This window comes from Bacillus paranthracis, from assembly GCF_024296885.1.
Lineage (GTDB): Bacteria > Bacillota > Bacilli > Bacillales > Bacillaceae_G > Bacillus_A > Bacillus_A paranthracis.
Genome location: NZ_CP101135.1, coordinates 4,117,477 through 4,175,147 on the forward strand (window position 1 = coordinate 4,117,477; position 57,671 = coordinate 4,175,147).

At 37.1% G+C, this 57,671-nt stretch carries 52 protein-coding genes, 2 pseudogenes and 2 other annotated features (2 of these 56 only partly in view); of the genes and pseudogenes, 11 read left to right on the top strand and 43 right to left on the bottom strand.

Annotated elements, in window-relative coordinates; genetic code table 11:
• Positions 1-864, bottom strand: the start of a protein-coding gene (gene alaS / locus NLJ82_RS21330) for an alanine--tRNA ligase (RefSeq protein ID WP_000811836.1). It extends 1,779 nt beyond the left edge of the window; the window shows 864 of its 2,643 coding nt (coding positions 1-864); its start codon is at positions 862-864; the stop codon falls past the left edge of the window.
• 40 nt (positions 865-904) lie between these two features.
• Positions 905-1,124 (bottom strand) — a binding site (T-box leader).
• 222 nt (positions 1,125-1,346) lie between these two features.
• Between alaS and NLJ82_RS21335 the strand changes: the two are divergent.
• Positions 1,347-1,691 (top strand): annotated as a pseudogene (locus tag NLJ82_RS21335) (PH domain-containing protein).
• 39 nt (positions 1,692-1,730) lie between these two features.
• On the opposite strand, the gene NLJ82_RS21340 reads toward NLJ82_RS21335, so the two are convergent.
• Positions 1,731-2,798 carry an AI-2E family transporter gene (locus NLJ82_RS21340; protein ID WP_000793110.1) on the bottom strand — a complete coding sequence of 356 codons (1,068 nt, stop codon included), beginning with the start codon at positions 2,796-2,798 and terminating at the stop codon, positions 1,731-1,733.
• 176 nt (positions 2,799-2,974) lie between these two features.
• On the opposite strand from NLJ82_RS21340, the gene NLJ82_RS21345 reads away from it, so the two are divergent.
• Positions 2,975-3,187 carry a hypothetical protein gene (locus NLJ82_RS21345; protein ID WP_000242543.1) on the top strand — a complete coding sequence of 71 codons (213 nt, stop codon included), beginning with the start codon at positions 2,975-2,977 and terminating at the stop codon, positions 3,185-3,187.
• Between the two features lie 35 nt (positions 3,188-3,222).
• On the opposite strand, the gene NLJ82_RS21350 is transcribed toward NLJ82_RS21345, so the two are convergent.
• The 7 genes from NLJ82_RS21350 to cymR all read right to left on the bottom strand — a co-directional run bounded on the left by NLJ82_RS21350 (position 3,223) and on the right by cymR (position 9,616).
• Positions 3,223-3,351: a YrzQ family protein gene (locus tag NLJ82_RS21350; protein WP_001053552.1), complete on the bottom strand. Its 129-nt coding sequence runs from the start codon at positions 3,349-3,351 to the stop codon at positions 3,223-3,225.
• 18 nt (positions 3,352-3,369) lie between these two features.
• Positions 3,370-3,558, bottom strand: coding sequence for a YrzR-like zinc ribbon domain (locus NLJ82_RS21355; protein ID WP_000469281.1), 189 nt, complete (start codon positions 3,556-3,558; stop codon positions 3,370-3,372).
• A gap of 127 nt (positions 3,559-3,685) precedes the next feature.
• Positions 3,686-6,022 (bottom strand): SF1B family DNA helicase RecD2, encoded by a 2,337-nt coding sequence (gene recD2 / locus NLJ82_RS21360; protein WP_000528072.1) that lies wholly within the window; start codon positions 6,020-6,022, stop codon positions 3,686-3,688.
• 95 nt (positions 6,023-6,117) lie between these two features.
• On the bottom strand, positions 6,118-6,777 hold the full coding sequence (locus NLJ82_RS21365; protein ID WP_000066391.1) for a tetratricopeptide repeat protein: 660 nt from the start codon (positions 6,775-6,777) through the stop codon (positions 6,118-6,120).
• Between the two features lie 109 nt (positions 6,778-6,886).
• Complete coding sequence (gene mnmA / locus NLJ82_RS21370; protein ID WP_001038006.1) at positions 6,887-8,002, bottom strand: tRNA 2-thiouridine(34) synthase MnmA; 1,116 nt, start codon at positions 8,000-8,002, stop codon at positions 6,887-6,889.
• A 16-nt stretch (positions 8,003-8,018) separates the two neighbouring features.
• Positions 8,019-9,164 (bottom strand): cysteine desulfurase family protein, encoded by a 1,146-nt coding sequence (locus NLJ82_RS21375; protein ID WP_000439906.1) that lies wholly within the window; start codon positions 9,162-9,164, stop codon positions 8,019-8,021.
• 35 nt (positions 9,165-9,199) lie between these two features.
• Entirely contained in the window at positions 9,200-9,616 is a 417-nt protein-coding gene (cymR, locus tag NLJ82_RS21380; RefSeq protein ID WP_000704116.1) for a cysteine metabolism transcriptional regulator CymR, read from the bottom strand.
• Between the two features lie 292 nt (positions 9,617-9,908).
• Here cymR and NLJ82_RS21385 point away from each other — a divergent pair, with 292 nt between their 5' ends.
• Positions 9,909-11,195 (top strand): replication-associated recombination protein A, encoded by a 1,287-nt coding sequence (locus NLJ82_RS21385; protein WP_000812930.1) that lies wholly within the window; start codon positions 9,909-9,911, stop codon positions 11,193-11,195.
• A gap of 37 nt (positions 11,196-11,232) precedes the next feature.
• Complete coding sequence (locus NLJ82_RS21390; protein ID WP_000857699.1) at positions 11,233-11,874, top strand: RsfA family transcriptional regulator; 642 nt, start codon at positions 11,233-11,235, stop codon at positions 11,872-11,874.
• A 514-nt stretch (positions 11,875-12,388) separates the two neighbouring features.
• Here NLJ82_RS21390 and NLJ82_RS21395 read toward each other — a convergent pair.
• The 12 genes from NLJ82_RS21395 to NLJ82_RS21450 form a co-directional block, all read right to left on the bottom strand.
• The gene (locus NLJ82_RS21395; RefSeq protein WP_000903179.1) at positions 12,389-13,156 is read right to left on the bottom strand and encodes a tRNA threonylcarbamoyladenosine dehydratase; all 768 of its coding nucleotides are present in this window, start codon (positions 13,154-13,156) and stop codon (positions 12,389-12,391) included.
• A 968-nt stretch (positions 13,157-14,124) separates the two neighbouring features.
• Complete coding sequence (gene aspS, locus NLJ82_RS21400) at positions 14,125-15,900, bottom strand: aspartate--tRNA ligase (RefSeq protein ID WP_000840908.1); 1,776 nt, start codon at positions 15,898-15,900, stop codon at positions 14,125-14,127.
• Between the two features lie 12 nt (positions 15,901-15,912).
• Complete coding sequence (gene hisS / locus NLJ82_RS21405) at positions 15,913-17,184, bottom strand: histidine--tRNA ligase (RefSeq protein WP_000027087.1); 1,272 nt, start codon at positions 17,182-17,184, stop codon at positions 15,913-15,915.
• A gap of 69 nt (positions 17,185-17,253) precedes the next feature.
• Positions 17,254-17,484 (bottom strand) — a binding site (T-box leader).
• Positions 17,485-17,538: 54 nt separating this feature from the next.
• Entirely contained in the window at positions 17,539-17,715 is a 177-nt protein-coding gene (locus tag NLJ82_RS21410; RefSeq protein ID WP_001242605.1) for a hypothetical protein, read from the bottom strand.
• A 264-nt stretch (positions 17,716-17,979) separates the two neighbouring features.
• Complete coding sequence (locus tag NLJ82_RS21415; RefSeq protein ID WP_000447391.1) at positions 17,980-18,675, bottom strand: alpha/beta fold hydrolase; 696 nt, start codon at positions 18,673-18,675, stop codon at positions 17,980-17,982.
• A gap of 128 nt (positions 18,676-18,803) precedes the next feature.
• Positions 18,804-19,244: a D-tyrosyl-tRNA(Tyr) deacylase gene (locus NLJ82_RS21420; RefSeq protein WP_001266956.1), complete on the bottom strand. Its 441-nt coding sequence runs from the start codon at positions 19,242-19,244 to the stop codon at positions 18,804-18,806.
• A gap of 17 nt (positions 19,245-19,261) precedes the next feature.
• Positions 19,262-21,445: a GTP diphosphokinase gene (gene relA, locus NLJ82_RS21425; RefSeq protein ID WP_001262809.1), complete on the bottom strand. Its 2,184-nt coding sequence runs from the start codon at positions 21,443-21,445 to the stop codon at positions 19,262-19,264.
• A gap of 210 nt (positions 21,446-21,655) precedes the next feature.
• A complete protein-coding gene (locus NLJ82_RS21430; RefSeq protein WP_000346214.1) occupies positions 21,656-22,168 on the bottom strand; it encodes an adenine phosphoribosyltransferase in 513 nt (170 codons plus the stop codon).
• Between the two features lie 47 nt (positions 22,169-22,215).
• Positions 22,216-24,555 (bottom strand): single-stranded-DNA-specific exonuclease RecJ, encoded by a 2,340-nt coding sequence (gene recJ, locus NLJ82_RS21435; protein WP_000941259.1) that lies wholly within the window; start codon positions 24,553-24,555, stop codon positions 22,216-22,218.
• A gap of 101 nt (positions 24,556-24,656) precedes the next feature.
• Positions 24,657-25,550 carry a cation diffusion facilitator family transporter gene (locus NLJ82_RS21440; protein ID WP_001993152.1) on the bottom strand — a complete coding sequence of 298 codons (894 nt, stop codon included), beginning with the start codon at positions 25,548-25,550 and terminating at the stop codon, positions 24,657-24,659.
• 306 nt (positions 25,551-25,856) lie between these two features.
• A complete protein-coding gene (secDF, locus tag NLJ82_RS21445; RefSeq protein WP_001119080.1) occupies positions 25,857-28,121 on the bottom strand; it encodes a protein translocase subunit SecDF in 2,265 nt (754 codons plus the stop codon).
• 270 nt (positions 28,122-28,391) lie between these two features.
• A complete protein-coding gene (locus NLJ82_RS21450) occupies positions 28,392-28,676 on the bottom strand; it encodes a post-transcriptional regulator (RefSeq protein ID WP_000886980.1) in 285 nt (94 codons plus the stop codon).
• A gap of 172 nt (positions 28,677-28,848) precedes the next feature.
• On the opposite strand from NLJ82_RS21450, the gene spoVB reads away from it, so the two are divergent.
• A complete protein-coding gene (gene spoVB, locus NLJ82_RS21455; RefSeq protein WP_000198289.1) occupies positions 28,849-30,408 on the top strand; it encodes a stage V sporulation protein B in 1,560 nt (519 codons plus the stop codon).
• 29 nt (positions 30,409-30,437) lie between these two features.
• Here spoVB and NLJ82_RS21460 read toward each other — a convergent pair whose 3' ends face one another.
• The gene (locus tag NLJ82_RS21460; protein WP_000455393.1) at positions 30,438-31,085 is read right to left on the bottom strand and encodes a DUF421 domain-containing protein; all 648 of its coding nucleotides are present in this window, start codon (positions 31,083-31,085) and stop codon (positions 30,438-30,440) included.
• Positions 31,086-31,187: 102 nt separating this feature from the next.
• On the opposite strand from NLJ82_RS21460, the gene NLJ82_RS21465 reads away from it, so the two are divergent.
• The gene (locus tag NLJ82_RS21465; protein ID WP_000349147.1) at positions 31,188-31,571 is read left to right on the top strand and encodes a TIGR04086 family membrane protein; all 384 of its coding nucleotides are present in this window, start codon (positions 31,188-31,190) and stop codon (positions 31,569-31,571) included.
• Between the two features lie 37 nt (positions 31,572-31,608).
• On the opposite strand, the gene yajC is transcribed toward NLJ82_RS21465, so the two are convergent.
• Genes yajC through ruvA form a run of 6 tightly spaced genes read right to left on the bottom strand, consistent with a single transcriptional unit; the run spans position 31,609 to position 35,942 of the window.
• Positions 31,609-31,869 (bottom strand): preprotein translocase subunit YajC, encoded by a 261-nt coding sequence (yajC, locus tag NLJ82_RS21470; RefSeq protein ID WP_001068067.1) that lies wholly within the window; start codon positions 31,867-31,869, stop codon positions 31,609-31,611.
• A 27-nt stretch (positions 31,870-31,896) separates the two neighbouring features.
• A complete protein-coding gene (gene tgt / locus NLJ82_RS21475; RefSeq protein ID WP_000125372.1) occupies positions 31,897-33,036 on the bottom strand; it encodes a tRNA guanosine(34) transglycosylase Tgt in 1,140 nt (379 codons plus the stop codon).
• Between the two features lie 12 nt (positions 33,037-33,048).
• Positions 33,049-34,101, bottom strand: coding sequence for a tRNA preQ1(34) S-adenosylmethionine ribosyltransferase-isomerase QueA (queA, locus tag NLJ82_RS21480; protein ID WP_000354028.1), 1,053 nt, complete (start codon positions 34,099-34,101; stop codon positions 33,049-33,051).
• A gap of 19 nt (positions 34,102-34,120) precedes the next feature.
• A complete protein-coding gene (locus tag NLJ82_RS21485) occupies positions 34,121-34,321 on the bottom strand; it encodes a DUF2905 domain-containing protein (protein ID WP_000138162.1) in 201 nt (66 codons plus the stop codon).
• Positions 34,318-35,319, bottom strand: a complete 1,002-nt coding sequence (ruvB, locus tag NLJ82_RS21490) for a Holliday junction branch migration DNA helicase RuvB (protein ID WP_000344456.1) — start codon at positions 35,317-35,319, stop codon at positions 34,318-34,320. The genes NLJ82_RS21485 and ruvB overlap by 4 nt, the downstream gene beginning before the upstream one ends.
• 5 nt (positions 35,320-35,324) lie before the next feature.
• Positions 35,325-35,942, bottom strand: coding sequence for a Holliday junction DNA helicase RuvA (ruvA, locus tag NLJ82_RS21495; protein ID WP_000464508.1), 618 nt, complete (start codon positions 35,940-35,942; stop codon positions 35,325-35,327).
• A 187-nt stretch (positions 35,943-36,129) separates the two neighbouring features.
• Between ruvA and NLJ82_RS21500 the strand changes: the two genes are divergently transcribed.
• Entirely contained in the window at positions 36,130-37,074 is a 945-nt protein-coding gene (locus NLJ82_RS21500; RefSeq protein WP_000823600.1) for an iron-hydroxamate ABC transporter substrate-binding protein, read from the top strand.
• Here the strand turns inward: NLJ82_RS21500 and NLJ82_RS21505 are convergent.
• The 3 genes from NLJ82_RS21505 to NLJ82_RS21515 all read right to left on the bottom strand — a co-directional run bounded on the left by NLJ82_RS21505 (position 37,057) and on the right by NLJ82_RS21515 (position 39,054).
• On the bottom strand, positions 37,057-37,617 hold the full coding sequence (locus NLJ82_RS21505; RefSeq protein ID WP_000871179.1) for a BofC C-terminal domain-containing protein: 561 nt from the start codon (positions 37,615-37,617) through the stop codon (positions 37,057-37,059). The two genes, NLJ82_RS21500 and NLJ82_RS21505, sit on opposite strands and share 18 nt — an antisense overlap.
• 120 nt (positions 37,618-37,737) lie before the next feature.
• On the bottom strand, positions 37,738-38,667 hold the full coding sequence (locus NLJ82_RS21510; protein WP_001079934.1) for a DMT family transporter: 930 nt from the start codon (positions 38,665-38,667) through the stop codon (positions 37,738-37,740).
• Positions 38,668-38,733: 66 nt separating this feature from the next.
• Positions 38,734-39,054: an ArsR/SmtB family transcription factor gene (locus tag NLJ82_RS21515; RefSeq protein ID WP_000426923.1), complete on the bottom strand. Its 321-nt coding sequence runs from the start codon at positions 39,052-39,054 to the stop codon at positions 38,734-38,736.
• Between the two features lie 444 nt (positions 39,055-39,498).
• Here NLJ82_RS21515 and NLJ82_RS21520 point away from each other — a divergent pair, with 444 nt between their 5' ends.
• A complete protein-coding gene (locus NLJ82_RS21520) occupies positions 39,499-39,933 on the top strand; it encodes a hypothetical protein (RefSeq protein ID WP_000723783.1) in 435 nt (144 codons plus the stop codon).
• A 32-nt stretch (positions 39,934-39,965) separates the two neighbouring features.
• Here NLJ82_RS21520 and NLJ82_RS21525 read toward each other — a convergent pair whose 3' ends face one another.
• The 5 genes and pseudogenes from NLJ82_RS21525 to nadB all read right to left on the bottom strand — a co-directional run bounded on the left by NLJ82_RS21525 (position 39,966) and on the right by nadB (position 46,373).
• Positions 39,966-40,607, bottom strand: a complete 642-nt coding sequence (locus tag NLJ82_RS21525; RefSeq protein WP_001093544.1) for a YhcN/YlaJ family sporulation lipoprotein — start codon at positions 40,605-40,607, stop codon at positions 39,966-39,968.
• Between the two features lie 1,864 nt (positions 40,608-42,471).
• Positions 42,472-42,628 (bottom strand): annotated as a pseudogene (gene safA / locus NLJ82_RS28935) (SafA/ExsA family spore coat assembly protein); the annotation flags it as partial.
• Between the two features lie 225 nt (positions 42,629-42,853).
• Positions 42,854-43,960, bottom strand: coding sequence for a quinolinate synthase NadA (gene nadA / locus NLJ82_RS21535; RefSeq protein ID WP_000025317.1), 1,107 nt, complete (start codon positions 43,958-43,960; stop codon positions 42,854-42,856).
• A 30-nt stretch (positions 43,961-43,990) separates the two neighbouring features.
• Positions 43,991-44,824 (bottom strand): carboxylating nicotinate-nucleotide diphosphorylase, encoded by an 834-nt coding sequence (gene nadC, locus NLJ82_RS21540; RefSeq protein ID WP_001092221.1) that lies wholly within the window; start codon positions 44,822-44,824, stop codon positions 43,991-43,993.
• A gap of 19 nt (positions 44,825-44,843) precedes the next feature.
• Positions 44,844-46,373: an L-aspartate oxidase gene (nadB, locus tag NLJ82_RS21545; protein ID WP_001138549.1), complete on the bottom strand. Its 1,530-nt coding sequence runs from the start codon at positions 46,371-46,373 to the stop codon at positions 44,844-44,846.
• A 153-nt stretch (positions 46,374-46,526) separates the two neighbouring features.
• On the opposite strand from nadB, the gene NLJ82_RS21550 reads away from it, so the two are divergent.
• The 3 genes from NLJ82_RS21550 (at position 46,527) to NLJ82_RS21560 (ending at position 48,938) form a co-directional block, all read left to right on the top strand.
• On the top strand, positions 46,527-47,669 hold the full coding sequence (locus NLJ82_RS21550; protein WP_000973746.1) for an IscS subfamily cysteine desulfurase: 1,143 nt from the start codon (positions 46,527-46,529) through the stop codon (positions 47,667-47,669).
• The gene (locus NLJ82_RS21555) at positions 47,669-48,211 is read left to right on the top strand and encodes a transcription repressor NadR (protein WP_000812272.1); all 543 of its coding nucleotides are present in this window, start codon (positions 47,669-47,671) and stop codon (positions 48,209-48,211) included. The genes NLJ82_RS21550 and NLJ82_RS21555 overlap by 1 nt, the downstream gene beginning before the upstream one ends.
• A gap of 79 nt (positions 48,212-48,290) precedes the next feature.
• Positions 48,291-48,938 carry an MOSC domain-containing protein gene (locus NLJ82_RS21560; RefSeq protein WP_001217663.1) on the top strand — a complete coding sequence of 216 codons (648 nt, stop codon included), beginning with the start codon at positions 48,291-48,293 and terminating at the stop codon, positions 48,936-48,938.
• Positions 48,939-49,001: 63 nt separating this feature from the next.
• Here the strand turns inward: NLJ82_RS21560 and pheA are convergent, their stop codons facing one another.
• The 7 genes from pheA to obgE all read right to left on the bottom strand — a co-directional run.
• Positions 49,002-49,853: a prephenate dehydratase gene (gene pheA / locus NLJ82_RS21565; protein WP_000621734.1), complete on the bottom strand. Its 852-nt coding sequence runs from the start codon at positions 49,851-49,853 to the stop codon at positions 49,002-49,004.
• Between the two features lie 96 nt (positions 49,854-49,949).
• Positions 49,950-51,863, bottom strand: coding sequence for an ABC transporter permease (locus NLJ82_RS21570; RefSeq protein ID WP_001026324.1), 1,914 nt, complete (start codon positions 51,861-51,863; stop codon positions 49,950-49,952).
• 49 nt (positions 51,864-51,912) lie between these two features.
• Positions 51,913-53,835 carry an ABC transporter permease gene (locus NLJ82_RS21575; protein ID WP_001011419.1) on the bottom strand — a complete coding sequence of 641 codons (1,923 nt, stop codon included), beginning with the start codon at positions 53,833-53,835 and terminating at the stop codon, positions 51,913-51,915.
• A complete protein-coding gene (locus NLJ82_RS21580) occupies positions 53,810-54,586 on the bottom strand; it encodes an ABC transporter ATP-binding protein (RefSeq protein ID WP_000114533.1) in 777 nt (258 codons plus the stop codon). Before NLJ82_RS21580 ends, NLJ82_RS21575 begins: the two co-directional genes overlap by 26 nt.
• Before the next feature lie 93 nt (positions 54,587-54,679).
• Positions 54,680-55,762, bottom strand: a complete 1,083-nt coding sequence (locus tag NLJ82_RS21585; RefSeq protein ID WP_000865484.1) for a HAMP domain-containing histidine kinase — start codon at positions 55,760-55,762, stop codon at positions 54,680-54,682.
• Positions 55,752-56,459 carry a response regulator transcription factor gene (locus NLJ82_RS21590; RefSeq protein ID WP_000276722.1) on the bottom strand — a complete coding sequence of 236 codons (708 nt, stop codon included), beginning with the start codon at positions 56,457-56,459 and terminating at the stop codon, positions 55,752-55,754. Before NLJ82_RS21590 ends, NLJ82_RS21585 begins: the two co-directional genes overlap by 11 nt.
• 139 nt (positions 56,460-56,598) lie before the next feature.
• On the bottom strand, positions 56,599-57,671 hold the 3' portion of the coding sequence (gene obgE / locus NLJ82_RS21595) for a GTPase ObgE (protein ID WP_000497125.1). Its footprint extends 214 nt past the window's final position; the window shows 1,073 of its 1,287 coding nt (coding positions 215-1,287); its start codon lies off the right edge, out of view — the gene reads right to left on this strand; it ends in the stop codon at positions 56,599-56,601.

Here is a 57,671-nt window from a genome sequence, read left to right on the forward strand (position 1 = left end):
GAATGTTACTGTACGGATATGGTCAGCAATTACTTTAAACGCCATATCTTTTTCTAAGTCACCATTACGATATTTCTCACCAGAGATTGTTTCTGTTGCACCAATCATTGGCATGAATAAGTCTGTGTCAAAGTTTGTAGGCACATCTTGAACGATAGATGTCATACGCTCTAGACCCATCCCTGTATCGATGTTTTTCTTAGGAAGTGGTGTATATGAACCGTCTGGATTATGGTTAAATTGAGAGAATACAAGGTTCCATACTTCTAAGTAACGCTCATTTTCTCCGCCTGGATATAATTCTGGGTCACTAAAGTCATTACCGTAAGCTTCTCCGCGGTCATAGAAAATCTCTGTATTCGGTCCACTTGGTCCTTCACCGATATCCCAGAAGTTTTCTTCTAAGCGGATGATGCGCTCTTTTGGAACGCCCATTTTCTCATTCCAAATTGTGAATGCTTCTTCATCTTCTGGATGGATTGTAACTGATAGTAATTCTTTATCGAATCCGATCCATTTGTCGCTCGTTAAAAATTCCCAAGCCCAAGTAATTGCTTCTTCTTTGAAGTAATCACCGATTGAGAAGTTTCCTAACATTTCAAAGAATGTATGGTGACGAGCTGTTTTCCCTACGTTTTCAATATCGTTTGTACGAATTGATTTTTGAGCATTTGTAATACGTGGATTTTGCGGGATTACACGTCCATCAAAATATTTTTTTAATGTTGCTACACCACTGTTAATCCATAGAAGAGATGGATCTTCATGTGGAACTAGTGATGCACTAGGTTCTACTGCATGTCCTTTTTCTTGGAAAAAGTCTAAAAACATTTGACGAATTTGTGCGCCTGTTAGTTGTTTCATTGTATTTTCCTCCTTAAATATAAAAAACTCCCGCCCCTATAAAAGGGACGAGAGTTAACTCGCGATACCACCCTAATTATGAATTGATTGCTATATGAATCAATTCATCACCTCATGGTGCCGTAACGTGGCAAGACGGCAGTGATTAGCTGCTCTCAGGATTAGCTTTCTGTTACCCTTCATTTAAAGCTTCTTTCAGCCATATGGAAGCTTCTCTCTATAAATGGACTGTAACGTACTTGTTCCGTCATTGATTTAATGTATTATATGACTAAATATAATAGAATTCTCTTAAGTTTGTCAATCTAGATAATCATTTATATTATATCAATTACTTATTAATCATAGCTATTCTACTATTCATTCTTAACAGCCTTTTCATATATTATGCATGTATTAATAAATTGTACTACTCCCACGCAATTTTCTGAATATTTTATTTTTGTTATAATTAAATTATTAATAATAAAGGAGCGATTATAATGACAACCTTATTGAACAAAGCTAAAAATATGTTAACGACTGATGAAACAATATTGTTTTACGTAGCCTGTTCACTAGACATATTTATTTATCGTTCCGTCGCAAGGCCAGGATTGCTAATTTTAACAGACAAACGGCTCTTCTTTTATGGACCAGATGTAAGTAAGAACCCTTTATTTGAAGAGTACGCTTTCGCAAAAATTTCAAATTTAAAAGAACAAAAGCGGCTTTTCAGCAATCAAATTGTATTTATGTATGATAATGAATGAAAAAAAATAAAACATATTCAAACAAATGATGTAAGCTCTCTCGTTCAAAAAATAAACGAACAACTCTCTAAATAATGATAAGCCCTCTACTTTTATAAGTAGAGGGCCTTCCTATTACACATCTTCTTTTTTCCAAAGAGGCCTTACATGAACAATCACTGTACGAATGACCGCTAAAACAGGAACTGATATTAATAACCCTACAATTCCTGCCACTTCTCCCCCAACTAGTAGTGCAAGCATAATAACGACAGGATGCATGCGAAGCGACTTACCAACGATATAAGGGGATAAAATGTTACTTTCTACGAATTGCAAAATAGCAATCGTAATCCCCGCTTTAATGAGTAAACTTGTTGATACCGTTGCTGCAATCATCAACGCTGGAATCGCTCCTAAAATAGGGCCAAAGTATGGGATTATATCTGTTATCCCGATGATGATGCCAAGTAATAATGGATATTTCATACCGATAAACCAAAAAGAAAGAACCGATACTCCTCCTAATACTAAACAAACGAATAACTGTCCGCGAATATAACTTCCAAGTGATTTATCTATTTCTTTCGCCAGTATTTGCCCCGTACTACGCCACTTACTCGGGACTAGTTTCCAAAAAATATGATAAAATTCGCCGTAATCTTTTAATATGTAAAATACAATGAACGGAATCAAGAAAATAATGAGTAACGAATCCAGTACACCACGAGCTGTGCTCATCACTTTATTTAAAAGCGCTTGTATCTTCGTCTCTACTCCAATAAAAATTTGTTTCACCTTTTCATGAATAAATGATGGAAAATTCGCTGTTTGTTCTGTAACACCATCCATCCAAGAATCATACATTTTTGTAAACTGCGGGAATTGTTCATTGATTTCTTGTAATTGCTTAATCACAACCGGCGTTCCTTTATAAATTCCATAACCAATTCCGCCAAAGAAAAGGATGTAAATGAGCAAAATAGCGAGTGTGCGCGGCATCCCTTCCTTATGAATTTTTTCAATTAAAGGATGCAATAAATACGCAATGAAACATGCAATAAGAAACGGTGTAATGGCCACTTTACATACAAAAATAATCGGTGCCCATAGCGGCTTAATTTTTAAAAAGACGAGCAAACAAAGAAAAACAAGTAACAATAACCCTAAACGATATATCCAAATGATTTTAAGATTCTTCACACGAAAAACCTCCTCCACCTTTATTTTGAAAATAAATAGGGTAGGTTATGTGCAAAAGTTTTAAAATCTTTTCGTGCAGACCATACTGTTTTGTAAAGATGTACATATACATAACATAACAAGGACAACCACCCCTAAGAATGCAGCATGAAACATTATAATCAGGAGGGCTCATAATGGTTTTATTTATGCTCATATTATCTGCACTTTTTATGATTCTTGAATGGATTTGTATCGGGTTTGGTATTTGGAAAGGCTTCTTTATTCGTTCCTCACGAAAAGAAAAAGCGAAGCAATTATTTCATTACGGAATGCTTGGCGTTGGATGTTACGGCCTATCTTATCTCTTCTCTGAAATTGGACTTTTATATTTGCATACAAGTGCATAAAAAAACTCCCTTATCATGAAGGGAGTTTTTTACGCTTATAAATAAGATTTAATCATCTTACGTGCTTTTTTTATATTACGTTTTGAAAATACATCTTGTTTGCGAGCATATTGATATGCTGCCGCTCCAACACCTAATGCGATTAATGAATTGCGTAGATTCAAAGTAAATCCCCCTTTTCGTTATCCGATCGTTCTTTCATTCTCATCAAATAAATCATCAAGAGAGCTTAGTGAACCATCTTCTTCTACTTGATGCGTATGGATTTTCCCCTTTGAAACCGATAATTCGATATAACAATTCCAGCAATAAAATTGGTTGACACCTATTTTTCCAATGTCTTTTCCTTTGCAATTTGGACAAATAAACATATGGCGTTCATCTCCTTACAGTCTCCCGGATTCTATTCGCCATTATGTCCAAACTGCATTCATTTATACATTGCTGGATCCTTTCAACGTTATACGTTTGAAAGTTTCACTATATAATTTCACCTTGTTACATAAAATCATACGGTGAAATGTTTTCCACGTCCATTTCTTCGCCGTTAACCGTTACCATCTGTACTTCTCCTTGTGATTCTTGCAATCGACTAGCTAAAGTCGTTTGACGCATTGCATCATCAAGGCGATTTACACCAGACTGGAAAGCAGCTTCCTCCCCGCAAATAATAAGGAACTTCTTACTTCTTGTAATACCAGTATAAATTAAATTACGACGTAACATACGATTATAACTTTTTACTATCGGCATAATCACAATCGGAAATTCACTACCTTGTGATTTATGAATCGAACAGCAATAGGCATGTGTAATTTGATTTAAATCTGGTTTTGTATATGTTACCTCAATTCCATCAAATGAAACGATAATCATATCTTGTTGCTCAACGTTCTCTTTCGCATAAAACACCGAAACAATTTCGCCGATATCACCATTAAACACTTGGCTCTCCGGCTGATTAACAAGTTGCAAGACTTTATCGCCTCTTCGGTATACAACATCACCGTAAGCAATTTCTTTACTCTTTTCCCTTTTCGGATTAAACACTTCTTGCAACGCTTCGTTTAGTACATTAATACCCGCCGGTCCACGATACATCGGGGCTAATACTTGTACATCTCTTGCGCTAAACCCTTTTGTCTTCGCATTCTCACAAACCTTCTTAACAACCTCAACAATTTGAGCTCCTGTACAACCGATAAATGAACGATCTTTTTGGTTTTGCGCTAAATCTGGTGGGAGCGTTCCATTTTTTATCGCATGGGCAAGTTGAATTACTGATGAACCTTCCGCTTGACGATAAATCTCAGTAAGCTTTACTGTTGGAACTGCACCTGCATTCAATAAATCTTTTAATACTTGTCCAGGTCCTACAGATGGTAATTGATCTTCATCGCCTACAACGATAACTTGAATGTTAGTCGGCAATGACTTAAACAGCTGATTTGCAAGCCAAATATCAACCATTGAAAATTCATCAATAATGAGTAATTTCCCTTGTACCGGATCTGTTTCATTCCGCTGGAAAGACCCTTCTGGCGTCCAGCCAAGTAAACGGTGAATTGTACAAGCTGGAAGCCCTGTTGATTCACTCATTCGCTTCGCTGCCCTTCCTGTTGGAGCCGTTAATAATATCGGAAATGGATTATCATCACTGTATTCATTCGGATTTAACGATAGCCCGTGAAGTGACGCATACATTTCAACAATTCCTTTAATAACTGTTGTTTTTCCTGTTCCTGGTCCACCTGTCAATAACATCATCGGTTTATGAAGTGCCGTTTGAATTGCTTCTTGCTGAAACGGTGCATATTGTACGTTCAGTTGTTCTTCAATTTCACCTAATGTTTTTAACACTTCTGCCTCTGGAAATGAAGGTGTTTCTTCTTGATTCATAAGCCTGCGAATGGACTTTACAACACCTTTTTCAGAGTAGAATAACGTTGCTAAATACACTCGCTCTTCTTCTATGATGACTTTCCCTTCACTTTGCATCGTTTCAATACAACCTACAATATCTTCCTCAGTCACTCTTCCTTCTTGATTGTTTAAAAGTGACATCGTTTCTCTTACAAGTTGGTCTTTCCTCATATAAACGTGACCAAGTTGTAATGAGACATTCTCTAACGTGTAAAAACATCCTGCGCGTACACGGTCGTCGTGATTACCCGATATCCCTAACGCACGCCCGATATCATCCGCTCTTCCAAAACCAATTCCGTCCACTTCTTCAATAAGTTGGTACGGGTTATTACGAATTACTTCTAATGTCATCTCTTTATATTGCTGATAAATCTTAATAGAAAGCTTCGTTCCAAAACCGTAGCCATTTAAAAAGCTCATTACTTTCTCTAGCCCTTGATGTTCAACAATTGTCTCATAAATTTCTTGTGCTTTTTGCTTGTTGACAACACCATTTAAAGCCTCAGGATCATCCATAATTTTAGAAATAGCATGTTCCCCCAGATGGTCCACAATTTTTTCAGCTGTACGCTTTCCTATCCCTTTAAATAAATCACTCGCTAAATATTGCACCATACCGGCTTTCGTTTGCGGCAATTCTTTCTTAAACGTTTCAACTAAATATTGTTTCCCATACTTTGGATGGTCTTTAAAATGACCTGTCAACGTAAACACTTCATCTTCATGCATGCGGGGAAAATGACCGTTTATCATCACTTTTTTTTCGTCGTACGTTTCATTCGTTTCAATGACTTTCATACTGACAACGGAATAGAGGTTTTCTTCGTTGTGGAAAATGGTATGAAGAACTTGCGCTTTTATAAACTTTTTCTCTTCCTCAAACAAATCCATTGCATGTTGATTTCCCATCTTTCCTCTCCTTTCCGGTTTCGTTTCACTTTAATGAGCAGTACATCCCCCACCTATTTAGATGAGGGATAACTACCCATTAAACTACATTTTCCTTATTCAGCTTCTTGCTCTAATAAACGAACACCATTACCCGCTAAAAAGTGATCCGGCTGAATTTCAGTTGCTTTCTTAAATAAAGCGAGAGCCTTCTCATTTTTTTCCTCAAATACGTAGGCAACACCTAAATTATAATACGCATCTGCATGCTCTTCATCCATTTCTAATACCTTTTCAAAATAAGGTTTCGCCTCTTGAATATGTTCTAGTCGTGCAAAGCAAAGTCCGCACTGGAACAAAGCTTCTACATCGTTTTCGTCTAATTCTGTTGCTCTTTGTAAAAACGGCAGTGCAAGACGATCATTTCCAAGTTGCACATGTGTAATACCTAACATAAACGTTACATCAGCTGATTGTAATCCAGCTTGCATCGCTTGTTCAAATACAGCTTTCGCCTCTGCAAATTGCTCTTGACCGTAATATACGTTTCCTAATCCATAATACGCAGCCGCTGATTTATCATCTAACTCTAATGCACGTTTATAAAATAAAATTGCTCTCTCACTGTCACCTAGTACATCTAATAAGTTCGCAAAATTAATATATCCAAGCGCATCTTTCGGATTTTCTTCGATTGCTTCTGTGAAATTTTTAGCAGCTTCTTCCCAGTTTCCTTCTTGCATATATTGAATACCTGTTTCAAGTTTGTTTGACATGTCCTTCACCTCTACAACAAATTATAACAAAGAATGTATTTTCCAAGCGAACGAAAATTCGCCTTATGTAAAAGAAACCTCTAACCGCGAATCGGCAGAGGCTTCTCTTTTATCCTAAATAATCCAATTTCTTACCGCTACGGTACACTTCATCAATTGTAGCACCGCCTAAGCACTCATCTCCATCATAGAAAACAACTGCTTGTCCTGGTGTAATTGCACGAATTGGCTCGTCACAAAGAATACGAACTGTATTTTCATCAACGATTTGAACCGTTACTTTATTGTCTTCTTGACGATAACGGAATTTCGCTGTGCACTTAAATTCTTTTTCTTTCGCTTCATTACTTACCCAGCCAACATTCGTAGCAATAACTTCATCGCCATATAGAAGTTCGTTATGGAATCCTTGATCAACATATAAAATGTTTTCTTTCAAGTTTTTCCCAACAGCAAACCACGGATCACCGTTACCACCAATACCAAGGCCATGACGTTGTCCAATTGTATAGTACATTAAACCGTCATGCTTGCCTTTCACTTCGCCAGATAATGTTTGCATCACACCTGGTTGTGCTGGTAAATAGTTACTTAAGAAATCTTTAAAGTTACGCTCACCAATGAAGCAAATACCAGTACTATCTTTCTTCGCCGCTGTCGCTAAACCAGCTTCTTTCGCCATTTCACGAATTTGTGGTTTCTTCAGTTCCCCCAGCGGGAACATTGTTTTTGATAATTGCTCTTGGCTTAATTGATTTAAGAAATACGTTTGGTCTTTATTGTCATCAACGCCGCGAAGCATTTTATATTCGCCGTCCATATAAGCAACGCGTGCATAATGACCTGTCGCTACATAATCAGCACCAAGCGCTATTGCATGCTCTAAAAATGCTTTAAATTTAATTTCTTTATTACACATTACATCTGGGTTTGGTGTACGACCAGCTCGGTATTCATCTAAGAAGTACGTAAATACTTTATCCCAGTATTGTTTTTCAAAGTTTACTGCATAATACGGAATACCAATTTGGTTACACACTTCGATTACATCATTGTAATCTTCTGTTGCTGTGCAGACACCATTCTCATCTGTATCATCCCAGTTTTTCATAAAAATTCCGATTACATCATAACCTTGCTCTTTTAATAAAAGAGCCGCTACAGATGAATCGACGCCACCGGACATCCCGATGACAACGCGTGTTTCGTGAGGTAGTTTGTTCATCATGTCACCTCCCATGCTAATTTTGTGTTAATCGCTTCACGATTTTCACTGTTTCGTACGCCGCTTTCTCAACTTGCTCTTTCGTATTTCCAAGTCCGAAACTAAAGCGTACGGATGAACGTATTTGATCGGAGTCTTTTCCGAACATCGCCACTAATACATGTGATGGATCAATTGAACCAGCTGTACAAGCCGAACCACTTGATACTGCAATGCCAGCTAAGTCTAAGTTCACAAGAAACGGTTCAATGTTCATTCCTGTAAAACTAATATTAAGCACATGTGGTAAGCGATATTCTAAGTTTCCGTTTACCTCGAAAGTAATGTCTTCATTTTTGAAGACAGATACCATTATATCTTTAAACTCTTCATATTGGGCATTTTTTTGCTCACGAGTTTTTTCAGCTAGCAAAATTGCATGATGCAACCCAACGATACTCGGCACATTTTCAGTACCAGCACGGCGTTTTCTTTCTTGCTCCCCGCCTATTAATAACGGTTCAAATTTCACATTTGCACCAGCGTATAAGAACCCGACACCTTTTGGCCCGTTAATTTTATGAGCTGAAATTGATAATAAATCAATACCAAACTCTTTCACATTAATTTCTACTAAACCGTAAGCTTGTACCGCATCTGTATGGAAATAAGCTTGATGCTCTTTTAGCAGCTTACCTATTTCCGCAATTGGTTGCATCGTCCCAACTTCATTATTCCCAAACATAATAGATACAAGAATTGTCTCTTCTGTTAATGCCTTCTGTATGTCAGAAACTTGAACTCGTCCTGTTTCATCAACAGGTAAATATGTCACTTCAAATCCTTCACGCTCTAACAATTCACACGTATGCAAAATTGCATGATGTTCAATTTGTGTCGTTATAATATGGTTACCTTTATGACGGTTCGCACGCGCTACACCGATAAGCGCTAAATTATCAGCTTCCGTACCACCGCTCGTAAATATAATTTCATTCGGATTCGCATGAATGCTACGTGCACATGCGCGTCTCGCCTCATCTACTGCATGGCGCGTTTGACGTCCATAAAAGTGAATACTAGACGGGTTTCCGAATGTTTCTGTCATATATGGAATCATCTTTTCGACCACTTCTGGGTGAGTCGGAGATGTCGCAGCATGATCTAAGTAAATGCGTTCCATTAAATCTCCTTCTTTCCAAATCGTTTCACAAGGAATTAAATGTAAAACATATAGCCCCCGTGATTTTCTTCCTCATAACGTACTAAATCTTCTAACGTTGTACTATCTAACACTTCTTGCACCGCATCACGAACACGCATCCATAATTGGCGTTGTGCTGGTTCTTCTTCTTCTATCATTTCTACAACACTAATCGGACCCTCTAATACACGGATTACATCTCCAGCTGTAATGTTAGCCGGCTGATCTGATAGTACATATCCGCCATATGCCCCGCGTGTACTCTTTACTAGACGCGCGTTACGAAGTGGTGAAATTAATTGCTCTAAGTAATGTTCCGATAAATCATGTGCCTGCGCAATTGATTTTAAGGAAATTGGACCTTCACCAAACTTTTTTGCAAGATCGATCATAATTGTTAAGCCGTAGCGGCCTTTCGTTGAAATCTTCATCTATTTTGCACCTCTTTTCAAATTTTCACTTCTATTGGTTATATCTTATTTGTAAAAGAACACAATTTAAAATCCTATGAAATTATAGCATAATATAGTATTATAAGAAATTTCAACTTGTGTATCAAAATGATAACATAAAATCACATTGAAAAACTCGGAAATTATTACAATTGAAAGAAAAATGAAAATATTCACATTCATTTTTCCCACAAAACAGCATCCTATTTCAAATTCCACTAAAAAAAATGATACGATAGAAAGAGATTATACATTAAGGGAGACGGTAAAAATGAAACAACCACTCGCACATCGAATGCGCCCTACAAATATTCAAGAAATTATCGGACAACAACATTTAGTTGGTGAAGGAAAAATTTTATGGCGAATGGTCCAAGCAAATCATTTTCAATCTATGATTTTATATGGTCCTCCAGGCACTGGAAAAACATCCATCGCGAGCGCAATTGCAGGAAGTACCGGAACCCCTTTTCGCCTATTAAACGCTGTTACTCATAATAAAAAAGATATGGAAGTTGTCGTACAAGAGGCAAAAATGCATCGACACCTCGTTTTAATTTTAGATGAAGTACACCGTCTAGATAAAGCAAAACAGGATTTTCTATTACCTCATTTAGAAAGTGGACTCCTTACCTTAATTGGTGCGACGACGAGTAATCCGTTCCATGCTATTAATTCTGCTATTCGAAGTCGGTGTCAAATCTTCGAATTACACGCATTAACAGAAGATGATCTTTTAATTGGCTTAAAACGAGCACTTGAAGATAAAGAAAAAGGTCTTGGGGAATATGATGTAACTGTTACGCCTGAAGCATTACATCACTTCGCAAATGCATCAGGCGGAGATATGCGTTCCGCTTATAATGCACTGGAACTAGCTGTTTTATCTAGCTTTACAACTGATGACAAAGCTGCGGAAATTACGCTGGAAATCGCCGAAGAATGCTTACAAAAAAAGAGCTTCGTTCATGACAAAGGCGGAGATGCTCATTATGACGTATTATCGGCATTTCAAAAATCGGTGCGCGGAAGTGATGTAAATGCAGCACTTCACTATTTAGCACGTCTTATTGAAGCTGGTGACCTACAAAGCATCGGTAGACGTCTTCTTATTATGGCATATGAAGATATTGGACTTGCTAGCCCGCAAGCTGGACCGCGTACGCTAGCAGCTATAGAATCAGCGGAACGAGTTGGATTCCCAGAAGCACGCATACCACTTGCAAATGCCGTTATTGAGCTTTGCCTATCACCAAAATCAAACTCAGCTTATAAAGCACTTGACGCTGCCTTACACGATTTACGTAACGGGCAAACAGGTGACATCCCAAGTCATTTAAAAGATAGTCATTACAAAGGCGCAGAGGCACTTGGAAGAGGCATTGGCTACTTATATCCACACGACCATCCAAATGGTTGGGTACCGCAACAATACTTACCTGATAAAATAAAAAACAAACAATATTATAAACCGAAAATGACAGGGAAATTTGAACAAGCACTTTCTACTGTATATGAAAGATTACAAAGTTCGAATAAAACGAAAAATAAAGGGTAACATAAGCGAAAACGTCACCATTATGGAGGCTTCGCTTATGAAAACACGTCAAGATGCATGGACAAAAGAAGACGATCTCCTTTTAGCAGAAACTGTTTTACGACATATTCGCAGCGGCAGTACACAAATAAAAGCATTCGATGAAGTCGGCGATGCTTTAAACCGCACTTCCGCAGCTTGCGGTTTTAGATGGAATGCTGAAGTAAGACCGAATTATGAAGATGCGGTGCAGCTTGCGAAAAAACAACGTAAAGAATTAAAGCGTTCTGAAGCTAAAATAGAAAAAGATCAGTTCACAAAAACGAAACAACTCGTAATCGATGCTGAGTTTTCAGAAGATATTGTACCAAGTAAACAAGAACTTACAATGCAAAATGTCATCTCGTTTTTGCAAAACTTAGAGCACAATAATCCTTCACTCGCAAAGTTACAAACTGAAAATGAAGTATTACAAACTCAGCTCACTTCCTTGCAAAAAACGAATGATGAGCTTGAAACTAAATTAGCCGCACTCACAAAAAAACAACAAGCAATCGAAGAAGATTACGCAATGCTCGTTAGAATTATGGACCGTGCTCGAAAACTTGTTTCAGTTGAAGAACAAGAAGAACAAATCGCTCCCATTTTTAAGACAGATCAAAATGGTAATTTAGATATTATTTATTCTGCAGAGAATTAAAAAAGATGTCACCTAGCCCAATTTTCCGGCTAAGTGACATCCTTTTTTTGTCTCTTCGGTGGATAACATATTGGTAAATGAAATTATATCGACGATTTTTCGAATATATCTATCATAACTTACAATATATCAACGATTTTTTAATTATATCGACTATTCGACAAGGAATATCGATTTACCGACAAATATTTACAAAATAAGCAAACCCGCTATACAAAGAACTCCCTGAATCAACTGGATATTTTTTACTTAAATGTTACTATAAACATATACGATTGAAAGGAGCTGATTGCCATTTCATTAGTAGCCTTCAAAATAACACTCGGTATTCTCGTTCTAACGTTAGGCCTTTTTACCATTCACAGTTTAAAAAAGACCTCAGGTTATAAATCAGACAAATATGATTATTACTTACTGACCTTGCTTGCATTTGAACTAGTAGCAATGCAAATCCCCCTATTTCTTTAGCACATCTAAAAAAGCATATATCCAAAAATGGATATATACTTTCACTTTATTCTTGCCCTACACGTTTCACTTCTACATTTTTAATGCGTTCACGTACAACGTGACTTGCCATAATTAAGCCTGCCACAGATGGTACGAATGCATTTGATGAAGGTGGTAATTTCGCTTTACGAATTTTTGCATTTTCGTCTGGTACGATTTCTTTACGTACTTCTTCACGAATTACGATTGGATTTTCGTCAGAGAAGACAACTTTTACACCTTTTTTAATGCCCTCTTTACGAAGCTTCGTACGAATGACTTTCGCAATTGGATCTGTATGTGTTTTAGAGATGTCCGCAATACGGAAACGAGTTGGGTCCATTTTATTTGCTGCACCCATACTTGAGATAATTTTAATTTTACGACGTAAACATTGTTTAATTAAATGAATTTTGAACGTAATCGTATCAGATGCATCCACTACAAAGTCTAAACCGTACTTAAAGAACTCTTCATATGTTTCATCTGTGTAAAACATTTCTAGTCCAATTACTTCACACTCTGGGTTAATGTCTGCAATACGCTCTTTCATTAATTCTACTTTTGAACGTCCTACAGTAGATACTAAAGCGTGAATTTGACGGTTTACGTTTGTAATATCTACAACATCTTTATCTACTAATACGAGACGCCCAACTCCAGAACGTGCTAACGCTTCAGCTGCAAAAGAACCTACGCCGCCAATTCCTAAAATACCGACTGTACTATTTTTTAATATTTCAAGTCCTTCTTTACCGAAGGCTAATTCATTACGTGAAAATTGATGTAACATTCAGCTCTACACTCCTATTACAAAAATGGTCTACCATGTATTCTAGCGTTTTTCCGACTATTTGTATAGAAAAAGTTATAGAATTCCTAAAAATACATATTTCAAAAATAAAAACATAGTGTAAACTGGGATTTTATTTCTTCCTAAATACACGTTTAAAAAGGAGGATTTAGAGAACCGAGCAGATCGAGGCGCTGAAGCCAGGAGGAGCACAGTGTAGCGTTACTACTCGAGCACCGGACTGGCGAAGCAACGATGAGATGCGACAGTTATCTGAACCGGACTTTTTAAACTTCCTTCCAATACACGTTTAAAAAGGAGGATTCAGAGGGCCGAGCAGATCGAGGCGCTGAAGCCAGGAGGAGCACAGTGTAGCGTTACTACTCGAGCACCGGACTGGCGAAGCAACGATGAGATGCGACAGTTATCTGAACCGGACTTTTTAAACTCCCTTCCAATACACGTTTAAAAAGGAGGATTCAGAGGGCCGAGCAGATCGAGGCGCTGAAGCCAGGAGGAGCACAGTGTAGCGTTACTACTCGAGCACCGGACTGGCGAAGCAACGATGAGATGCGACAGTTATCTGAACCGGACTTTTTAAACTTCCTTCCAATACACGTTTAAAAAGGAGGATTCAGAGGGCCGAGCAGATCGAGGCACGTATGCTAGGAGGAGCGCAGTGTAGCGTTACTACTCGAGCACCGGACTAGCATACGTAACGACGAGATGCGACAGCCATCTGAACCGGACTTTTTAAACTTCCTTCCAATACACGTTTAAAAAGGAGGATTCAGAGGGCCGAGCAGATCGAGGCACGTATGCTAGGAGGAGCGCAGTGTAGCGTTACTACTCGAGCACCGGACTAGCATACGTAACGACGAGATGCGACAGCCATCTGAACCGGACTTTTTAAACAACCTCTCAAAAAAAGCCTAGATGGTATTAGTATAACCATCTAGACCCTATTCTTACTTCTCTTCTTTTAAGCTTAATTTTAAGTTTAACTCTTCAAGCTGTGCTTCTGCAACTGGGCTTGGAGCTTCTGTTAATAAGCAGCTTGCGCTTGCTGTTTTCGGGAATGCAATTGTATCACGAAGGTTCGTACGACCTGCAAGTAACATAACAAGACGGTCTAAACCTAATGCAATACCACCGTGTGGTGGCGTACCGTATTCGAATGCTTCTAATAAGAATCCGAATTGCTCTTGCGCTTCTTCTTGTGAGAATCCAAGTGCTTTGAACATTTTTTCTTGTACGTCACGCTCATAAATACGAAGTGATCCACCACCAAGCTCATAACCGTTTAATACAAGGTCATATGCTTGCGCACGTGCTTTTTCTGGTGCTGTTTCTAATAGCTCAACATCTTCACGGAATGGCATTGTGAATGGGTGGTGAGCTGCGAAGTAACGATCTGCATCTTCATCGTACTCAAGAAGCGGCCAATCCGTTACCCATAGGAAGTTAAATTTACTTTCGTCAATTAACTCAAGCTCTTTACCTAGACGTAAACGAAGTGCACCTAAGCTATCTGCAACAACGCTCTTCTTATCTGCTACGAATAGTAATAAGTCACCAGCAGTAGCTTCTAATGTATTCATTAACACGTTTGCATCTTCTTCACCGAAGAATTTCGCGATCGGTCCTTTTAAGCCGTCTTCTTCCACTTTAAGCCAAGCTAAACCTTTTGCACCGTATACTTTTACGAATTCAGTTAATGCATCGATATCTTTACGAGAGTATTTGCTCGCAGCACCTTTTGCATTAATTGCTTTTACTTGTCCGCCGCTTTCTACAGCACTTGTAAATACTTTAAATCCACAACCTGCTGCAAACTCAGATAAGTCTGTTAGTTCCATTTCAAAGCGTGTATCTGGCTTATCAGAACCGTAACGAGCCATTGCATCAGCGTAAGTCATACGAGGGAATGGTGCACTAATCTCTACACCTTTCGCATCCTTCATAACTTTCGTCATCATGCGCTCCATCATATCTAAAATTTCTTCTTGTGTTAAGAATGAAGCTTCAATATCGATTTGCGTAAATTCTGGTTGACGGTCTGCACGTAAATCTTCATCACGGAAACAGCGTGCTACTTGATAGTAACGTTCAAATCCGCCGACCATAAGAAGCTGTTTAAATAGCTGTGGAGATTGTGGTAATGCATAGAATTCACCATCATGTACACGACTTGGTACTAAATAATCACGAGCTCCTTCTGGCGTGCTCTTCGTTAAAATTGGTGTTTCCACTTCTAAGAATTCTTCTGTGTCTAAGAAGTTACGAATTGTTTTTGTTACGTCATGACGCATTTTGAATGTGTTGAACATTACAGGACGACGTAAGTCTAAATAACGATATTTTAAACGCACATCTTCTGATGCATCTGTATCATCAGCAATAATGATTGGCGTTGTTTTCGCTGCATTTAATACATTTACTTTCGTTGCTTGTACTTCAATACGCCCCGTTGCCATATTGTCATTAATTGCGCCTTCACCACGCTCAACAACTGTACCTTCTACGTGTAGTACGTATTCGCTACGAATTGTTTCTGCTACTTCTAGCGCCTCTTTTGATGTTTCTGGGTTAAATACAACTTGTACGATACCTGTACGGTCACGTAAGTCGATAAAGATTAATCCACCTAAATCACGGCGTTTTTGTACCCAACCTTTTAATTGAACTGTTTGTCCAACTGCTTCTACTGTTACTTTTCCACATGCATGCGTTCTTTCAGCCACTGTAAGTTCCCCCTATATTAATTTCTCTGCTACGTATGAAGCAAATACATCTAATGCTACTTCTTCTTGTTCGCCTGTTGCCATGTCTTTTAAGTTGATGATACCTTTATCTAACTCATCTTCCCCTAATACAGCTACAAATTTCGCTTTTAGACGATCTGCTGATTTAAATTGTGCTTTCATTTTGCGATCTAAATAATCTTTTTCAACTGATAATCCAGCTTTACGAAGATCAAACGCAACTTTTGCAGCATGGTCTTTTGCTTTTTCACCAAGCGCTACAACGTAACAATCAATGCTATGTTCGATTGGCAATTCAATGTTTTCAGCTTTTAGTGCCATAATTAAACGTTCAATACTCATCGCAAAACCGATACCTGGCATTTCTGGTCCACCGATTTCTTGTACAAGTCCGTTGTAACGTCCACCACCGCTTAATGTAGTAATAGCACCGAAACCTTCTGCCTCACTCATAATTTCAAATACAGTGTGTTGGTAGTAGTCTAAACCACGTACTAAGTTCGGATCTTTTTCAAATGGAACATCCATCATCGTTAATAGTTCTTGAACTTTTTCGTAGTATACTGCTGAATCTTCGTTTAAGTATTCTGTAATAGATGGTGCTGTTCCCATTAATTCATGGTTACGGTCCTTCTTACAATCTAAAATACGAAGAGGGTTCTTTTCTAAACGAGATTGACAGTCAGAACAGAATTCGCCGATACGTGGCTCAAAGTGTGCGATTAATGCATCACGGTGTGCTTGACGGCTTGCTGCATCACCTAAGCTGTTTAATACAACTTTAATATTTTTTAAGCCCATGCCGCGGTAAAACTCTACAGCAAGTGCAATTACTTCTGCATCAATTGCAGGATCGTTACTACCGATTGCTTCAATACCGAATTGTACGAATTGACGATAGCGACCTGCTTGTGGTCTTTCGTAACGGAACATTTGACCGATATAATATAATTTCGTTGGTTGTGTTGCGTCACCGAACATTTTGTTTTCAACGTAAGAACGTACAACAGGTGCAGTGCCTTCTGGACGTAATGTTAAACTACGCTCTCCACGATCTTGGAATGAGTACATTTCTTTTTGCACGATATCTGTCGTATCACCAACACCACGTAAAAATAACTCAGTGTGTTCAAAGATCGGTGTACGAATTTCTTTATAATTGTAACGACGGCAAATTTCGCGTGCTTGCCCTTCGATATACTGCCATAACTCAACAGTGCCTGGAAGAATATCTTGCGTTCCGCGTGGGATTTGAATAGACATATTCAGTTCCTCCTCAAATTGTTTTAATCTTAATAAAAATAAAAAAACTCCCGCCTCTACTGTTTGAACAGTAGGGACGAGAGTATTATACCCGTGGTGCCACCCTAATTGAAGCACGTATGCTTCCACTTTTTTAATAACGCTTAAATGTGCGTTCATCCCTACTAAGCGTATATGCCGTTCAAGTTGAAACCTCTAGAGTGTCATTCAATCAGTCATCATGTAGAAATGTTTTCAGCCTAAGACATTTCTTCTCTTTCCATGTGTGTCTCATTTACTCTTCTCTATCAACGGTTATATTCATATGTAAATATAAAATTACTATACGTTTGTTCAGTAGGATTGTCAAGTGCTCTAAGAGCGTTCAATCTGCTTCTTTAGACGCTTTACATCTTGAAGAGAAATGCCAAACTCAGAAGCAAGCTCCATTGAAGTATTGTTTTGCTCTTTTGAAATAAAATCATGAAAATTCACGTTAAACAGTTGATTTGCACCATTTGTAACAGAATGCCCTTTTTCATTCATACGCATACGTATATCCCTCACATTCAATATGGATGTTTTACTTTTTATTGTTCCATATTGATTAGAGAGTTATACATAAACGAAAAAGCTATTGACTCAAAATAAACATTAGTATTGGATTTATAACAATGAGCTAGTCCACTTGCTAGCATATGATGCTTCAAATAATATAACGATACGATACAATACCTACCCCAATTACGAGAATTTCTAACATTACATGTAATACAACTTGCGCGGCCATTTCTTCTATAGGAAGTAAAGCATACACTAAATTACTTCTACACTCTGATTCAATATACGGACCAATGCCTCTGGATTAGTTTCCATTACCCAATGCCCACCAACTTCAATAGAAAAAACCTCCCATTTTCTATCTCTTGCTTTTTTTGCTGATTCTAAAAAGATAGACGTCATTGGCCAATGTTCTGGATTATCCTTTACTTCTACGTATATATGCGGTATACATTGTGCTTTAGAGTTTTTTATTTCAACCGATTGTGTAAAAGCCAACAATGGCATCGCTGATTTTCTTTCATCTATTGTATTTCTAGGAAGAACACGCCATCCCTCCCCGTATACTTTTACTTCTTCTATAAAATGCGCGGCCATTTCCGGTCCAGAAATATCCATAACAGAATCACCATCTTCCGGAAGCATTGCATCCACGTATACTAGCTCCTTAATGAACTCGGGAATCACTTCTGCCACCCCTGTAATTACCATACCAGAATAACTATGTCCTACCAAAATTACATCTTTTAGACCCTGATATTTAATAGTATTAACAATGTCTTGAATAAATGTCTTCAACCCTATATTAGGTTGCATAAGATGTGTTCGTTCCCCAAGTCCAGTTAATGTAGGAGTATATACACTATGACCCTCTTCCCTTAAAAGTTCAGCTAGTTTTTTCCAAACATAACCGCCATCCCATGCTCCATGAACGAGTACAAATGTTTCCATAAGTTTTACCTCCCATAATCCCCCGATTATATCGTTTATTTTCTTAACTATCATAACAATAATTAACAAAATATACCATTAAAAACCATAAAAGAAGAGAGGGGCTCATCCCCTCTCTTCTTGCAACACTATTTACTTTCCACAATTAAGGTAACCGGACCATCATTGATTAAAGAAACATCCATCATTGCTCCGAACTTCCCTGTTTCTACATGCAATCCTTGCTTACGTACTTCTTCATTAAAGAAATCATATAAACGCTCTGCATAGTCAGGTTTAGCTGCATCCATAAAGTTTGGACGTCTTCCCTTGCGGCAATCTCCGTATAATGTGAATTGCGAAATGGATAGAACTTGTCCTTCTACATCAAGTACAGAATGGTTCATCTTTCCGCTCTCATCTTCAAAAATACGTAAGTTCGCAATTTTTTCTGCAATGTAAGTTGCATCTTTTTCTGTATCTTCATGCGTAATGCCAACTAGTAATGTTAAACCGAACGGAATTTGTCCTACGATCTCACCGTCTACTGTGACAGACGCTTCTTTTGATCGTTGTAAAACAACTCTCATCTTTTCTACACTCCCTATTAATGCATCATGCGTCGTACTGCATAAATTTCTGGAACACGTTTAATGCGTTCTACTACTTTTTTCAAGTGCTGTAAGTTACGAATAGAGATTGACATATTAATTGTTGCCATCTTATTACGGTCACTTCTACCAGAAACTGCTGAAATGTACGTTTTCGTCTCTGTAACAGCTTGTAATACTTCGTTTAATAAACCACGGCGATCGTAACCTGAAATTTCAATATCAACGTTATACTCAATTTCTTTTTCAGGGCTACCTTCCCACTCTACTTCTAATAAACGTTCTATAGCTTCTTCTGTATGAACATTTACACAGTCACGGCGGTGAATCGATACGCCTCGGCCTTTCGTAATATACCCAACGATATCATCACCAGGTACTGGGTTACAGCATTTTGATAAACGAATTAATAAATTATCTGCACCACTTACTTTAACGCCAGAATCCCATTTTCGAATTTTCATCGGTTTACGAACTTCTTTAACTTCAACAATCTCTTCTTCTTCACGTTGCTTACGGAACTTGTCCGTTAGTCGCGTAACAATTTGCGATGCAGTGATACCATTATATCCAACTGCCGCAAACATATCTTCTTCATTTGCAAAGTTGAATTTTTCAGCAACTCGTTTTAAATTGTCAGGCGCTAACACTTCTTTCATCTCATACTCTAGGCTACGCACTTCTTTCTCAACAAGTTCACGGCCTTTTTCAATATTTTCATCTCTACGTTGTTTCTTAAAAAACTGACGTATTTTGTTTTTTGCATGAGATGTTTGAGCAAGTTTCACCCAATCTTGACTTGGTCCATACGAATGTTTCGATGTTAAAATCTCAATGATGTCACCTGTTTTTAATTTATAGTCAAGTGTCACCATTTTCCCGTTTACTTTTGCACCAATTGTTTTATTCCCAATCTCTGAATGCACACGATATGCAAAGTCAATTGGAACAGATCCAAGTGGTAATTCCATTACATCGCCTTTCGGTGTAAAGACGAATACCATGTCAGAGAATAAATCAATTTTTAACGACTCCATAAACTCTTCTGCATTAGAAGCTTCATTTTGCCATTCTAATATTTGACGGAACCATGTAAGTTTCTTCTCTAATGTACCTGTTGTTTCTGCTGTTTTTCCTTCTTTATACGCCCAGTGTGCCGCGATCCCGAATTCTGCAATCTCATGCATTTCTTTCGTACGAATTTGCACTTCAAGCGGATCACCTTTCGGTCCAATTACAGTCGTATGAAGAGATTGATATAGATTTGCTTTCGGCATTGCAATATAATCTTTAAAACGACCTGGCATCGGCTTCCAGCACGTATGAATAATTCCAAGTACTGCATAACAATCTTTAATACTATTTACAACGACACGTACAGCTAATAAATCGTAAATTTCATTGAACTGTTTATTTTGCAGTGCCATTTTACGATAAATACTGTAAATATGTTTTGGTCTTCCAGAAATTTCAGGTTGAATTGCAACTTCGTCTAATTTCTCACGAATACCAGTCATTACTTCGTCTAAATACTCTTCACGTTCTGCACGTTTACGCTTCATTAAATTTACAATACGATAATATTGCTGTGGATTTAAGTAGCGAAGTGACGTATCCTCTAGCTCCCATTTAATAGTACTAATTCCGAGTCTATGTGCTAAAGGCGCAAAGATTTCTAACGTTTCATTCGCAATGCGACGCTGCTTCTCTTGAGGCAAATGTTTCAATGTACGCATGTTATGAAGACGATCAGCTAGTTTAATTAAAATAACTCGAATATCTTGAGCCATTGCAATAAACATTTTGCGATGGTTTTCTGCTTGTTGTTGCTCATGAGATTTATATTTAATCTTTCCAAGCTTTGTCACACCATCAACAAGCATAGCAATTTCTTTATTAAATTCCCGTTCAATATCTTCTAATGTAATCTCTGTATCTTCTACTACATCATGTAAGAAACCTGCTGATACTGTAGCTGGATCCATGTGTAAATCAACTAAAATACCTGCAACTTGAATTGGATGAATAATGTATGGTTCACCCGATTTTCTGTATTGTTCGCTATGCGCATCGCGTGCATATTCATAGGCACGTGCTACTAGCTCAATATCTTCATCCACTAAATATTGACTTGCTTTCTCGAGTACCTGTTCAGCTGTTAGTACCTGCTCATTTGCCATCGAATCACCTTTTATTGAAAATTGACTTTATCTTTATTAAATAGAATAAATTATATTCTATCATTATAACCCAATGATTGTGAATTGTGAAAAGGAAAAGATTTTACTGACATTTCACTATAATTTTTGGTTCAATTATACAAAAGTACCCGCTCCTCTCCAAGAGATTCACGGGTACTTTTTATCACCGTAGTTCTACCTATATAGTGATTAGTATTTTTCTAATACTAATACATCGTAACCATCTAACATTTTACGACCATCTAAGTAAGTAAGTTCTACTAAGAATGCAATTCCTGCTACAACTCCGCCTAGCTCTTCAACTAACTTAATTGTCGCTTCAATTGTTCCACCTGTAGCTAATAAGTCATCTGTAATTAATACGCGTTGACCTGGTTTAATTGCATCTTTATGGATTGTTAAAACATCTTTACCATATTCTTTACCGTAGTCAACTGTAATTACTTCACGTGGTAATTTTCCTAATTTACGAACTGGCGCAAATCCTACTTCTAATGCGTAAGAAACTGGGCAACCAATAATAAAGCCACGAGCTTCTGGACCTACTACAAGGTCGATGTCTCTCTCTTTTGCATACTCAACGATTGCATCTGTTGCTGCTTTGTATGCTTTACCGTCGTTCATTAACGGTGTAATGTCTTTAAACACAATACCTTCTTTTGGATAGTCCGGTACAATTGCGATATGTTGCTTGAAATCCATATTTCTGAATCCTCCTCAGATCTAAAAGGTTTGTAAATACAAATCCTTTACCCTAACTGTTCTACTTCTTTATGATTACGAATCGTTTCAAACCATGTATATAGTTGCTGATATGTGCTATAAACCAATTCTTTTTCTAATTGTAAGTGGTTCATTTTCTCACGATATGTGTTCGATTCAATTAAATCACGCTTTTGTTTTTTGTCTGCCATAAAAATGACGCCATCTTTTATTGTAACAAATTCTAACTCAAAAAACACCTGTGTCATGAAATTTACTGTATCTTTTGACCAACCTTTATGTTGACATAGTTGTTCTCCATATTGTCTTAAAGAAAATGGTGATTTTTGGCTCAAGAATGAATAGTACCATTTAAAGTGATCCCTCGTTGGAACAGTACTAAATAAATGATTATTCTCTTGATAAAATAGCGTATAAATTCGCGACGGGAACCCAACTTTAAATAGATCTCGTAATTCATCTGTTCCTTTTGGTAAATCAAGTAACACGATGTATTGCTCATCTAACTCGGTTACTTCTGATGCATGCATCATATGCTCTTTATAGTCTTCTAAAGAAAATTTATGCAATACCTCTTTAGAAAAATACACCATCGTGATTTTTTCTTTCGGAAGTTCTGCTAAATTTGCTTCTACGTTACGCATACTACGCCAATCAAATAATTGCCATGCCTCTACAGCAATATCTTGCACCATTAATTGCGGCTTCTTAAAATTATTCCATTCATTGATAGACGCTTCTCCTATTACAGATACTTTTGCAACTGGAGAAATTTCTTTCGCGTACGCACCAAAACCGAATCCAATTGTATCCAATGTTGCTTGTCCATCACGAAGAGACATCTTTAAATGAGAACCGTCTGATCCGATTGCACGAATACTTTCTAACTCCGCATCTTTCACTGCAATACGTGGCTTTGGATTTCCAACACCAAATGGCGCTAACTTTTGCATATCTTCAATTGCTGCAAGTGTTACGTCCTCCACTTTGCAAAAAGCATCGACAGCTGTAATTGGAATAAAATCTTCTTCCGTTAAAATTGTATCTGCCTGTTCATTTAAACGGCGGCGTAATTCATCTACATCATTCATATGTAGCGTCATTCCCGCTGCCATCGGATGTCCCCCGAAGTGTGGCAATAACTCTCTACAATCTGACAAGTTTGCAAACAAATCGAATCCTGCAATACTACGCGCTGAACCTTTTGCAGTTTCTTTTACAGGATCAATGCATAATACAATCGTTGGGCGATAAAAACGTTCAACTAATTTAGAAGCAACAATTCCAATTACACCTGGATTCCACCCTTCTTTTGCAAGCACTAATACTTTATTGTCTTCAGGCGGGAAATTATTTTCCACCTCAGCGATAGCTTCTTCTGTAATTTGCTTTACAATATCTTTTCGCAGTTTGTTCAGCTCATCAATTTCTTCAGCCAGCTCTTTCGCTTCTTCGGGATCCTCTGATAATAAAAGATGTACAGCCGGCGTAGCATCTTCTAAACGTCCAACTGCATTAATACGAGGTGCGATTGAGAAGCCAATACTCTCTTCTGTAATTTCACTTTGCGAAACGTTAGCAACTTTAAATAGCGCCTTTAGTCCAATATTTTTCGTCATGCGCATATGTTTTAAACCGCGCTTCACTAGCAATCTATTTTCACCGTGAAGTGATACTAAATCGGCTACTGTACCAATTACTGCAATTTCTAATAAATGTTCTGGTACACGGCCCAGTAGTGCATGCGCAACTTTAAACGCAACACCAACGCCCGCTAAATAGTGAAACGGATACACACCGCCATCTAATTTCGGATGAATAATCGCAAGTGCTTCTGGCAATTCTGGTGGTGGCTCATGGTGATCTGTAATAATTAGATCTATCCCAAGTTCCTTCGCTACTTTCGCTTCATGTACAGCTGCGATACCAGTATCGACAGTAATAATTAATGAGAATCCTGCGCTATGCGCCCAACGGAATGCTTCTTCGTTTGGTCCATAACCTTCTGTAAAACGGTTTGGGATATAAAATTCTACGTCTGCACCTAATTCTTGTAAGGCAAGATATAATACAGTCGTACTACTTACTCCGTCCGCATCGTAGTCACCAAATATTAATATTTGCTCTCCATTTTGAATCGCCTTATTTACACGTTCTACCGTTCTATCCATTCCTTCTAATAAAAATGGATCATGAAATTCTTGATTTTCTGTATTTAAAAAATCTAAAATCTTATCTTCTGTATCTAGTCCTCTACCGAGGAATAACGAAACGACAAGTGGTGATAATTGTAATTTACTTGCTAATTCACTCACTCGCTCGCCATTATATTCTTTTTCTTTCCAACGCGTCTTCGGTTGTAACACGAAATCACCCCTTAACCTGTTCATTATACAAGACAGATTAAGGGGTGACAATATAATGCAAACTACGATGCAATATCTATATACTAAAATGTTAATAATGTTTAATTTGGAGAATACGGATTTATATGTACAAACACATTTTGTACGTTATCTTGTTTCATAAGCGTTTCTTTCACATGCTTTCCAATGCGATGCCCTTCTTCTACAGTAATGTATGGATCTACAGAAACTTTAATATCAACAATAACGTAATGACCATGTTCCCTTGCGTATAAAGAACCAATTTTTTTTACACCATCTATTTGAAGTACTGCTTCTCTAAGTGGAATAACATCTTCCTCATGAAGAACATGATCAAGCGTTGCATGAATTGCTTCTGCCCCAATACTCCATGCCATTTTTGCAACAAGAAGTGAAACAAATAATCCTGCAATTGGATCGGCATACACAAGCCAATCTAACCCGAACTTACCACCAATAATCGCTGCACAAATACCGATTAAAGCTGCAATTGAAGAAAACACATCTGAACGGTGCTCATATGCATTTGCAATAATTGCATCACTATTTACCTTTTTCCCTAATCGGAATTTATATTGAAACATTCCTTCTTTCACGATAATTGAAAGAACGACAGCAAAAATTGTAATCCCTTTCGGCGGTTCTAGTTCCTGTGAAAAAGCTTTTATGGACGAAATCGCTATCTCGATTCCCACAATAAATAATAATACTGCAACAATAATCGCTGAAATCGATTCCGCTTTACCATGACCATACGGATGATCTTCATCGGGCGGCTGCTTTGCTGCTCGTAACCCAAACAGTACAGCTAGCGAACCAATTACATCTGATGCAGAATGCACCGCATCTGCTAATAGCGCTTTACTGTTCCCAATATAACCAATTACCGCCTTTATAATCGCTAATATAATATTACCAACGATCCCGACAATAGCACCAAACTCGGCCTGTTTAAAACGTTCATCTTTTTCCATCATTAAAATCCCTTCTTTTCTTAACCTATCTTTTTATCCCACTTTAATGGGCAGTAAGACCCCTACCTCAAAATTCAGTGAAAGCAAAAAATTTAGGTGGGGGTCGGGCTGCCCATTAAAGTCCGATTGGTGAAGGCTAATAATCAGTGGGGGATGAAGAAACCCCCCACTGATTAAAGTTTCACTTTATTGTAACAAAAACAGCGATAACATCACCACTTTCTTCCATTTCATCATTTCAAAGTAACTATCTTATTGTATCCACAAACGAAAAAAGAGATGCCTCATAAAGAGACATCATCTTTTTTATACTTGCGGTTCAGATTCTACTTTCTCAACCTTTTTCTTGTTTTTGCCCTTTTTCAAACGACGGTTTTCAAGCATTAACCAAATTTGAGAAGCAACGAAAACAGAAGAATACGTACCTACAACTAGTCCAACAAGTAACGCAAACGAGAAGTTACGTAGTGACTCACTACCGAAGATAAGCAGTGCAATTACTGGGAATAACACTGTTAATACGGTGTTAATCGAACGACCAAGCGTTTGGCGAATACTTGCATTTACGATTTCTTCTAAGTCTTTTATATCGCGAACTCGTTTTTTCTGTTTGTATAATTCACGGTTTCTATCAAACGTAACAATTGAGTCATTAATAGAATAACCGATGATTGTTAACACGGCAGCGATAAACGTTAAGTCTACCTCCAATTGGAAAATACTAAATATAACAATCATAACGAATGCATCATGTAATAATGCAAGCACTGCAGATAATGCGTACGTAAATCGGAATCGAATACTTACGTATAAAATGATAACTGCAGAAGCAATTAATACTGCGATAAATGCATTTCTTGCAATTTCTTTACCAATTGTCGGCGAAACTGTACTTACGTTTGGATCTGTACCATATTTATCGTGGAAGAATGTTTTTGTTTTCGCAATTTCATCTTTTGATAGAACACCTAATGTACGAACTGCGAATCCCTTATTGTCATCTCCAGTCGGTACAATGTTTTCTTCCTTCACGTCAATGTTCAATTCTTTAAAATCTTTATGAACATCAGACACAGTAACTGATTGTTTTGATTGCAAATCGATACGTGTACCACTCGCAAAGTCAATACCAAGATTCATTTTGAAAATTGGTAAAATAATTGCACCTGCAATTACAACTACAATCGAGAAGATAAGGAATTTATGACCGACATTTACAAAGTTAATACGATCAAATTTCGTTGGTGGATGTACTACACCTTTTGTTAACGGAATAATATCCTTTTGTTTCACACCAAAGTATCCTGGTTTTTTATCGAAGTAACGGCTCTTTACAAGTAAACTTAGTAAGAAACGAGTACCGAATACGTTCGTAATAAAACCAACTAAAATACTTACAATTAAACTTGTTGCGAATCCTTTTACAGAGCTATTACCGTAAACGAATAATACACCAGCTGCTGCAAGTGTTGTAATGTTCGCATCTAAAATTGTTGCTAATGAACGATGGTTACCAGCACGGAATGCTGACATCATTGACTTACCAATTTTCAGTTCTTCTTTTAGTCTCTCGTACGTAATAATATTCGCATCAACTGCGATACCTACCCCGAGCACCAATGCCGCAATACCTGGCAACGTCAGAACTGCATGCATCCAGTTAAAGACAAGTAATGTAACGAAAATGTATAAACCTAACATAATAACCGCTACAAGTCCTGGTAAACGGTAGAATACAAGCATAAATAAGAAAATAAGAGCGATACCAATCGCACTAGCGAAAATCGTTTGCTCTAACGCTTGTTGACCAAATTTCGCTCCAACTGATGTTGAATACATTTCTTTTAAATCAACAGGAAGTGCCCCTGCATTTAATAAAGATGAAAGTTGTTTCGCACTTTCAACTGTGAAGTTTCCACCTACGATAGATACTTCAGCTTGGTTAAATACTTGACTTACTGTTGCTGCTGATAAGAATTTCGGATTCGGTTTTGCAGATTCTGCTTTATACGAATCTTTTCCTTCTTCAAAATCAAGCCAAATTACCATTAAATTCGTTGGTGGTGGCATTTTTGAAATTTTCTCAGTTACTTCACGGAATTTTTCAGCGCTTTTTAGTGTAAGACCTACACTCGCACGGCCTTGCTCATCAAATGTTTGCTTCGCTCCGCCGCCTTTTAAATCCGTTCCATCCATAAGAAGGTTGTCATCTACATCACGGAATGTTAATTTCGCTTGTGTTGATAACATTTCACGTGCTTTTTGCTGATCTTGTACACCAGCAAGCTGTACACGAATTCGATCTTGCCCTTCGATTTGAATGTTCGGCTCACTTACACCAAGAACATTGACACGATTTTCAAGAGCACCTACTGTACTTACAAGTACATCTCGATCGATTTTATCACCTTTTTTGGCTGGTTTTACTTCATACAGAATTTCAAAACCACCGCGAAGGTCTAGTCCTAGACTAATTCCTTTTGCTATGTCTTTTCCTGCCGCACCAATTACTCCACCGATTAATAAAACGATGAGGAAAAAGGCGGCAATTCTCGTACCACGCTTTGCCATATGTACCCTCTTTCCGCTACTAACACTTCAAATAAATCTTTTACGATTCACTTTTACACGTGTGCATACGCCTAGTTAGTAGACTTCCTTTCTATAATTTTGCTAGTTCCTCACCAGCTGTGTCGGTAAGTTTTTCACATTACCTACACTTTCATTATTTGTTTTCTCTCTTCACTACCTCCTTTATATATGATCTTAGACATAATTATTTCCTCATTATCAATACCTATCATTATACTGCAAAAGGAAGAACAAACCAATTGCAGTCGGTTATTTATTTTCATATTCATCAAATGACCAAAGCGGGGCTTGATATGCTTCAACAGTTAAATACGTCATATATTCATTAGCTGTTACTGTTAATACGTCATTAACTAATTCATACAATCTAACGTCACTGTCTATCTTTTTCCACTTTTTCACTTTAAGAAACTTCCAAATGTCATCATCTGTTACTCGGTCGTAGCCGAACATTTGGAACTCTTCTACTTTACTTTCTAAAACGACTTGTAACTGTCCGCGGTATGATTCTACCAAAGCCTCTCTATCTAACATATATAACATCTCCTTCTTATTTCAGCACGAAAAGTCGCTTTTAATCCCGCTCTAATGGACAGCAATAACTACTTTCAAGAGTACTCTCTTAAATGCTTGTCATTCTTGTCTCGTACGTGCATATAAATTATTGTAAATCATTCCACTGATTTTGAGAAGGTAGGAGAAGACCATGACGAGACAAAGCTTTTTAAAAGGCGCATTTATTTTAATGATAGCCGGCTTTATTACCAAAATTCTAGGATTTATTAATCGTATTGTAATGGCACGTATTTTAGGAGAAGAAGGCGTTGGCCTTTATATGATGGCCGTTCCTACATTTATTCTAGCAATTACATTAACACAAATCGGTCTTCCTGTCGCAATCGCAAAATTTGTAGCAGAAGCAGAAGCTGTGAATGATAAACAAAAGGTTAAAAAAATATTAACAGTATCATTAGCTGTTACATCTGTTATTAGTATCATTTTAACAATTGGAATTATGCTCCTCACACCTATTTTAGCAAAAACATTATTAACTGATGAACGAACGTACTATCCATTAATGGCCATTTTGCCTGTCGTTCCTGTTATTGCTGTTTCTTCTGTTTTACGTGGCTATTTCCAAGGGAAACAAAATATGAAACCTAGCGCTTACGCCCAAGTGATAGAACAAATTGTCCGCATTACAATTATCGCTATATGTATTCAATTATTTTTACCTTACGGCGTAGAATATGCTGCAGCTGGTGCTATGTTATCAGCCGTTCTCGGTGAAGTGGCATCGTTATTATTTTTACTCACTTTATTCCAGCGTGAAAAACATTTATCTATACGCTCTGGATTTTTCACTACTGTAAAGGAGAGCAAAGGAACATTTTATTCTCTTATGGATATTGCACTTCCAACTACAGGAAGTCGTTTAATCGGTTCCGTTTCCTATTTTTTTGAACCTATCGTCGTTATGCAAAGCTTAGCGATTGCCGGCGTTGCTGCCTCCGTCGCAACTCAGCAATACGGTATATTAAACGGGTATGCATTCCCGCTTCTTTCACTACCAGCCTTTATTACATACGCTCTTTCGACAGCACTCGTTCCATCTATTAGCGAGGCAATGGCAAAAAGACAACATAAATTAGTAGAACACCGCTTACAACAAGCTCTTCGAATCTCACTCATTACTGGCGGGTGGTCAGTCGTTATATTATACGTATTTGCTTCTCCTGTTTTAACTCTTATGTATGGATCAGATAGTGCAACAGCATTCATCCAGCTTCTTGCACCTTGCTTTTTATTTCATTATTTTCAAAGTCCACTTACCTCTGTTTTACAAGCTTTAAACTTAGCACGTGCGGCCATGATGAATACATTTATTGGTGCAATCGTGAAATTAATCGTTATTTTTGTACTAGCTTCAAGGCCAGAGTTTCAAATGATGGGGGTTGCCCTTGCAATTGCAGCAAATATCGTAACAGTAACATTTCTTCATTATGCTACTGTTTTAAAGAAAATTACATTTACCATTTACGCAAAAGACTATATTTTTGGCGGACTTACCATCGGTATCGCAGGCTCCTTCGGTTTTTACCTTCATAAGTATATAGTTTTCTCTCATTCACTTGGCGTACAAACATTATGGGAAATCACTTTAACAACACTCGTTTATATTGTGCTCCTCTTCCTTTTCAAGCTCATTCGAAAAGAAGAGTTAAGTCGTCTCCCTATCATTCGAAAACTTTCATTTTTGAAGTAAATAGGCTTACTATTCCATATAGTAAGCCTCTAGTTTTCTTTCAAATCAACAAAAAATTTTCCATTTTGAAAACTACAGTATAAAATTTGTGTTACATCGTTATAGCCTAAGTTTTTTAATTTTTCAACAAGCCACTCGTCTGTATGTTCAATCATTTGTAAATGATTCGATTGAATTTCTCCATCGATAATAAGGGGAAGCGTAAACTGCAATGCATCCTGCCCGCCTTTTTGTTTTTGAAAGACAGATAATTTCCCAGATGGTTCTAAAATAGCGTATTCTACATCCCTAATATCTCCGACTCCCTGCTCTCTTAATTGCATCATTAAATCATCTATATTATATCGCTGGTTTCTCATCTTTTTCCCATCAATTTTTCCAGCATTAATAATGATTGCTGGTTCTCCTTCTATTAAATGCCGAAATCGTTGAAACTTTAAAGAAATGACAGACAAAATGATCTGTATACACATAAGAAAGACCATCGGAACTAATTGATGCCAAAGTGATTTATCCGTATTTTCAATTGCGACTACAGCCATTTCACCAAGCATAATGAATACGACTAAATCTAATACACTTAATTCTCCTATCTCACGTTTACCCATAAGACGAAAAATAATTAAGATGATAATATACAACAGCATCGTCCGGCCAATTACTGATACCCATTCCATTTTTACATCTCCTTTTTACGTATAGACTCCCCTATAAAAAAGAAAATAGTCTAACTTAGGCAAAAGGAAAATATGCTTGTATTAAAAAGGGGGAATGTATAAATGGATGGAACGAAAAAATTATCAACTGCAATCGGCTTCGGTATCGTTATCCTATTAATTCTCGCAACAGTTACTAGCATGATTATGGCTCTTTTATTAAAATTTACAGATATGAATGAAGGAACATTAGCTGTTACTATTTTTATACTAGCACTTTTATCTATGCTTATATCTGGGTTTACTGCCGGCAAAAAAGCACAAGGGAAAGGTTGGCTAGTAGGCTTCTCAACAGGACTTACATTCACTATACTTGTTTTTCTAGTTAACTATTTAGGCTTCTCTCAAACTTTATCGAACTCGCAGTTACTTTACCAATTAGCATTAATGGGCGCGAGTACACTTGGTGGCATTTTCGGTGTAAATATGTCCAAACAAAATAACTAAAAAAAGGCCCTGCACATTTCATGCAGGGCCTTCCTCATTAGTTTTTCACAACTTCACGAATCGCATTACGATCGAAAGTTAAGTGTGAACCGCCAGATTTAACAACGATTTTCGTCTCATCTACTGATTCAATTGTACCGTGTAAACCACCGATTGTTACGATAGCATCACCTTTTTTTAACTCGCTTTGCATTTGAGCAACTGCTTTTTGACGTTTTTGTTGCGGGCGAATTAATAAGAAATAGAAAATCGCAAACATCGCAACGATCATAACGATATTCATCATACCTGGATTCATCTTTTGTTCCTCCTTTTAAATTATGTATTAGAAGTTTTTAGCATTCGGTTTATTAAAGCCATACTGTTCAAAGAATTCTTCGCGGAAATCGCCAAGACGGTCTTCACGAATAGCTTGTCTCACCTGCTCCATTAAGTTTAACAGAAAATGAAGGTTGTGATAAGACGTTAAACGAATTCCGAACGTTTCATCACATTTCATTAAGTGACGAATGTACGCACGAGAGTAATTTTTACATGTATAGCAATCACAGTTTGGATCAAGCGGACCGAAATCTCTTGCGAATTTCGCATTTTTGACAACAAGGCGGCCTTCACTTGTCATACATGTACCATTTCGAGCGATACGAGTTGGAAGTACGCAGTCAAACATATCAATACCACGAATTGCACCATCGATTAACGAGTCAGGAGAACCTACTCCCATTAAGTAACGTGGCTTATTATCTGGAAGAAGTGGCGTTGTAAACTCAAGTACACGGTTCATAATATCTTTCGGTTCACCTACAGATAAACCACCTACCGCGTAACCAGGGAAGTCCATTGAAACAAGGTCTTTTGCACTTTGGCGACGAAGCTCTTCGAACTCCCCACCCTGTACAATACCGAATAAACCTTGATCTTGTGGACGTTCATGTGCTTTTAAGCAACGCTCTGCCCAGCGGCTTGTACGCTCTACAGATTTCTTCATATATTCAAAAGTAGCTGGGAATGGTGGACACTCATCAAATGCCATCATAATATCTGAACCTAATGCATTTTGAATTTCCATCGCTTTTTCTGGTGATAAGAATAATTTATCTCCATTTAAGTGGTTACGGAAGTGAACACCTTCCTCTTCGATGCGACGGAAGTCACTTAAACTGAATACTTGGAAACCACCAGAGTCCGTTAAAATCGCACGGTCCCAGTTCATAAATTTATGCAAACCGCCTGCTTCACGAACGATTTCGTGACCTGGACGTAACCATAAATGATACGTATTACTTAAAATAATGCCAGAATCCATTGCTTTTAATTCTTCTGGTGACATTGTCTTAACTGTTGCAAGCGTACCAACTGGCATAAATGTTGGTGTATCAAATGAACCGTGTGGCGTATGTACACGTCCTAAACGGGCACCTGTTTGTTTACAAGTTTTAATAAATTCATAACGAATTGCTGTCATAATTTACTCCTTTTATTTGTTTCCCATTTTAGCGTGAGAGGCAACGAACATTGCATCACCAAAGCTAAAGAAACGATATTTTTCTTTTACTGCTTCATTATAAGCATGAAGTACATTATCTCTGTTTGCAAATGCACTTACAAGCATAATTAATGTTGACTTCGGTAAATGGAAGTTTGTAATTAAACCATCAATTGCTTTAAATTCGTAACCTGGGTACATAAAAATGTCTGTCCAACCAGAAGCAGCACAAAGCTTGCCGTCATGATCTGTCGCAATTGTTTCTAACGTACGAGTTGAAGTCGTACCTACCGTAATAATACGTCCACCATTCTCTTTTACACGGTTTAATAATGCCGCCGTCTCTTCAGACATATGGTAATATTCTGCGTGCATATGGTGTTCTTCAATCGTATCAGCAGAAACTGGTCTAAATGTTCCAAGCCCTACGTGAAGTGTAATAAATGCTAACTCAACGCCTTTTTGTTTTAACTTCTCCAGTAACTCTTCTGTAAAATGAAGTCCTGCAGTCGGCGCTGCTGCTGAACCGATTTCTTTCGCATATACTGTTTGATAGCGATCGCGATCTTCTAGCGTCTCTTTAATATATGGAGGAAGTGGCATTTCTCCAAGTTCATCTAAAATTTCATAGAAGATGCCGTCATATGAAAATTCAAGCTGACGTCCACCTTGATCTGCAGTTCCTGTGCAAGTTGCTTTTAATTTTCCTTCGCCAAAAGAGATAACAGTTCCTTCTTTTACACGTTTCGCTGGCTTAACAAGCGTCTCCCACTTATCGCCTTCTTCTTGTTTTAAAAGAAGTACTTCAATGTGTGCGCCTGTATCTTCTTTCACACCATGCAGACGAGCAGGCATTACTTTCGTTTCATTTAAAACTAAGCAATCCCCCTCATGTAAGTAAGAAAGAATGTCCGTAAAATGTTTATGCTCAATATCGCCTGTTTCACGGTCTAACACCATTAATCTTGATGTTTCACGCTCTTCTAATGGGACTTGTGCAATAAGTTCTTCTGGTAAATGAAAATCAAACAGATTAATATCCATAACTATATCCACCTATTTCTTATTTGAATCGATTTATTATATACATAATAAAAGATAATACAATACTTAACACAATACATGTAATGATAGGAAAATAAAAGGTAACGTTTCCTTTTTTCACAAAAATATCGCCCGGAAGTCTTCCAATGAACTTCCAAGCTAAGCCAACAACGATAAGTAAGATCCCTGCTGTAATAAGCAATTTTGGCATCTCCGTCATACTTTTGGCATCTCCATTCCGAAATGCTCATATGCAAGTGGCGTTACAATTCGACCCCTTGGCGTTCGTTGTAAAAAGCCAATTTGTAATAAATACGGCTCATACACATCTTCAATCGTATGAGATTCTTCTCCAATCGTTGCCGAAACCGTTTCTAATCCAACTGGACCACCACGGAACTTCTCAATAATACCAAGCAATAATTTATGGTCAATATGATCTAGACCTAATTTATCTACTTGCAGCAATTCTAATGCCATTTGTGTAATTTCCATCGTAACCGTTCCGTTACCACGAACTTGTGCGAAATCTCGCACACGTCGTAATAAACGATTCGCAATACGAGGTGTACCACGAGCACGTCTTGCAATTTCTAGTGCGGCTAACGAGTCAATTTCAACTTCGAATACTTCTGCTGTACGTTCAACAATCGCAGAAAGCTGATCTACTGTGTAATACTCTAATCTTGAAAGTACACCGAAACGGTCACGTAATGGCGCTGATAATGCTCCCGCACGCGTCGTTGCTCCAACTAATGTAAATGGCGGTAAATCTAAACGTACAGACCTTGCTGACGGTCCTTTTCCAATTACAATATCAAGGCAAAAATCTTCCATCGCAGGATATAGTACTTCTTCAATTGATCTATGCAAACGATGAATTTCATCAATAAATAATACATCCCCTGGTTGAAGCGATGTTAATACAGCTGCTAAATCTCCTGGCCTTTCGATTGCTGGACCTGAAGTTGTTCTAACATTTACGCCCATTTCATTGGCAATAATATTTGCAAGCGTCGTTTTACCAAGTCCTGGTGGTCCATATAAAAGCACGTGATCTAACGTTTCTTCACGCATTTTCGCCGCTTCAATAAACACTTCTAAATTATGTTTCGCTTTATCTTGGCCAATATACTGACGGAGCGTCTGTGGCCGTAATGAATATTCTAAATCCGCATCTTCATATGCAGATTCCCCTGAAAGGAGACGTTCGTCCATTATACTCACCTCTTACCATTTAGTAAAAGACTAAGTGCCTTTTTAATATACTGATCCGTCGTTAATGATTCTTTTAATAACTCTGGTACAACGCGAGAAACTTCTCGTTCCGCGTATCCAAGTGCGCGCAGAGCTTCCAGCGCCTCATCAAGCTCAGCTGACGAACCTTTCTTCTCATCAAAACGTTCTTCGTCTGAGAATAAATCAACAAATGCATCTGGTACAACGTCTGCTAGTTTTCCTTTTAAATCTAAAATCATTTGGCGCGCTGTTTTCTTTCCTACGCCCGGGAACTTCACTAAAAACTTCTCGTCCTCATGTTCAATCGCTTGAACGACCTGTCCTGTTTGACCAGAAGCTAATATTGCAAGAGCGCCTTTTGGTCCAATACCAGACACACCTAACAACTTTGTAAATAATAAACGCTCTTCACGTGTTTTAAACCCGTAAAGCGCCATAATATCTTCTCTCACATAATGATATGTATAGACACGGATTTCTTGCTTACTTCTTTGAAATACATACGGATTCGGTGTGAAAATTTGATAACCAATTCCATTATGATCAATTACGACATATTCCGGTCCTACATACTCCACGTAACCTGTAACATATTCAAACAAAATACAATCTCTCCCTCTTAAATCATGTATTCCATTTTAACATATTTAATGATAGAAAAGCGAGACTGCCCCAACAAATGTTCTCTATTTGAAACTTCTGTTATTTTCATTGACAGAAAGGTTAAAGCACATTAATATACAGAGGTCGATAATGATTATCAATATTAATTAAAAGGGTTACATCAGGATGAAACGTAAGCTATTTATTTTATTTACTATTATGCTAGTTGTTCTTTCTATCGTTGGCTGTTCTTCTCAAAAAGAAGAATCAAAAGCAAAAGAACAACCGAAAACAAAAGTTGTAAAACACGCTAAAGGGGAAGCTACAATTCCAGTAAATCCAAAGAGAATTGTTGATTTATCTGGTTCAACAGAAGAATTATTACTTCTTGGACACAAACCTGTTGGTACAGCAAATACATATAAAGATAAAATCCAAAAGCATTTGACAGAAAAGCTAGACGGAGTAAAAGCAGTAGGTTGGTATTGGGCACCTAAAGTTGATTTAGAAGCTGTTACTGCTTTAAAACCAGACTTAATTATTTTGAACAATCGTCAATTAAAAATTTATGATCAACTAGAAAAAGTAGCACCGACAGTTGTTCTAGAAACAAACTTAGAAGACTGGCGCGGTAAGTTTAAAGAAGTAGGTAAACTATTTGACGAAGAAAAGAAAGCCGACAAATGGATTGCAGACTACGATAAAAAAGCCGACTCTTTATCTAAAAAGATTAAAGAGAAAACAAAAGATGAGAGCTTTATGTTCATCGCAGTTACACCACAAAACTTCCGTGTATACGGTAGCTTCGGGTACGGTGACATCATCTTTAACGACTTAAAACTTCCAGCAACAAAAGGCACAGATTTAAAACAAACGATGGCGCAAGTATCGCTAGAAGGTCTTGTTGCATTCCAACCTGATCAAATGTTTATAGTAAACTTTGGCGGCGAAGCTGATAAAGTTTACGAAGACTACAAAAACAGTGCCGTCTGGAAAGACAATAAAGCTGTAAAAAACAATCACGTATATGAAGTATCAAACGAAATCTTCAATACGAAAGCTTTCAATCCAATCGGAAAAGATATGCTAATCGATGAAATCGCAAAACAAATTTTAGATAAAAATAAATAAGAAAAAAAGCAGCTCACCATGAGCTGCTTTTTTCTTATTTTGCACTGCATATTGTTTCATTTTTTCAATCGTCTTCACAAAACCTTCTTTTGATTTAATACGAATACCACGTTTCAATTTCGCACGCTCATAACTCTCAAGCTTTTTCATATCAATTTGAAAGAAGGAATGAATCGCATTATCGCTTTTCGGTACACCTTTAAAAATTTGTAATATCCCTTCCTCTGACACGCCAAAATAACCGCTCGTTTTTAACAACGGAGAAATATCGTCAACTTTCTTTTGTAATACGATTTGTACATCATCACGATCAACGAGCTGCCATTCTTTATACTGCTGTAAAAACTTTTCTAAGTCTGCTACTTTTTCTGTAAAGATTTCCTCACTTACTTCTCCATCAACATACATTCGCTCTAATAAAATTGTAACTTGAGGGTCTTTCTCTGTTACTTCTGGTACTGGCCCTTCCGCCTTCGCATTCGTTCCATAAACGAAACAAAACATCATAACGAAAGCTTGCATCGCAATCAGTATCCATTTCATTTCCGTTCACCTCTTTTAGGCAAAATCATACTTTCATTAGTAGTTTTTCCGGAAATGGGGGTTTTATCCCTAATTCATAGATTACTCTCATTAAGACTTATAGAGTCCAATGATTTCTACCTATTTCGAAACATATTGATTACTTGAAAGCTTTTTTATATCTTTATTGGATTGTACCGTCGCTATATAGACTCCAATTAATACGATTGCCATTCCAACTATCTGTTGCCACGTAACAGCTGCTCCATATAGGACAACTGATATACAAGTAGCTACAATAGGAGTTAGATTTAAATACATACTCGCTTTGCTTGCACCTAACTCTTCTACTCCTTTATTAAACACGATATATCCAATTAACGTCCCGCATATGACCATATACAACATTTCTATCCATCCCTGTAAAGAAAACGTCCCAACCTTTCCCCATCCATCTTCATATAAAGAAAGGCCTGCTAAAAACCCAGTACCCAATACCGTCATACTCATTGTAGTTAATAAAGGGGAGACACCACTCATAACTTTTTTTCCTGTTAAGCTATATAACACCCCACAGATTAAAGCAGCTATAAATAAAAGATCGCCCTTATTAAATGACAAAGACATAAGTGTATTTATTGAACCGCTCGTAATAACAACTATTACACCGATAAGAGACAACATTAAACTTATTCCGACTTTTATACTCCAAGACTCTTTAAAAAATAATATTGCTCCTAAGGTTACAAAAACGGGCATTGTAGCAATAATAAGCGAGCCATTCAAAGTGGAAGTATAGTTAAGTCCCATAAAGAAAAAAACATTGTAGCCAAAAATACCTGTTAATGATACAAATAACAGCCCTTTCCAATTCTTTAATAACAAACTTGTATTCCACTCAGATTTCATAAAAACTATGCCTATTAAAATACAACCCGCTAAACCAAAACGAATTGTTGCCGCTGTAATCGGTGGAATTTCAGTAATAACATGCTCTGCTGTTGCAAAAGATCCACCCCAAAACAAAGGAACAAATAACATCATTACATACATACGATTTATTCTGTTCATTTTTATTACCCCTTTCATGTAAACAAGTTTAAAAGTTTAAACTTGTTTACATATTAGTTAAAAAAATTAATAATTTGACTCTATTGCTTGAAGTAAATCCTTCACCTGTTTTAAAAACTCTCCAGCTATTATAGAATAAAAAATTTCTTTTCCATGTCGATCCGATACAATTAGTTCTGCTTGTCTTAAAATTTTCAAATGATGCGAAACAGCTGGTCTAGAAATTTCCATTTTATCTGTTATTTGCGTTACATTCATCTGTTTGCTTTCTAACAACAACATAATAATTTGTTGACGATTCTCATCTCCCAACGCCTGAAATATAGGTGTTACGACCTGAAATTTCTCTAATACAACTTCTGTATTTCTACATTCAAAATTCTCCATATCCCATTCATCCTAACCTTTTATATATAAAAAACATGTAATATATTACCATTAAATAGTAACTCTTTCATATACACTTGTAAATAACTTTATTTTCCAACTTTTATTCAAATAAAAAAGGAAGATTGGATTTCTCCATTCTTCCCAATACATTCATATAAAATGAAAGACGCCTGCAAAGCAGGCGTCTTGATGCGTTTACGGCGAGAGACCAGGCGACCACATTCGCGTGTTTAGCACTTAAGCATATCTCTCGTCTTACGTAAATTAGCTCATCGCTTTGCTAATATAACATTAATAAAGTATAAGTGCAACATGTTTATAAAAATATTTTATTTCCTCTTTCATCCAAATGAATTATATGTAAATTATAAATTGATAAATGCAATATATATGTTACAATCAATATGACAGCAAAATCATAATAAACAGGAGATGGATATTATGAAAAAAATTAGGGATGAACGTCTTATTCTGCAAACGTTAAAAAACATTCGAATTGCTTTTCTTTTTCAATCACTTGGTATAATTGGCATTTTAGGCTATATCGGATTCACTGAAGGAATAAATCAAATTACGAAATCACCATTATGGCTATTATTTATAATTACGAGTATTGTGCTTAGTTATTTACAGTTAAGTGTTTCAATCGATGTAGAAGAAGGCGAAAAAGAAATAAAGTTAACTCCTTATTACAAACTTGTTTTACGCTCTCTTATTGTAGGAATCGTTATGGCTATTATTTATATCATATTCAGTCCAGAAAGACCTCTCTTTGAAGCTATTTTAACAGGTGGCATTCTCTTCATTTGCTTTTTAGGTTCTTATTCCATTAGTTATTTTATTAAAAAACGTCGTTTACAAGATGACGATGAATAAAGAGGAAGGGCTACCCTTCCTCTTTTATTTTGCTATCGCACTGTACCAGTTAAACCGTAACGAATATCTCGGAACATATTTACTATGTCACGATTAAAATCGTTTGTAACTGTACCGTTACGTAAGCGTGTACTCATTGCATCGACACGAGTAAACATATCATTTCTTACAGAAACATATACGTTTCTGTTTCCTACTTCATTTGAAACCGCTTGACGAATTTCGTTCGCCATTGCCGTTTCATTTGTCACTGTGTTACGTGGTTTTACCGCAATCGCCACATCGTTTCCATATACAACTGTAGACACACGGTCTACGTTATTCATACGTTTCACACGATTTGTAATTCTTTCTGCAGTTTTACCATCATTGTTAATGTATGAATTGTTCATTGTAATATTACGTGTTGGATGCGGATTAGCAATTTGACCGTTGTAATTTACATCACGGTAATAGTTATATCCTGTATCGTTACGACCATTTCTATATGTTACATAGTCTGTATAACGATCGTTACGCGTCACATTATCACGATACTGGTGTGTATCATTATAAGATGTACGCTCGTAATTGTAGTTACGTCCATCCATTGCATTGTTTTTTGGTGTACCACATGCAGCTAATGCACTAGTAACTAACAAAGAAGCAGCAATCACTTTTACTTTCGTATTCAATACAAAAACCCCCTCTGTTAGAATGAACTTCTCTTCTGAAAAGCTCCCTCTTATGATGAGTAACAGAGAAGGTTTTTACACTGTTAATATTTCACTGGGGATTTTCTAACATTTGGTGTAAATCTTCCGTTTCCAGAACGAATCTACATACAAAAAAGGTGGGAATCATCCCACCTTTTTTAAACTTCTTCATCCTCTTCTTCTGAAACTGGCTCCCCAAATACATTTGGTGGATCTGGTTGATAATACATCGTTCCTGGCTGTGGTGCATATGCTGATTGAGTTGGTTGATAATATAAAGGATTCGCGTATTGTGGCCCTCCAGGTTGCGGACTATATAGCCTACTCTCTCCTCCGCATCCACAATCTTCCTCTCCTTGCACGAGCGGCGGCATATTATTATCTGTCGGCATCATATTTGGATTTGGCATAGACGTATATTGCGGTCCAAACGGTGCTCCTTGCTGATATGGCATTTGATATGGATTTTGTTGTTGATAATACGGATTCGGCGGCATCATAGGCTGTTGGTACGGCATTTGATATGGCATCATATTCGGTGGTTGATTATTATCCATAATCGGCATCATGTTTGGCATTTGATTGTTATCCATAATTGGCATCATGTTTGGCATTTGATTGTTATCCATAATTGGCATCATGTTCGGCATTTGATTGTTATCCATAATTGGCATCATGTTTGGCATTTGATTGTTATCCATAATTGGCATCATATTTGGTATTTGATTATTATCCATAATTGGCATCATATTTGGTGGTTGATTGTTATCCATGATTGGCATGATGTTTGGTGGTTGATTGTTATCCATGATTGGCATGATGTTTGGTGGCTGATTATTATCCATGATTGGCATGATGTTTGGTGGCTGATTGTTATCCATAATTGGCATTATATTTGGTGGCTGATTATTATCCATAATTGGCATTATATTTGGTGGCTGATTGTTATCCAACATTGGCATGATGTTTGGCACTTGAATATTTAGCGGTATTACTTGCGGAATCACTACATTTTCTTTCGATACATTTGGTGACACTATATTTCCTACATTTTCTTTCTTTACTTGTGGTGATACTATGTTTCCTATATTTTCTTTCTTCACTTGCGGTGACACTATGTTTCCTATATTTTCTTTCTTTATTTGTGGTGACACTATATTCCCTACATTCTCTTTCTTCACTTGTGGTGACACTATGTTTCCTACATTCTCTTTCTTCACTTGTGGTGACACTATGTTTCCTACATTTTCTTTCTTTACTTGCGGTGACACTATATTATCTTTTTTCGTTTGTGGAGAAATGATGTTATTAGGTTTCATTTTAGTAATTTGAGGAGCAATTAACTCGCTTCCTTTTTTAATTACATCTGAAATTTTATATTCTTTTTTCGCTTTTATTGGTGGTTGCGGTGGCTGTGGTAACACATTGACCGAAAACTTCGTATTTTCTTTCTCTGCTGGTTTTTGTTTTTCTATAACAGGTGGCTTTTGAATAACAGACGGTTTTTCAACTGGTTTTTCTATTTGAATTGGCTTTTCTTTTTGCACTTCTTTCTGAGGCTTTACCTGTACTTCTTTTTGCGGTTTCACTTGCATTTCCTTCTGTGGTTTTACCTGTACTTCTTTTTGTGGTTTCACTTGCATTTCCTTCTGCGGTTTTACTTGCACTTCTTTTTGCGTTTGTTGCATAGCAGGCTGCTGCGTAATTGGCGCTGATTGATACGTAACTTCTTCTTCATCTTCTATTCCAAGCGGCGTTGGCGTTGCTGCAAATTCTTTTTGTTGTACTTCTTTTACGTATTGTTTTGGAGGTGCTGAGCCTGCACCAGCATGTTGTTTCACGTGAACGCTGTTTGATGGTACTTTAATTTTCATACCTGGCATGATTAAATCTGGATTACTAAGTTGTGTATTTGTTTTTTTCAGCGTATCAAAATCCACTCCGTACTTTTTCGCAATTTTCCAAAGGGTATCCCCTTTTTGCACGATATGAATTTTCAAATTTTCCCCCTCCTGTATAACTTATCTATAAGTAACAAATCTCATGAAGTAACTCTTTCTACATAACGTTAACTTCTTTTCACTTTCATCACTTCTTCGATTTTCAATATCATTTGAAGTGGAATAAGCATAAAAAAATCGCAATGATTTCTTCAAAACAATGTATGCCCATTTCGTTCTCGTTATGATTATGTGTATGAAAAAAAGCACCGGAATCCCGCTGCTTCATACACGCTCTAACATACGATTTAATGCAAGAACCGCTTCTTCGGTCACTTGTTTATCTACGCTAATAACGTTAATTTCTTCTCCTCTTTCTATCGTTTCAAGCGCCCATAATAAGTGTGGCAAATCAATTCGGTTCATCGTTAAACATGGACACATAAAGGGGTTAAGTGAAACAATTTCTTTATCTGGATGTTGTTGAATAATGCGATTAACTAAATTCATTTCTGTACCAATCGCCCATTTACTTCCAGATGGGGCCGATTCAATCATATCAATAATGTATTTCGTTGAACCTGCATAATCCGAAGCAGCTACAACTTCATAGCAACATTCCGGATGTACAATAATATTCATGTCCGGATGATTTTTTCGTACATTCTCTATATTTTTCACTGTAAAGTTTTGATGGACTGAACAATGCCCTTTCCATAAAATCACTTGAATTTCTTCTATATCTCCATCGTACTCTAATGAATCAGTATGCGGATCCCATACTGCCATTTTATCTAACGGGATACCTAAATCATACGCTGTATTTCTTCCTAAATGTTGATCTGGTAAAAAGACGAGACGCTCTTTTTGTGTAAACGCCCAAGATACCATTTGTTTTGCATTAGAAGAAGTTACTGTTGCTCCGCCATTACGACCGCAAAATGCTTTAATTGCAGCCGTAGAGTTTACATACGTTAACGGAATCATCGTATCTCCAAATAATTTCATGAGCTCTTTCCATGCTCTTTCTGTTTGTTCAATATCTGCCATATCTGCCATCGAACAACCTGCACGCATATCTGGCAAAATAACAATTTGATCATCTGTCGTTAACATATCTGCTGTTTCTGCCATAAAGTGTACACCGCAAAATACAATATATTTCGCCTCTTTATTGCTCGCTGCAACTTGCGCAAGCTGAAGTGAATCTCCTGCTGCATCAGAAAATTGTACCACTTCATCTTTTTGGTAATGATGGCCTGGAATAAATAGTTTCCCCCCCATTTTTTCTTTAATTTCACGAACCCGCTTTTCCATGTTTTCTGTTGACATCGTGTAATAACGCTCTGGTAACATCGTTTCAATTGGTTGCACTTTTTCTAAAATACTCATATTTCTTTCTCCCCCTCTAAGCCACTTTCCTTACGCCTCAATATTGAAACTAATATCAAGTGCTTTCACTGAATGTGTTAATGCTCCAAGTGAAATATAATCTACCCCTGTTTTTCCGTATTTCGATAAATCTTCAATGGTAATACCTCCTGAAGCTTCTGTAACAATGGCACTTGGTACAATCTTTGAAAACTCTCGAATCTCATCTGGCGTACGGTTATCAAACATAATAATATCTGCACCAGCAGCTACAGCTTCCCTCACTTGCTCCTCTGTTTCTGTTTCCACTTCTACTTTCACCATATGTCCTAACTTTTCTTTCACTGATGTAACAGCTTTCGTAATAGAACCAGCAAAAGCAATATGATTATCTTTGATCATGACACCGTCATATAGGCCGAAACGGTGATTAAATCCGCCTCCGCACACGACTGCATACTTATCAAACATACGTAGCCCTGGCATCGTTTTTCGCGTATCACAAATACGTGTATGGCTGCTATCTAAGGCACGAACAGCCTCGTATGTCATTGTCGCTATCCCGCTCATACGCTGGATAACGTTTAATATAACGCGCTCTGCCGTTAATAACGATGCGATTGGTCCTTGGACAGTTGCAATTATTTCGCCTTTTTCTACAAGATCTCCATCTTTTTTATGAAGCTCCACTTTAATTCTCTCATTAATTAATTTAAACCCTTCTTCAATGACTAAACGTCCCGCAAAGACTCCTGTATCCTTTGCAAGAAACGTTCCTTTTGAAAGTAAATTATCTGGAAAAATAAGCTGAGATGTTACATCTCTTTCTCCTATATCTTCTAGAAAAAATCGATTTAATGCTTCTTTAACTTTTATTGTATTCATAAAGCCCCTCTTCCCCTCATTACACAAGTTGTAGTTTTCTTTTCACTCGAATGATCTCTTTTTTTACGCTATTTCTATGTGGATAATCACTTCGATAATGGCCACCAATGCTTTCTTCTCTTTGCAAAGCTGATACGACGATAAGCTCACAAACTGTTAACATATTCATAAGCGTTATCTCTTCATTTGTAAGAACATCATGTTGTAATATCATATTTCGGACACCGTACTTACTAAGCCATCTCTTTGCATAAGATAAACTTTGCTCTGTTCGCACAATCCCAACATATTTCATCATGCATTCTTGTATTTCTTCTTTCGTCGGCAAATGATTCAGAACGATAAACTTCTTTTCCTTCTCAGCAAAGTTGTTCAATCTGTCTTTTGTCGCTTTCGTTAAAAGATGCTGTCCTATTCTTTTTCCAAACACAAGACCTTCTAATAATGAATTACTCGCTAATCTATTTGCTCCATGAACCCCATTACAAGCTACTTCACCGACTGCATATAAATTTGGAATAGACGTCTCCCCATCAATGTTTGTTTTCACGCCACCCATATGAAAATGAGCACCGGGTACGACTGGAATGCGTTTTTTAGTAATATCAACACCATTCTTTTTACACAATGCTGATACAGTTGGAAAACGTTCTTCGAAATTTTGAATAGACTCGATATTCAAATACACTTTTTCACCCGACAAAAGCTGTTCATGAATCGCCCTTGCCACTACATCACGCGGTGCGAGATCATGATCTGGATGTATATCCATCATAAAACGCTGCCCTTTTCCGTTTATAAGGACAGCTCCTTCACCGCGGACTGCTTCAGAGACGAGACCGCAACATCGCTCGCTCGCGTATAACATCGTTGGATGGAATTGTACAAACTCTAAATCTACGAGCTCCCCACCTGCGCGGTACACCATTGCAAGTCCATCACCCGTAATTGTTTTGTCATTAGAAGTAAAGGCATATAGACCGCCAATCCCCCCTGAAGCTAACACCGTATAATCTGCATCATAACGCTTCAACTTCCCTTCACTATCTCGCGTTAAAACTCCAGCACATTTTTCGTTTTCTATAATAAAATCAAGCACCATTTCCTGTTCCACTACCGTAACATGCGGAACTACTTCTTGAATGAAATGCTCTAATAAATTCTTTCCTGTCGCATCGCCACCTGCATGTAAAATGCGGCGTTTTCGATGTGCACCTTCTTTTCCAAGGTGAGGACCCGTTTCATCTCCATCAAATTTCATTCCACTTTCAATGAGATGATTCATTTCTTTCGGCCCTTCTTCAACTAAATAACGAACCGCATCTTCATTGTTATAATGACATCCTGCTACTAACGTATCTTCAAAATGATCATTTGGATTGTCATATGTAGCTACGGCTGCGGCAATTCCACCTTGCGCTAAATATGTATTATTATTACGATTTGTTTCCTTTGTGATAATAATCACATTCTTTTCGTGACAAATCTCTTTTGCAACACGAAGTGCCGCAACGCCACTTCCAATAATTAAGACATCTGCACTTGGCATAATTGTTGCCTCCTACTTTACACTTTTCAACTGTCTTGACACCTATATTTACATAGTTTTAAAATAATGACAAGAGTTTTTTTATAATTCTTATTTTCACTACCATTTAAAAAAATAAAAGAAATGTAACTCTTACTAGAGAGAGGAACTTACATGATGATATATCTTGATTATGCAGCTACTACACCTATGAGCGCGGAAGCATTACAAACATATACGAAAGCAGCATCGCAATACTTCGGAAATGAACAAAGTTTACACGATATTGGAGGAACGGCCTCTTCTTTACTACAAGTTTGTAGAAAAACATTTGCCGAAATGATTGGCGGAAAGGAACAAGGGATATTCTTCACGAGCGGTGGATCAGAATCGAACTACCTTGCGATTCAGTCCCTTCTCAATGCCCAAAATAAGAAGCATATTATTACGACACCTATGGAACATGCATCCATTCGAAGTTATTTTCAATCCTTACAATCAAAAGGGTATACAATTACTGAAATTCCTGTTGATAAAAATGGACTCATTCGTTTAATAGATTTAGAAGAAGCTATTACAGAAGATACTGTTCTAGCAAGTATACAGCACGGAAACTCTGAAATCGGAACCGTTCAAAATATCGCAGAGATTGGGGCACTTTTAAAAAAATATAACGTTTTATTTCATTCAGATTGTGTACAAACCTTTGGTAAACTTCCTATCCATGTTTTTGAGATGGGGATTGATAGTCTTTCTGTTTCAGCACATAAGATATACGGACCGAAGGGTGTTGGCGCTTGCTATATCAATCCGCAAGTTCGCTGGACACAAATATTTCCGGGGACTTCTCACGAAAAAGGATTTCGTCCAGGTACAGTGAACGTTCCTGGCATCGCAGCTTTTTTAACAGCTGCTGAGAATATATTAAAAAATCAACAAGAAGAAAGTTTACGTTTTAAAGGGTTACGATCTTACTTTTTAGAGCAAATACGAACACTTCCACTAAAAATTGAAGTAGAAGGTCATTCTACTTCTTGTTTACCACATATTATTGGGGTTACAATAAAAGGAATAGAAGGCCAATATACAATGCTAGAATGTAATCGCCATGGTATTGCCATTTCTACCGGAAGTGCTTGCCAAGTTGGTAAACAAGAACCTTCGAAAACAATGCTTGCAATTGGAAAAACGTATGAAGAGGCAAAACAATATGTCCGCTTCTCTTTCGGACAACAAACAACGAAAGATCAAATTGATACTACTATTCATGCACTACACACAATTGGAAATCAATTTTATAGAGGTGTTAAATCATAATGAAACAAAATGAACAAAAAAAGATTTTAGGTGAAGAAAGACGACAGCTTATCCTTCAGTGGCTTCTCGCTGCAAATGAACCGTTATCGGGGAATGAACTATCGAAAAAGACAAACGTAAGTAGACAAGTTATCGTGCAAGATATTTCCTTGCTTAAAGCACGAAACGAACCGATCATTGCGACTGCTCAAGGCTATTTATATTTAAAACCACAAGAAAAACAGCAAGCTTTCGAACGCGTAATTGTATGCCAACATAAGCCAGCAGAAGTACGTCAAGAACTTACAATGCTTGTTGACCACGGCGTTACAATTAAAGATGTAAAAGTTGAGCATCCTGTATACGGTGACTTAACAGCATCTATCATGGTAAGCAATCGCTTTGATGTAGAGCAATATTTACAAAAAATCGAAAACACAAATGCTTCCTATCTATCGCAATTAACAGACGGTATTCACTTACATACTATTGAGGCAGATTCAAAAGAAAAATTAGATGCTGCTTGCGAGGCTTTAGATAAAGCAGGATTTCTCGTTTATTAATGTAAAGCACAGAGTTTTTATAATTCTCTGTGCTTTTTTAATGCTATAATATTGTAATCAATTGTAAAGGAGATCAAATATGAGAATTGAACTCGTTCACTTTAGCATTGGCAAACCGAAACAAATGAAATATGGCGAAGATAAAGAAATGATAACAGGTATATGTAAAGATTCTACAGAAGAAGCTTTTCTCTCAAAAGATGGCTTCCTTGGTGATGACGTAGCGGATTTAAAACACCATGGGGGACCTGATCGCGCCGTTTGCGTGTATCCACACGAGCATTACGCACTATGGAAAGAAGAATTCCAAACAACACTCCCCGCTTCTGCATTTGGCGAAAACATTACCGTAACAAATATGTTAGAGCGTGATGTTTGCATCGGAGATACATACAAATTAGGTGAAGCAATCATTCAGGTGACACAAGCAAGAGTACCTTGTAGTACGATTTCAAAACGCCTCGGTATTCCTGGCATACTGCCGCGCATTGTAGCAACTGGATTTACTGGCTACCTATGCCGCGTTCTTCAGGAAGGTACTGTACGTAAAGATTCAAAAATCAAATTACTAGAACGTCAACCGGGTAATGTTTCTGTCTTGTTCTCTAACGAAATTTATTTTCATAATAGAAAAGATAGAGATGGCATCGAAAAGATTCTTGCTGTTCCAGAACTAGCTGACGTTTGGCGTGGTCAATTAGAAGAGCGTCTTGCGAAGTTAAAATAAAGAATCCCACCATCTATAGGTGGGATTTTATTAATCTATCACACGGTATAACCTAACTCCCCCTTATAACCAATAAGAAGAATAACTCCCCAGCACCGTCACAGAAAAACCGAGTGCTTCAAGTTCCATCGTTACGCCTGGCAATAATACGTCATCGTATGCTTTGTCGACATCGATTAAGAAAAAGTAATTTCCAAGTCCTGTTTTCATCGGACGCGATTCGATTTTTGATAAGTTTAGTTTTCTCCATGCGAAAGCTGATAACACTTGATATAGTGCTCCTGCATAATCAGCAGGTAACGTTATCATAAGCGTCGTTTTCTCTCCGCGGTTTTCTCCATTATTTGAGAGTATTGCTTTCTTTTTCTTATGGAGCACTAGGAAACGTGTATGATTATTTTTATGTGTATGAATGCTTCGCCTTACAATCGTTAATCCGTATTTCTCTGCAGCTGCTTCATTTGCAATGGCAGCAATTTTTTCTTCAGGATGTTCTTTTACATATTGCGCAGCAGCACTTGTTGATGTCATATCTCGGGCAGTTATTCCTTTTAATTCTTCATTTAAAAACTTATGACATTGTGCAATAGCGTGTGGATGAGAATGCACTGCATATACTTCTTCCCACACTTCTGCATACTGCGGATGTACAAGTAAATGTTGCTGAATGGGCACTGTAATTTCTCCTACAATAGAAAGTGGTTGCTCATGTACAAGATAATCAACCGTTATATTCACTGAACCTTCTATGGCGTTTTCCAATGGTACCACTGCATAATCTACATTTCCATTTGCAGCTGCATCCATACAGTCTGGAATCGTTCGATACGATACATGCTCTGCTTCCGGAAAAAAACGACTCACCGCCATATTTGTAAATGTTGCTTCTGGTCCTAAATATCCTACTCGAATCATCGTCTTTTCCCCTCTTTTTCGTTTTCTTACTGTTATACCATACTTTTTTATATTCTTCTATGTAAATTTCGAATATTAAAAAAAGACTAGCATTTGCTAGTCTAAATGTTTCCTATATTCTCTTTGAGCAAAAAAGAAATAAACGATGCATGCAACAATATAAAATAGAATAAACAAGCCTACTTTTCGTAATGAACCATCCATAAAGATTGTATTATGAAATGTATATAACGCAACCGCACTATGCATACTCCCGACTATAATAGGCGCAAAAAATAGCATACACAATTGCCAGCGAGAAATCTTCCACACTTCTTCTTTCGTCATTCCAAGCTTAGATAGCGCTTCGTACTGCTTTCTATCCGATGAAATATTATGAAACCATTTAAAATATACGATACTACATGAAGTAAGAAAGAATAATATACTAATGAATGAGCCTACAAATAGAGTAATATCGCCGAACTCTTTCATATTCACATATAACTCCATATTACTTCGAAATGCGTTATTATCATCTTGTTTTATATGTTTCCGTAAAGCTTCATTTAATTTTTTCGTATTTTCGATATTTGGTAATGTATATCCTCTATACATCATTTTTTCAGAATCCGGAACCTTATTTGCTATTCTGTCAAAATCTTCATCATTCATGACGAAAAACAGACCGTTAATGTGCGCAAGATGATAGTTAAATTGCACCCCTTCTTTCTGACCGTTAAATACGAATGGATACGTTTGATTCATTACTTGTAATTGAATCTCTTTTTGATTATATATATTCGAACGATTGTATTTATTATAAAAAACAAGTGTAACAGTTCCTTTTTTAGGATGATACGTTTTCTGTTTTTGTTTTCTTGCCTCCTGATTGTATTCACTTTCTTTAATGAGCGGCGCTACTTCTGCTTCTCCCTTGTTGGACTGAAAAGATGCATACACTCCAACAAAACTCATAAATTGAAAATCATCATATCCATATTGATGCAGTAATTGTTCAACCGTACCTTCCTCAAAGACTTCATGGGTAGAAACACCTTTTTCTATGTATGAAAATGAGTGTGCGCCCCCATCTCGCCACATATCTTGCATGCTAGAAAAATATAAGAACACCGTACCTGTTGCTGTAACTACAAATGTCGTTGCCATAGAAAGCATAAAGAAAAAGCGACCATTTTCCTTCATTCGATGTGACAATTGATTCACTATAAATACATACGGATATGTATACATAATCTTTTTATTTCGTTTTATTATTTCTAATATTTGAGCAGTGCCGTGTGTAAAAGAAAAATACGTTCCGAAAGAGACAAGTATAGACACAGGGAAAAAGTAGACCGCTATCGTTAGTATGGTCGCTTGTAACGCTAACGCATATCCTATACCTAAACAAATAAATCCGAATATACAAAGCCACATTGATGCTTTCTTCTCTTTTTTATCTGCTCGAAATTCTTTCAATAACCGAATGATTTTTATATTCCATATACGTAAAGCACTTATAAATGATAAGACAATAAATACGACCATATACGCAATAAATGTTCCCCCAATTGCTCTCAAGTCAAATATGACAGGGAGTTCTTTCGGAAGCCCCAGTAACATACTAAACACCATAAAGAAGAGCTTTAAAAAAATCATGCCAAGCCCAATACCAAAAATATTAGCAAATACCCCGATCAACATTTGCTCGGTCATAATTACACTAATTACGTTAGATTTCGTTGCTCCCATTAACATATATAATCCTAATTCTTTCTTACGTGCCTCTATGAAAATAGAAGTGGAGTACAAAATAAATATGACGAAAAAAGAAATGATAATAACATTACATATAACAAGTCCCCAGCGTACGTTTTGATACCACAGTGTCTCTTGCATATACGGATGTACAATAACAGACATGTATGCAAAAGACGCAAATATTGCAAAGCAACTACTTAAGAAAAACACTTTATAATTACGCCAATTTCCTTTTATATTTTGCAGCGCTAGTTGCCGAATGTTCATCTATCGTCCTCCTGTAACTTACTACATAGGCAAAAAGCTAGAGGTTCCCCTAGCTTTTTACGTGTTTTAAATATCCTCTTTGCGCGATCATAAAGTAAATCGCAGAAGCTAAAATGTATGCTCCAATTACAAGCGCACCTGATTTCCATAAATCGAGATAAAGCATTTTTCCTAACGTATGAAGAGCAAATCCACTATGAATGGCACCAATTACAATTGGGATAAAGAAGATAACGCCCATTTGTCGAATTGCAATTTTACGAATTTCTTTATCTGTCATACCGATTCTCTTTAACGATTTAAATTGAATACGATCTTGTTCTTTATCGTTAAACCATTTAAAGTATGTCATACTACAAGCGAAGAAGAAGAATAGTACAGCTACGAAGAAACCGATGAACATTGTAATTGCACCACCTTCTCTTATAGCCTTATACGCAAACACTGAATTTCTCAATTCCCCTTGCTTTTCTGGTGCAATTTCCTTTTTCAAATCTAGCACAAGATCTTCGGTACTTTTCCAATCTTCAATATAATAACCATAATATTTCGTCTTTTCTTCATCTGGTACAAGCTTTGCATATTTCTCAAAGTCTTGATCATTCACAATAAGATATTCGCTATCGTTAAAAACAGAATATGACGTTGGCTCGTTTAATTGAACAGACTGCTTTTGTCCGTTAATCTTAAATTCATACGGTTTCGTACGATCTATTTTCATAAGTTCATTTGCTGCATCAACCATAACCATCGTCGCGCTACCTGGTGCATTATGAACCTCTGTAATTTGCTCTTTCTTTTGTTTACGCACTTCCGCGTTATATTCTTTTTCTGAAATAATCGCCATTGGTACTTCACGTTCACTGTTAAACAACATTATTTTCTGTGTTGCAGGTAGTTTTACATAGGTTACTTTTCGTGCATCTTCAAACCCATTTCTTTTTACAATCTCTTGTACTTTTTCTTCATTAATAAGGCTATGCGTATTTAATCCCTTTTCCTCATATGAAATAGCATGTGGCGTAAGCTCTATCGTTTTCGCACTCATATTTTCAAAATATACGTACAGTGTACCTACTGCTGAAGATACTACCGCCGTAATGATAGAAATTACAAATAAAAAACGAGCATTATCCTTCATTTTATAAATAAGATTGCTAAGTACGAACATATTTGGGTATGTATAAAAAGATTGTTTTCGTTTTTGCAATGCTTTTAATACAACTGTACTTCCTTGTGTAAATAGTAAATACGTTCCGCCAATGGTCAATCCTACAATTGGTAAGAAATATATAATAAAATTCATAATGGTTACTTGGAAACAAAGAACATATGCAGCAATAATACATCCTATACCAACTATGCATAACCATGTAAATGCAAAAGGCTCTACTTTTTGTTTTCTTGCTTCTCTTAATAAATCAATAATTTGCAAGCGCCCTACTGTCCAAACACTAAACAATGATAGGATTAAAAAGAGAATAAAGTACACACCAGCTGTAATAAGAACTGCTTTACTATTCCATACGAGCGGTAGTGTTTTATCAATTTTTAGTAATACACTCAGTGCTTGGAAAAATAGTTTTGAGCAAAGCATTCCGACCCCAATACCAACTACAATTGCAATACTACCTAACATCAGTTGCTCTAATATAATCATTCGGCCGAGCTGCGATTTCGTTCCGCCTATTAATGTTAGTAGACCAAACTCTTTTTTTCTTGCTCGTAAAAACGTTGAATTTGCATATAAAATAAAGAGTGCCGAGAAGATGACCACAATATAATTCATCGATTCTAATCCTTTTGTGATCATCTTTCTCATACTAATATTACCGCTTACGACATCTGGATGATAAATAAAAGAAGCATACATGAAAAATACGACAATCGATAAACAACTACTTATAAGAAACGCTTTATAGTTACGCCAATTTCCTTTTACATTATTAAGCGCGAGCTGGCGAAAGTTCATGATATTCCCCTCCTAGCATCGCAAGTACGTCCAGAATTTCTTGGAAAAAGGCTTGTTTCGTTCTTCCCTTATGTATTTCTGAGAAAATCTCTCCATCACGTATGAAAAGAATACGTTCGCAATAACTCGCCGCTACTGGATCATGCGTTACCATTGCAATTGTTACTTTCTTTTGTTCATGCAAATCTTGCAACGCGCTCATTAATGATTTTGCCGACTTAGAATCTAAGTTTCCAGTTGGCTCATCTGCTAAAATTAGCGTCGGTTCATGAATGATCGCTCTCGCAGCTGCTGCACGTTGTTGTTGGCCACCTGATACTTCATATACCTTTTTATTTAAAATGCCCTCGATATTTAAAAACTTTGCAATCTCAAGCACTTTTGCATCGATTTCATTTACAGATTTCTTCGCCATTACAAGTGGTAAAATGATATTTTCTTTAATCGATAACGTATCAAGTAAGTTAAAATCTTGGAAAATGAATCCTAAATGTGTACGGCGAAACTCCGCTAATTTTGCAGCACGCATTTGATTAATTTCTTCCCCATTTACAAGCACATGACCTGAAGTTTGCTTATCAATTGTTGCTAATAAATTTAAAAGCGTTGTTTTCCCGCTCCCTGAAGGACCCATAATCCCTACAAATTCGCCTTCTTCTATTTTAAAATTTATATCGTTTAAAGCAGTCGTCGCTACTGAACCTTTTGATTGGTACACCTTCGTTAATCCTTTTACTTCAAGAACACTCATTTCTAATCCCCCTATGTGTTTTCTTCTTACATTTACTATAAGAAAAATAAGAAAAAGAAACGAGTGATTTCCCTTACAAAACGTTTTGTTATCTTACAGTTTTGTCATTTTTCTCATTAATGTATGATATTCTTCATCTTTTGCAAATTGGAACGTGAATGTTGTCCCTTCTCCTTCAGCCGATTGCACATACATACCGTGATGTAAATTATCGCAAATTTCCTTCGTAATATATAAACCCATTCCAGTCGCTTCTCTCGTTTTACGGCCATTTACCCCCGTAAAGAATGGATCAAATATACGCTTTACATCTTGCTCTGGAATGCCGATTCCATTGTCCTTAATATGTAATAACACCTTTTGATCTTTCTCTTCAATTTGAAATTGAATTTCCTTTTTCTCTGCTTCTGAAATTTTCGTATACTTAATTGCATTTACAACGATTTGACCTATAGCAATACTGAGCCATTTTCTATCAGAGGCAACCATACAAGTATCTTCCTCAAACATCACTTTCGGAAATACAGACGATTGAATGAAAGACTTTCTATTTTCATTAATAATACCTCTAATAATATCTATCACATTTACTACTTCTACTTTATAGTCTTTCGCAAACTGCTCTAACCTTGCCATATGTAACGCTAAATCTAAACCATTTAGTATACGATTATTTTCTTCACGAATACTTTCAACTGTTACTCTTGCTTCACGATGCTCTTTACCAAACTTCTGTAATAGTAACTCAATAACAGATACCGGTGTTTTCATTTGATGAATCCATTGATTCATAAATATCATTTGCTGTTGTTCTTTCGCATGCTGTTTATGAACTTCATTCATATATTGCTGTCTTAACAGCGTAAACGATTCAACGATCATCTCTTGCTCTGCCGTATAAGAAGTATCAATAAGTAATGAATCATGTAATGTATTTCCGCCAGTAACATACTTTTCGATCCTCTTTAAAAACACACTCCGTTTTCGGTAATCGTAAATGAGATATACAGTAAAAACAACTGTTCCTAATAAAAGTCCGTATAACCACGTATTCCAATCAATAGATCGCTTTTCTAAAAGACTTTGCAACTGCAAAACGAGCCCAAATAAACAGAGACTAACAATGTAAGAAAGAATTAAAGAAAAGCGGTCCATGAGGTAACTTTTAACCTTCATGCCCTTCTCCCCACTCTGTAAGAAGCGCATAACCATATCCACGTTTCGTTACAATTGCATTTTTAATGCCTAGCTCCTCTAGTTTCTTCCTTACACGTTTTACATTTACGGTTAATGTATTATCATCAACAAAGGCTACTTCATCCCACAGAGCTTCTAACAATTCTTCACGCGTTACATATTGATTCGCCTGTTTCATTAAACACTCTAATAAGTAAAATTCATTTTTTGTCAGTTCTGTTTGTTGCCCTTGCCACTCAACAACGTGCTGAGATGGGAATAACAACAGTCCATTTACACCTAAACAATCGCTTTCTGCCGCGGAAGCATACTCACCATACCCACGACGAAGTGCACTTTTCACCTTAGCCATTACAATGTCTAAATGGAATGGCTTCGTAATGTAATCATCTCCGCCATTTTCAATTGCCATTACTTGATCCATTTCCCCCGTTCTTGCAGAAACAAAAATAATGGGTGCATTCGATACATTGCGGATTTGACGACACCAATAGAAACCATCAAAATACGGTAAATTAATATCAAGTAACACGAGATGTGGATTTACTTTTACAAACTCCTCTTTTATATGTCGTAAATCACTTGCTCTAAATGACTGATAGCCATACCTTTCTAAATGTTCCTCTAATATCCCCGCGATTTTCTCATCATCTTCTACAATTAATATTTTATACATTTTCACTTTCTCCCCATAAAATGTTCTTATATAACTACTTCTTTTTCTATTATAAATTGAAAATTTAATTAGTGGGGATTTTTTCCTGTATAAATCAGACTTTTACGATATAAAAAAAGACTGCCGTATTTCGGCAGTCTTAGTCGATAAATTCAAATTCATATTCAAGAATTTTTACAATATCTCCGTCTTTTGCACCACGTGCACGAAGCGCTTCATCAATACCCATTCCGCGCATTTGACGAGCGAAACGACGTACAGATTCATCACGTGAGAAGTCTGTCATCTTGAATGTTTTCTCGATATCGTAACCAGAGATAACAAACGTGCCATCACTTTCACGTGTAATGTCAAATTTAACACCTTCAGTCTCAAGTTTGTACATTACACTTGTATCAGACTCATCCGCAACTTCATGTATTGGGAATTCAGGTGTTGTTTCTAATAAGTTCGCTACTTCAAATAGTAAATCACGAACACCTTGTTTCGTTACAGCTGAGATTGGGAAGATTTTTACTTCGTCTCCCACTTTCTCTTTAAATGCTTGTAAGTTTTCTTCTGCATCTGGCATATCCATTTTGTTTGCAACAACAACTTGTGGACGCTCCGTTAAGCGAAGATTGTATTCTTTTAATTCATTATTAATCGTTACGTAATCTTCATATGGATCACGGCCTTCTAAACCAGACATATCAATTACATGCACGATTACACGTGTACGCTCAATATGACGCAGGAATTGATGACCAAGTCCAACGCCGGCATGTGCGCCTTCAATTAGTCCAGGAAGGTCAGCCATAACGAAGCTGCGGTTATCACCTGTTTCAACAACACCAAGGTTTGGAACGATTGTTGTAAAGTGATACTCTGCAATTTTCGGACGTGCTGATGATACGACAGATAATAACGTAGATTTACCTACACTTGGGAATCCAACAAGTCCAACGTCTGCTAGTACTTTAAGTTCTAGAATGACATCACGTTCTTGACCTGGTTCCCCATTCTCAGCAATTTCTGGCGCTGGGTTCGTAGCTGTTGCGAAACGTGAGTTACCACGGCCACCGCGGCCACCTTTTGCAATTACAGCTGTTTGTCCATGCGTTACTAAATCGGCAAGAATTTGACCAGTTTTTTCATCTTTTACTACCGTTCCTGGCGGAACTTTAACGATTAAATCTTCAGATTTACGGCCGTGCTGACCTTTACTCATTC

Coding starts and splice junctions, on each gene's coding strand:
- NLJ82_RS21345 (WP_000242543.1), top strand. CDS start 2,975: ATGGTTTTATTTATGCTCATATTATCTGCACTTTTTATGATTCTTGAA.
- NLJ82_RS21355 (WP_000469281.1), bottom strand. CDS start 3,558: ATGTTTATTTGTCCAAATTGCAAAGGAAAAGACATTGGAAAAATAGGT.
- recD2 (WP_000528072.1), bottom strand. CDS start 6,022: ATGGGAAATCAACATGCAATGGATTTGTTTGAGGAAGAGAAAAAGTTT.
- NLJ82_RS21365 (WP_000066391.1), bottom strand. CDS start 6,777: ATGTCAAACAAACTTGAAACAGGTATTCAATATATGCAAGAAGGAAAC.
- mnmA (WP_001038006.1), bottom strand. CDS start 8,002: ATGAACAAACTACCTCACGAAACACGCGTTGTCATCGGGATGTCCGGT.
- NLJ82_RS21375 (WP_000439906.1), bottom strand. CDS start 9,164: ATGGAACGCATTTACTTAGATCATGCTGCGACATCTCCGACTCACCCA.
- cymR (WP_000704116.1), bottom strand. CDS start 9,616: ATGAAGATTTCAACGAAAGGCCGCTACGGCTTAACAATTATGATCGAT.
- NLJ82_RS21385 (WP_000812930.1), top strand. CDS start 9,909: ATGAAACAACCACTCGCACATCGAATGCGCCCTACAAATATTCAAGAA.
- NLJ82_RS21390 (WP_000857699.1), top strand. CDS start 11,233: ATGAAAACACGTCAAGATGCATGGACAAAAGAAGACGATCTCCTTTTA.
- NLJ82_RS21395 (WP_000903179.1), bottom strand. CDS start 13,156: ATGTTACATCAATTTTCACGTAATGAATTAGCCTTCGGTAAAGAAGGA.
- hisS (WP_000027087.1), bottom strand. CDS start 17,184: ATGTCTATTCAAATCCCACGCGGAACGCAAGATATTCTTCCAGGCACT.
- NLJ82_RS21410 (WP_001242605.1), bottom strand. CDS start 17,715: ATGCGTATGAATGAAAAAGGGCATTCTGTTACAAATGGTGCAAATCAA.
- NLJ82_RS21415 (WP_000447391.1), bottom strand. CDS start 18,675: ATGGAAACATTTGTACTCGTTCATGGAGCATGGGATGGCGGTTATGTT.
- NLJ82_RS21420 (WP_001266956.1), bottom strand. CDS start 19,244: ATGAGAGTTGTTTTACAACGATCAAAAGAAGCGTCTGTCACAGTAGAC.
- relA (WP_001262809.1), bottom strand. CDS start 21,445: ATGGCAAATGAGCAGGTACTAACAGCTGAACAGGTACTCGAGAAAGCA.
- NLJ82_RS21430 (WP_000346214.1), bottom strand. CDS start 22,168: ATGGATTTCAAGCAACATATCGCAATTGTACCGGACTATCCAAAAGAA.
- NLJ82_RS21440 (WP_001993152.1), bottom strand. CDS start 25,550: ATGGAAAAAGATGAACGTTTTAAACAGGCCGAGTTTGGTGCTATTGTC.
- secDF (WP_001119080.1), bottom strand. CDS start 28,121: ATGGCAAAGCGTGGTACGAGAATTGCCGCCTTTTTCCTCATCGTTTTA.
- NLJ82_RS21450 (WP_000886980.1), bottom strand. CDS start 28,676: ATGTTAGATAGAGAGGCTTTGGTAGAATCATACCGCGGACAGTTACAA.
- spoVB (WP_000198289.1), top strand. CDS start 28,849: ATGACGAGACAAAGCTTTTTAAAAGGCGCATTTATTTTAATGATAGCC.
- NLJ82_RS21460 (WP_000455393.1), bottom strand. CDS start 31,085: ATGGAATGGGTATCAGTAATTGGCCGGACGATGCTGTTGTATATTATC.
- NLJ82_RS21465 (WP_000349147.1), top strand. CDS start 31,188: ATGGATGGAACGAAAAAATTATCAACTGCAATCGGCTTCGGTATCGTT.
- yajC (WP_001068067.1), bottom strand. CDS start 31,869: ATGAATCCAGGTATGATGAATATCGTTATGATCGTTGCGATGTTTGCG.
- tgt (WP_000125372.1), bottom strand. CDS start 33,036: ATGACAGCAATTCGTTATGAATTTATTAAAACTTGTAAACAAACAGGT.
- queA (WP_000354028.1), bottom strand. CDS start 34,101: ATGGATATTAATCTGTTTGATTTTCATTTACCAGAAGAACTTATTGCA.
- NLJ82_RS21485 (WP_000138162.1), bottom strand. CDS start 34,321: ATGACGGAGATGCCAAAATTGCTTATTACAGCAGGGATCTTACTTATC.
- ruvB (WP_000344456.1), bottom strand. CDS start 35,319: ATGGACGAACGTCTCCTTTCAGGGGAATCTGCATATGAAGATGCGGAT.
- NLJ82_RS21500 (WP_000823600.1), top strand. CDS start 36,130: ATGAAACGTAAGCTATTTATTTTATTTACTATTATGCTAGTTGTTCTT.
- NLJ82_RS21505 (WP_000871179.1), bottom strand. CDS start 37,617: ATGAAATGGATACTGATTGCGATGCAAGCTTTCGTTATGATGTTTTGT.
- NLJ82_RS21510 (WP_001079934.1), bottom strand. CDS start 38,667: ATGAACAGAATAAATCGTATGTATGTAATGATGTTATTTGTTCCTTTG.
- NLJ82_RS21515 (WP_000426923.1), bottom strand. CDS start 39,054: ATGGAGAATTTTGAATGTAGAAATACAGAAGTTGTATTAGAGAAATTT.
- NLJ82_RS21520 (WP_000723783.1), top strand. CDS start 39,499: ATGAAAAAAATTAGGGATGAACGTCTTATTCTGCAAACGTTAAAAAAC.
- nadA (WP_000025317.1), bottom strand. CDS start 43,960: ATGAGTATTTTAGAAAAAGTGCAACCAATTGAAACGATGTTACCAGAG.
- nadC (WP_001092221.1), bottom strand. CDS start 44,824: ATGAATACAATAAAAGTTAAAGAAGCATTAAATCGATTTTTTCTAGAA.
- nadB (WP_001138549.1), bottom strand. CDS start 46,373: ATGCCAAGTGCAGATGTCTTAATTATTGGAAGTGGCGTTGCGGCACTT.
- NLJ82_RS21550 (WP_000973746.1), top strand. CDS start 46,527: ATGATGATATATCTTGATTATGCAGCTACTACACCTATGAGCGCGGAA.
- NLJ82_RS21555 (WP_000812272.1), top strand. CDS start 47,669: ATGAAACAAAATGAACAAAAAAAGATTTTAGGTGAAGAAAGACGACAG.
- NLJ82_RS21560 (WP_001217663.1), top strand. CDS start 48,291: ATGAGAATTGAACTCGTTCACTTTAGCATTGGCAAACCGAAACAAATG.
- pheA (WP_000621734.1), bottom strand. CDS start 49,853: ATGATTCGAGTAGGATATTTAGGACCAGAAGCAACATTTACAAATATG.
- NLJ82_RS21570 (WP_001026324.1), bottom strand. CDS start 51,863: ATGAACATTCGGCAACTAGCGCTGCAAAATATAAAAGGAAATTGGCGT.
- NLJ82_RS21575 (WP_001011419.1), bottom strand. CDS start 53,835: ATGAACTTTCGCCAGCTCGCGCTTAATAATGTAAAAGGAAATTGGCGT.
- NLJ82_RS21580 (WP_000114533.1), bottom strand. CDS start 54,586: ATGAGTGTTCTTGAAGTAAAAGGATTAACGAAGGTGTACCAATCAAAA.
- NLJ82_RS21585 (WP_000865484.1), bottom strand. CDS start 55,762: ATGAAGGTTAAAAGTTACCTCATGGACCGCTTTTCTTTAATTCTTTCT.
- NLJ82_RS21590 (WP_000276722.1), bottom strand. CDS start 56,459: ATGTATAAAATATTAATTGTAGAAGATGATGAGAAAATCGCGGGGATA.